Raw genomic sequence first — 41,373 nt, forward strand, 5'->3', positions numbered from 1 at the left:
GGAGGCGAATACCGATTCCGCCGTGCGGCTGCAGGAAATTTACGAAGCGACGGTCCATTTGATCGACAAATACAAGCCGGATGCGGTGGCGATCGAGAAGCTGTTCTTCAACAAAAACGTCACGACCGCCCTGACGGTCGGTCAGGCGCGGGGCGTGCTGATGCTGGCGGCTGTGCAGAAAGGAATTCCGATTGCAGAGTACACCCCGCTTCAGGTGAAGCAGGCGATTGTCGGATACGGCAAAGCGGAAAAAAAGCAGGTACAGGAAATGGTCCGCATGTTTTTGAAGCTGGCGTCCGTACCCAAGCCGGATGATGTGGCCGACGCGTTGGCGATTGCCATCTGTCACGCGCATTCCGCCGGCCTGCAGCAAAAATTGAACGGAGTTGGGAAGTCATGATCGATTTTTTGCGCGGAAAAGTGGCGCACCGGGAAACGGATTACGTCGTGATCGACGTTCAGGGGGTTGGCTACCACGTGTTTTGTCCGAACCCGTTCGTATTTCCGGATAAACCGGAAGACGTTACGGTATTCACCCACCACCATGTGCGCGAGGATGCGATCCTGCTGTTCGGCTTCGCATCCCGGGACGAACAGTCGCTGTTCCGGCGGCTGATCGACGTCACCGGAATCGGACCGAAGGTGGCGCTTGGCATCTTGTCTGGCGGACGTCCGGAGGCGGTCGTGGCCGCGATCCAGCAGGAGAATGTGACGTTTCTGATGAAGCTGCCGGGGATCGGCAAGAAAACGGCGCAGCGGATCATTCTGGACTTGAAGGATAAGCTCGGCGCGGTAACGTCCCGCTTCGACGGAGCGGTGCTTGCCGAGGCGCTGCATCAGGCCGGAACGGATTCTTCCGGGGGCGGAGCCTGGGCGGAGGCGAAGGAAGCGCTGCTCGCGCTCGGATATACGGAAGCCGAAGCGGATCGCGCCTGGCAGACCGTGAAGGCAAAGGCCAAAGAGAGCGACCCGGCAGACATGCTTATCAAGCTGGCTCTTCAAGCGCTTTATGCCGGCTGATGCCGGCCGCGGGGCTACAACGAATGACAAGGAGGGCGACGGCAAATGGAGGATCGGATCATTTCGGCCCATTTGATGATGGAAGATGAGACTGTTGAGCTCAGTCTCCGTCCTCGCTATTTGGCGGAATATATCGGACAGTCGCAAGTGAAGGAAAACTTGAAAATTTACATCGAAGCGGCCAAAATGCGCAAGGAAGCGCTGGATCACGTGCTGCTGTACGGACCTCCGGGTCTCGGCAAGACGACGCTGTCGAACATAATCGCCAACGAGCTTGGCGTGAACATCCGGACGACCTCCGGTCCGGCTATCGAACGTCCGGGCGATCTCGCGGCGATCTTGACCAACCTCCAGGAAGGCGACGTCTTGTTCATCGATGAAATCCACCGGCTGCACCGCACCGTTGAAGAGGTGCTGTATCCGGCGATGGAGGACTTCGCGCTTGATATTATTATCGGCAAAGGCCCGAGCGCGCGTTCGGTCAGGCTCGATCTGCCGGCTTTCACGCTGGTCGGGGCCACGACGAGGGCGGGACTGCTGTCCGCGCCGCTCCGGGATCGGTTCGGCGTTGTCAGCCGGCTCGAATATTACACGGTGGACGAGCTTAGTTATATCGTCAGCCGGGCCGCGGACATTTTGCAGGTCAGCATCGTCGGAGAGGCGGCGGACGAGATCGGCAAACGTTCGCGCGGCACGCCGCGGATCGCCAACCGGCTGTTGAAGCGGGTGCGGGATTATGCCCAGGTGCGGGGCGACGGAATTATTACGACCGAGATCGCCCGTGCGGCGCTTAAGCTGATCCAGGTCGACGATCTGGGGCTCGACGAGATCGACCATAAGATGCTGCGTGCGATTATGACCAGCTTCCGCGGCGGGCCGGTCGGACTCGATACGATCGCCGCTACGATCGGCGAAGAGAGCCAGACGATCGAGGATGTGTACGAACCTTATTTGCTTCAAATCGGATTTTTGCAGCGCACGCCGCGGGGGAGGACGGTTACCGCCGCCGCCTACCGGCATCTCGGTCTTCCGGTTCCTTCCGAAGGCGGCAGCAGCTAGATGTGCTATTCAAAGGAGAGATGGAACCGATGACGAGACGAGTTCGGCCCCGGAGATGGGCGGCCGCATGGCTGGCGGCGATCGTGGCGGCTGTAATCAGCGTGCCCGCGGCCTTTACCGAAAGTTACGCCGCCGTGCCTAAGCTGGAGCAAATCCGGGTCGCATTGTTTCTGTCCAGCGGTACTACTTATAACGTTACCGTACCTGCCGTGACGCTGTCTTCCCCGAACGGGCTCGATATCGGCCGGCGAACCGCTTCCGGGTTCACGCAATGGTCGGCAGTAGCACCTGGCGCGCAAGCCCGTTTCAGCGTGGACGGCTACCAGGTGTTCCTGCTGGAAACCGCCGATCAGGTGACCGCGAAGCTGCTTCAGCAGGCGCTCGGGGCCACCCAGGACAAACCTTACGTCTACCAATCGGTCAAGCTCGGCAAGACCGTCTATCAAGTATACGCAGGCATGTATGGCTCCAAGGAAGAGGCGAATGCGGCAAAGCAGCGGATCGCGGTTAACGCTTCTGCGGCTGCACTGCTCAAGGGGGCGGCGACGACCGTAACCGGTCCGCTTCATTGGAATGCCGGCGATTACGCGTCGGAAGCGGAAGCGGCGGGACAAGCCACGGCCATGCGTCAGCAGGGGCTCGACGCATGGCCCGTTATATTGGAGACGGCGGGCGCTTCGTCTTACGCCGTATGGATCGGGGAAGCGGCCGATGCCGAGCATTTGAACACAGTCAAAGCGCAGGCCGCGAAAATATCGCCGAACCTCGCGTTGAAGCCGGTCGATCCGGCAGCTCCTTATTTGCTCAAAAGGGACGAATGGACAGGGACCGCTGCGATTCCGCATTATTCGTTTAATCCCGATGCGCATCAAGTGTGGGTGGCTCCGAAGGACGGAACTGCGGCCATCGCCGAAAAAAACGGTCGGCAGTATCGGGGGGCTCTGGAACTGAGCCGGCATAACGGCAAGCTCGCAGTCGTGAACGAACTGCCGTTCGAGCAGTATCTCGTATCCGTCGTCGGAGGGGAATTGGGCGAATCGTGGCCGGCCGAGGCTCTGAAGGCGCAAGCCGTCTCCGCGCGCACGTTCGCGCTGAGCCTTGGGACGAAGTATCAGATCGCGCACGTCTCCGACTCCTCCAACGATCAGGTTTATTACGGCGTACAGCAGGAAGGGCCGAACGGGACGGCTGCGGTTGCGGCGACGGCCGGAGAAGTAATCGTATCGAACGGAGAGCTGATCATGCCGTATTTCTATTCGAACGGCGGAGGATTGACCGGCGACCCGGTCGAGGTGTGGGGACAGCCGATTCCGTACATCAAGTCGGTACAGAGCCCCGACGAGGCTGCGGAGAAAAACAAGCTGTTATGGCACCGCGTGTCGCTGCCGGGCGGCAAGATCGGTTATATCCGCGAAGATCTGGTCAAGGAATCGGGGGAGCGGAACGGCGCAGGCTTGCCTGTCGTAACGGTTCAGAGTGCGGACGTAAATGTGCGTCCGGCCCCGTATGTCGACGATGTCCGAAATGGCCCGATTGCAAAGGTCTCAACAGGGGCCAAGCTCGTATCTCTTGGCAAAGCGCCGGAATCGAACGCGTACAGCTGGATTCGCGGCCCGTATACGGCGGACGAGCTGTTGAAACAGTTGAATGGGGTAATAACGAAGCCGGTCGCCGGCAAGCTGGAGACGCTCGAGGTAAGCAAGCGCGGCCCGTCGGGCCGCGTCACGGAGCTGAAGGCCAACGGCCAGCCGATTCCGGTCGCCAAACCGGATCAGTACCGGAGCGCGCTGTTCAGTGCACCGAGCACCCGGTTTGATATTGAGGAGACGGGACGGTATACTGTATCTGGAGCCGGCGGAACGACCCGCACGGTGCAAGGATCGGCCGGAACGCTGTATGCGCTTGGCGCAAACGGAGCTTCTGCTCCGCTGAACGGACCGAACCGGATTGTGCTCGGAGCGGAAGGCAGTGTCCGCGTCGCCACGAAGGATACGATGTTCCGTCTGACCGGAACCGGTTACGGGCACGGCCTCGGCATGTCCCAATGGGGAGCTCTCTCGCTTGCGGAGAGCGGACACGATTACAAAAGCATACTCATGCACTATTACGATGGGATTACTATAACTAAGGAATGACGGATATGGATGTCAGTACGTTTGATTTTGAATTACCCGAATCTTTGATCGCCCAGACGCCGCTTTTGAACCGGACCGGGTCCCGGTTGCTTACGCTCGACAAGTCGAGCGGAGCGATCGGGCACCATACGTTCGAACAACTGATCGACTTTCTGCAAGCCGGCGATACGCTCGTGTTGAACGATACACGGGTCATTCCTGCCCGGCTTTTTGGCGTCAAAGCCGATACGGGAGCACATGTGGAGCTGCTGCTCCTCAAGGAACTGGGTGAAGACCGGTGGGAAGCGCTTGCCCGTCCGGGCAAACGGCTGAAACGGGGAGCCGTCGTGGTGTTCGGCGAGAACGGTGAACAGGACCGGGAGAACGAAACGGCGATGACGGAGCCGCTGCTGCGCGCTGTCGTCGAGGAGGAGGGCGAGATGGGAGCCCGGATCGTCCGGTTCGAGTACAACGGGATATTCCGTGAACTGCTGGACCGTCTCGGCTCGATGCCGCTTCCTCCTTATATTAAAGAGAAGCTGGACGACCGGGAACGGTATCAGACCGTGTACGCCCGGAATCCCGGTTCGGCGGCTGCGCCGACGGCCGGACTGCATTTCACCCCCGCTTATCTGGAGGCGATCGCGAACAAAGGCGTGCGGATCGCCACGGTCACGCTTCATGTGGGTCTCGGCACGTTCCGCCCGGTCTCGGCCGATACGGTGGAAGCGCATCAGATGCATGAAGAATATTATTCGGTGTCGGCGGAGACGGCCGCGGCGCTGAACGAAGCGAAAGCGGCAGGACGCCGGATCGTGGCGGTAGGCACGACATCGGCCCGTACGCTGGAGACGGTGGCGAACCGGTTCGGCGATTCGCAGATCGAGAGCTGTGACGGCTGGTCGGGCATCTTTATTTACCCGGGTTATTCGTTTAAGCTTGTGGATGCGCTGCTGACGAACTTTCATTTGCCCAAATCGACGCTCGTCATGCTGGTCAGCGCTTTGGCCGGAACCGATCGGGTGCTGGCGGCGTATGGCGAAGCGGTCGAACGCGAATACCGGTTTTTCAGCTTCGGTGATGCGATGTTTATTTATTGAACGGCCGATGGAGCCGGATAGACAAGATCAGACAAGGAAGGAACGACTTATGGCAGCAGTACGTTACGAACCTATCAAAACATGCAAACAATCCGGCGCCAGGCTTGGCCGGTTGCATACGCCCCACGGCATCATCGATACGCCGACCTTCATGCCGGTAGGCACGCAGGCAACGGTGAAGACGATGAGCCCCGAAGAATTAAAGATGATGGACGCTCATATTATATTGAGCAATACGTATCATCTGTTTCTGCGTCCCGGCCACGAGATCGTGCGCGAGGCGGGCGGGCTTCACAAGTTCATGAACTGGGACAGGCCGATCTTGACGGACAGCGGCGGCTTCCAGGTGTTCAGCCTGAGCGAGCTCCGCAAAATTACCGAAGAAGGCGTACATTTCCGCAACCATCTCAACGGAGACAAGCTGTTCATCTCCCCCGAGATCGCCATGGACATTCAAAATGCGCTTGGGCCTGATATTATGATGGCATTCGACGAGTGTCCCCCTTATCCGGCCGACTATCAGTATGTCAAATTATCGACGGAGCGGACAAGCCGGTGGGCGGAGCGCTGCCTGAAGGCGCATGCCCGTCCTCACGATCAGGCGTTGTTCGCGATCGTTCAAGGCGGCATGTTTGCCGATTTGCGCAAAGAAAGCGCGGTTCAGTTGACTTCCATGGATTTCCCGGGGTATGCTATTGGAGGACTAAGTGTCGGAGAATCCAAGGAACTGATGTACGAGATGCTGGATCACACGGTTCCGCTTCTGCCGACGCACAAACCGAGGTATTTGATGGGGGTAGGATCGCCGGACGCGTTGCTGGAAGGTTCGATCCGCGGAGTGGACATGTTCGATTGCGTGCTGCCGACCCGGATTGCGCGCAACGGTACGGTTATGACGAGCGAGGGTCGGCTGGTCGTCAAAGGAGCCAAGTTCGCTAGAGACTTCGGACCGCTCGATCCGAATTGCAGCTGTTACACTTGTAAGAATTACTCCCGCGCATATTTGCGCCACCTGCTAAAGGCTGACGAGACGTTTGGCATTCGGTTGACGACGTATCACAATCTGCATTTCTTGCTGGATTTGATGCGAAACGTTAGACAAGCTATCGCGGAAGACCGGCTGCTCGATTACCGGGACGAGTTTTTCGACCGGTACGGGATGAAGGATAACTCCCGCGGATTTTAAAAAGGAGGGACTAGACTCATGTGGAATTATGCAGACGCAGCTGGGGCAGCGGCCTCACCTAACTTGCTCACGACGATTGTTCCGTTCGTACTGATGTTCGCCGTCTTGTATTTCTTGCTGATCCGCCCGCAGCAGAAGCGCCAGAAAACCCGCAACATGATGCTGAACCAGCTGAAAAAAGGGGACAAGGTTACGACGATCGGCGGCATGCACGGTACGATCATGGAGATCACGGACGATATCGTCGTCCTTCGCGTCAACGATGCGACCAAGCTGACGTTCGACCGTTCGGCGATTAACGCAGTCAGCGCATCCGCACCGGCGGCTGCTGAGAAACCGGCTGAGAAACCTGCCGAGAAAGCTTAATATGTATCTGAATGGACAGAGGAGACCCGAGACGGTCTCTTTTTTTTGGATATTTTCTGAAATCGAGCCAGCAGGCCGTTTTTCGAGGACGCTCGGCTCTCTGCCCGGCATATGGCGCACGCAATCTCCGGATTTGTGGACTGTCGGATAATTTTTTTGGATGATTTGTCTTCCGGGCTGCGGACGTTCCAGTATAATCAAGATGCGGCGCCACGATGATCGGCGATATGCCGCTATCCCCATCCCGACCAGGGCGGGAGAGGATGTTAGGTATGAACCGGGAGAGGAGAAAGACAAACGTGGATTGGCAAGCGGATTGGATCTGGCTGGACGAGATAGAGCGTCCTGTTAATACGCACGTATGTTTTCGCAAAACGTTCACGCTCGGCGCCGAAGCGGTCGGCAAAGCGCGGTTGCGAATAAGCGCCGATTCGTACTACCGGGTATGGATCAACGGAAAGGAAGCCGGCGAAGGACCGGTTCGTTCGACGCCCCGGCATTGGTATTACGACGATTACGATGTCAGCGGTTATGTCCGGACCGGGGATAACGTGATCGCTGTGGATGTATGGCATTACGGCCATTCGAATTATCAGTACATCGAGAATCGGGCGGGCTTGATCGCAAGACTCGATCTCGGGGAAGACGGCCAGGCCGGAAGCTTCGCCACGGATAATAGCTGGAAGGCGAAGCAGCATGACGGATTCGAGAGCCATACGGTGAAACGCAATGTCAATATCGGCTGGCTGGAGCTGTTCGATGCCCGGAAGTGGAACGACGTCTGGCTGACGTCCGCATATGACGATTCGGACTGGGGCAGTGCGGTCCGCGTGGCGGAAGGCGGCGGCGGAGTCTGGGGCGAGCTGCACACGGCTTCGATCGAGCCGATGGCCAAATCGCGCATTTATCCCAGCCAATTGACTTCCATAGCGGAAGTCCGTCCGCTGCGGCAAGTCGTATCGGTGAATATGCGCGACAACTTTTATCCCGGCAACCGGGACGCCAATGCCAAAATATTCAGCGGTTACTTGGCAACGCTTCTCGAGACGGATGAACGCGTGACAGGTAAGCTCACTTTCGCGCATTCGCCGTGGAACGGCGTCCAAGGCCGATATAAAATAAACAGCCGCTGGTACAAGCAAGGGGAGGAGATCGTGCTGGAGCCGGGACGGCACTTGTTCTTGCTTGAAATATGCGGCGTTCATAACGATTTGTTCTCGCATATGGAATGGGACTTTCCGTCGCCGATTCGTTTCATCTCCCCGTTTGAGCCTCAGGGCGACGAGCGAAGGGCGGAGGGGGCGGCTGAAGGAGACGGCAGCTCACCGTTCGTCACTTGGGGGCCTTTCGAGACAATTGAGCCTGTGGCTGACGGCTACCATCCGGTCTACGGGGGCGTCGAAAAGGAGACCGGGCTGAACCGGTCTCACCCGGCGTTTGCCGCACTCGGCGAAGCGGCCGAACCGGCCGATCTGCTCGCTTACCGGTCCTCGTGCAAGGAGGTGGAGCCGTCACGGATCATCGTGAACCATATGATCTATTCCTTGATGCTTCGCAAGCAAACCGTCGCAACCCGGGCGGTGCAGCGGAAAGACGAACGGATGCTGTACGGGCATCCCCGCCCTTCCGTGCTGGCTCCTCCGGCGGACGGAGCGGACCTGGAGCTGATCGTCGACTTCGGCAAGCTGTACGTCGGGCAGATCGAGTTCGATCTGGATGCGGAGGAAGGCACCGTGATCGATGTATACGGCTTTGAGACGATGGTGGACGGCAAGGTGCGGTATACGGGCGGATTGAATAACGCTTTCCGGTATACAGCACGGGGAGGCCGGCAGTCCTATCGAAGCGTAACCCGGATGGGGTTCCGCTATTTAATCGTAGCGATTCGCGGCCAGACGACGCCGGTTTCCTTCCACTCGATCTCCGTGCTTCAATCCGGATACCCGGTAACCGATCAGGCCGTATTCCGCTGCTCGGACCCGCTGCTGAACGACATCTGGGAAATTAGCCGGCATACGTCGGAAGTATGCACAGAGGATATGTTCGTCGACTGCCCGACGTACGAGCGGGTATTCTGGGTCGGCGACTGCCGGGTCAGCTCGCTTGTCAACTACTATTTATTCGGCTCCTACGAACTGGCGGAGCATTGCCTGACGATGGTTCCGCGCTCGCGCGAACAGAGCGGTCTGCTGCTCTCCTGCATGCCTACCGATTGGCAGTCGGTCATCCCGATGTGGACCTTCAGTTGGGTAATCGCTTGTAAGGAGTACGTCGAATACAGCGGGGATACGAAGTTTATCGGCACCATCTATCCGGACATCGCCGAGACGCTGGAGACGTACTGCACGTTTATTAATGATAAAGGCTTGTTCGATATCAGCTCGTGGAATTTGCTCGACTGGGCCGAGCTGGATATTCCGTATGTCGGTGTAGGTACGGCGCAGCATGCGGCGCTTGCTTATTGCTGCCGGATAACGGCGGATATGGCCCGGCGGCTGTCTCAACCCGAAGACGAGCGGCGGTGGAACGAGCGGAGCGAACGGCTCAAAGCGAGCATGAACGTTCATCTGTGGGACGACGGAAGAAGCGCCTACATAGACGGCTGGTATCGCAGCGGCAAACGGTCCGGTACTTGCAGCGTCCAAACCCATACGCTGCTTTATTTGTTCGATATGCTGGATCATGAGCGCAAAGCCGCCGTCGAAAGCCGGCTGGTCGATCCGCCTGCCGACTGGGTGCGCATCGGCACGCCGTTCATGTCGTTTTATTTGTTCGAAGCGTGGCAGCGGATGGGCCGGCTCGATCGGATCGTATCCGCCATCCGCCAAGACTGGGGAACGATGGTCCGCCACGGATCGACTACGTGCTGGGAGACGTTCGCCGTGTACCCGCGTAGCTTCGCCCATGCGTGGTCGGCTGCGCCCGCTTACGTGCTCGGCAAATATGGATTGGGCGTTGCGCCGGCTGCCGAGGGGTTCCGCCGCATCTCGATATGTCCGCCAGAGCTGGACGGGCTGGAATGGGCGGAGGGGTCCGTTCCGACGCCGTACGGCCGGATAGACGTCGAATGGAGCCGCGAGAACGGCTCGGCGACGCTGAGGCTGCGGGTACCGCAAGGCATCGGGATCGATGACGCCGAAGCGAGGGAACGCGGCTGGGACATACGGATCGAACGGGTGGGAGACACCGGGGAAGGGAGCGGGGACGATGCATGACGATGACTTGAAATCGTGGAGTAAAGAAGACATATGCGCCCATCTGGGCGACGATTATGACCGCTACCTGGGGGCGATCGTGCCTCCGATCTTCCAAAATTCGCTGTTTACAAGAAAGACGAAGTCGCACGGTTACAGCTACTCCCGCGTATCGAACCCGACGCTGGAGGTGGCCGAGCGGAAGCTGGCCGCCCTGGAGGAAGGGGAACGCGCGCTGCTATTCTCCTCCGGCATGTCGGCGATTACGGCTGCGATTATGCAGCATGCGGTGAAAGACTGCCATGTCGTAACCCTGAAGAGCGTGTACACGCCCGTGCGTGTATTTCTCGAAACGTATATGAACAAGTTCGGCGTAGAAACGACCTTCGTCTCCGGGGAGGAGGTCCGGCAGTTTGAAGAGGCGATCCGGCCGAATACGCGGCTTATTTATTTGGAGACGCCGCTTTCGAACGTCTTCACCCTGCAGGATCTCGCGGCGGTTGCAAAGCTTGCCAAAAGCAAAGGCATCGCTACCGTCGTGGACAATACATGGGCGACGCCGCTGTATCAAAATCCGCTTCGGTTTGGGATCGACACTGTCGTTCACTCCGCTTCGAAATATTTGGGAGGGCACAGCGATATTATCGGTGGTGTCTTAATATCCGATGCCGCCACGGTCGAGCAGATGACGCATCGGGAACGGGGAATGTTCGGAGCGGTGATGGACCCGCATCAAGCCTGGCTGCTCACGCGGGGACTCCGGACGCTGCCGCTTCGGATGGCGAAGCATCAGGAGAACGCAGGGAAGGTCGCGGCGTTCCTCCAGGAGCATCGTGACGTGGAGCAGGTGTTTTATCCCGGGCTGCCGGACCATCCCCAGTTCGAGCTAGCACTAGAACAGATGAGCGGCTGCAACGGGTTGATCAGCTTCGTACCGAAAGGGGACAAAGCGAACGTTGCCCGGATGAGCCGGGCGATGACCTGCTTCGAGGTCGGTCCCAGCTGGGGAGGCTTCGAAAGCTTAATGAACTTCCCCGGGGCGGGGATCGATGAGGAAACGTCGGAGCGCACCGGCATTCCGCGAGGCCTTGTCCGCATCTCGGTCGGTCTGGAAACGGCGGGAACGATCATCGAAGATTTGGAGCGGGGCTTGCACGCTATTCGTCAGGAGGGATCGTAAAGATGGAGTTGAAACTATTCAAAGCATTGTGGGGCATGACCGGTTCGCTGGAAGAACAAATCGAACGAATCGCCGAAGCGGGATATGACGGAGTGGAGTGCCTCGTCCCCGACAAGGAGGACGTTCCGAGATTCCGCCGGCTGTTGGAGCGGTATGGTCTTGATTATATCGCGATGATGTACACGGACGGCGACCACGCGGCTACATTCCGCGACAGGCTGAACCGGGCTTGCGAGCTGGAACCGCTCAAGGTCAATTCGCACAGCGCCAAAGACTGGATGCCGTTCGACGAGCAGCGGGCGTTTTTCGAGCAGGCGATGAAAGCGGAGCGGGACGTTCCGATTCCCGTCGCCCACGAGACCCACCGCAACCGCGCCACTTATTCGGCATGGAGCACGGCGGCGCTTCTGAAGGAATTTCCGGAGATGAAGCTGACCGCCGATTTCAGTCATTGGGTCGTCGTATCGGAGACGCTCCTGGAGGATCAGCGGGACAACGTGGAGCTGGCGATCAGCCGGACAATTCATATTCACGGACGGGTCGGATTCCGCCACGGTCCGCAGGTTCCCGACCCGGCCGCGCCGGAATACGCGCAGGAGCGGGAAGCGCACGAAGCGTGGTGGGACGAAATTTGCCGCAGCCATTATGCCAGAGGAGAGAAGATCGTGACGTTCGATCCGGAGTTCGGACCGCCGAAATATTTGCATACGCTGCCGTACACCGGACAGCCGTTGGCCGATCTGTGGCAAGTGTGCAAATGGATGGGGGACGCTTACCGCGACCGGTTCCGCCGGATTCGGTGGGAGTAACGAAGCGGTTTCCCCCGCAAGGATAAGCAGAGTAAGGATAAAGGCGGTGCGAACCCGGGAATGAACAAGATGGATCAGCCTTCTTCCGATTTTGTGGATCACGATTTTAATGAATCGCTCGACCTGTTTCCCGTATATTGCGAGCATAAAAGCGATACGACGCCGATGCGTGCGGCTCACGCCCACCGCGGCTTCGAGTTTCACTTTACGTTCTCGAACCGGGGGATGATCCGGGTGGAGGACCGGGAATTCAGCGTTTATCCGGGCAAAGTCGTGATCATCCCGCCTCTCAAATACCATCGCTTCCATCCGGCGCAAAAATCGGTCTACAACCGTGCGATTTTGTCGATCGAGGAATCGTATTTGCAGCGGTTGATCGAAACGGAGCCGGAGATCGCGGCCGTGTACGAGTCGTGGTTTCCCGGGGACGACGTCATTACGCTGGAATTCTCGATAGCAAGCCGGGAGCTGCAGCACATCCACCATATTACACAGCAGCTCGAATCGGAGCTGAAAGAGCGTAGGCAAGGCTTCGAGCTGTACGTGAAAACGTTGCTGCTCCAGTTGATCCTGCAACTCGCCCGGACGAAAGACTCGTGCGTCGTCAAGGAGCGGGCCGCTGCCGAGATGCTCGAGATCGCAGAGCGGATGACCGCCTATATCTCGGAGCGGTGCTGCGAGGGGGTCGACATCCCGGAGCTGACGGAGAAGTTTCACGTCTCGCGTTCTTATGTTTACAAGCTGGTCAAGCAGCTCACCGGGTACACGCCGTATCAGTACATTATTATGCACCGGATTATCCGGGCCAAGGAAATGCTGCGTTCCAGCAACGAATCGATTACGCAGATCGCCCTTCGTGCGGGCTTCAACGATTCCCCGCATTTTATCCGTACTTTTAAGGAAGCGACGGGAATGACACCGGGCGAGTTTAAACATTTGCCGGACAGCGGGATGTAGATAGAGGAGCAGAGAGCCGGGGCGCGGAAGCGGCCCGGTTCCTCGTCTTGCAGCAGCGCGTGAACCGCACACCCAATTCGTATTAAATACTGCCGTGCAATCGAAAGTAACCATTGTTCAATTGATGAGGCCCTGCACCTTATACAATAGAAGCATAACCGATCGAGTGGGGTGTTTGCATGGACAGCCATTTTGAAGTGGATTTGAATGATTACAGTTTTTTGGAGCAGGCCAGAGAAGCAGGCCGGGGAATTATGCGCCCGATTGAGGTGGCCGACCGGCTGAAAGGATTGTACTGGATCGAATTCGAATGCTCGCGCCTGGCGATGGGCTGGGTGTCCGCTTTTCCGGATTGGGAAGTAAAGGGACGGCTCGTCAGGCAAGCTTATCTGCACACCGAGCATATGAAATTGCTTGAAGCCCGGATCGACGAGCTGCCGGGCCGGGGAGTCGGCGGGAAATCGTGGACTCCGCAGAACGTCGGCGAGGCGTTCCAGCGAATGTCGATCGCTTATTCCACCGAGGCGTTTGCGGCGGCTTATTTTTATATTTTGACCCAGCTGTATAACCGATACAGCCGGCTTCGCATGACGCTTGACCCGATTCTGGACGCTCCGACGATAGACCGGCTCAAGATCATCGAGATGAACCGGTCCGAGCTGACCGAGTGGGTGTCCGGCTATGCCCAGTTTGCCTATATCGACGATCCCGGGCAGCGTATCCGCTTATCCGGGTGGCTGGAGTTCGTCCGGACTTTGTGGCAGGCGATGGACACAACGTCGGACCCGGAAGGGAAGGCCGGTTTTCCCGACTTCCCGGTTTACGAAGTGGAGAAGCCGGCAGGACCGGTACCTGCCAAAGCGGCCGTCGATCCACGTTATCCGCTCGTCGATTTGACCAAGTACAAAAGCGCGATGTTCGATCCGAAATCTCCGACGCACGGCAGCGTCAAGCATATGGTATTTATTAATGCGAGCGAGATGTCTGCGGCCGAGACGATGACTTATTTGTATTACGGCGTCCTCCGGATGCCGATGGACTTTTACTACGATGTTGCCCGTCATACGTGGGACGAGGTGCGGCACAGCCAGATGGGCGTACGCCGGCTGCTCCAGATGGGGTACAAGACCGAAGAGTTCGCCTGGCATCCTTGCACGGTGCTGTCCGGAGACAATTTTAAAGGCGCGTTCCCCGAATTTTATGCGAGCCTGACGATGGTGATGGAGCCTTGTTCCTTTATTAAGAAACGGAAATCGATCGACTCGTTTTTGGAACACGGTGATCCGATGTCCTCCGTTCAATCCGAATACGATATTGCCGACGAGCGGCTCCATGTGAATTTCGGCAAAAAGTGGGGAGCCAAAATGTACGAACACATCGACGATCTGGTGACCGCCCAGTCGGTCGAACGGAAGGCGAAGCAGATGCATTTGCAGAAGATGGGGTACAGCGCGGAGGAAGTTAACCGGGTACTCGATCATTTTCCGGAGTTTTGCGGATTTGCGACGATGGATCTGCAATACGACAAGTATTAAACGAAAACGAAAATCGCAGCCAAAAAAAGAGGGGCGTCCGATGCCAAGCGGAGCGCTCCTCTTTGTGTTGGGTTGTGCCGCAGGTGTGCAGCGTTATCTCCCGATCCTGGCCCCTGCAAGCAGCGATCTGCCTTCAGCCAGACGCAGTCCGATGCGCGACGCGAGCAGCCCTAGCACCATGCCTCCGGCCATATCGGTCAGCCAGTGAATGCCCAAGTAAAAAATCGAGAAAATAATAATAGCCGCACTTGCCGGAACGAACACTTTCCAGAACTTATTCCGGGAACGGAGCGCGATTACGGCCATCGATACCGACAAGGACGTATGAAGACTCGGGAAGCAGTTGTCCAGATCTGACAGCGGCCGGTATTCCGTTTCGAATGATGGAAAGGCGTCCAGCATAAGGAAACGGACATTCGGGTTAAACGCATGCACTTCGGTAACCGGAAAAAACAAATAAAACGGAATGGCGATCATATAATTGATCATCAGCGCATAACAGACGGCGTAAAACAGCTTGTGCTCGCCCTCAAACGTATACAGAAACAGGGAAGCGACCATGATTGCCGTAAACACGACGACATAAAAAAAGCTCAGCCCTGCCGTCAAGTAACTATTCTCGAACAGCTTCTGAAACAGAGCGACAAATTCGCCTTCGAGCCTGTAGATGCTCGGAGTAAAGTCGGCATGCTGGACCATGCTGTTCTCAATCGAAATCTCGATTTTATTGAAAAATAAAATGACGGCGATGCCCAGAAAATGAAGCAAATATTTGCGCTTCGTAAACAGTTCCTGAACAAACGCTCCGGCCGCATGAAACGGGTATAACGGATGTCTCTTCAAGGAGAAAAACAATAAAACATACACGGTCAGGGCCATAAGAACGGTCACGTGGGTCATGGACTGGAACGTAAACAAAAACATATCCCCCTACATCGATGTGTGGCTGCCGCGACTTGGACCCAACCAGTATATCATATCCGGGGGTGTGCCGAAATGCTCCTACTTTTACCTGACCGTGTGCTTGCGCTTACTTTTTGGCGTTAACGCCGAACATGCCTCCGACCGCACCGGCGGGGATCGCGATCAGGAGCAAAGCGGCGGTATCCTTGCCAAGTCCGGCGTCGAAGCCCAAAAAACCGACAAGAACGACGATGAGCGTGTACAGCATGCCGAGAATGGCGCCATGATACCAGCCTTTGCTTTCCGAACGTTTGCCGCTGGAAAATCCTCCGAACAAGGAAGCGATTCCATGAATAAGAAATGCGGCGGTTGTAAGCGTCTGCTCCTTCATATCGGTCATGGAGACGACCAGCGATGTGAACACCGCCCCGACGCACAGCCAGACGAAAGCATTCACGATGCCGGACAGCAGCGGCGAGGTAATGCGAATCCGAGGAACTTTCGAGATCGGGTTCATGCGGACATGCACCTCTTTATCCTAGTTTGTACCCATTGTATGGGCGACTTGACCGGATTAGTACAAGGCTTTGGCAATTATTGAGCAAGCGGGGACTGCATGAGGAGGAAGAAGGGCGGTCAGAATAGCAATGAAATCAAAACGTGCGGAGGAGTTGGTCTTGTGGAGCTTTTCACCATCTTTTGGCGCACTGTGCTGATCTATTTCGTGGTGTTTGTCATTCTGAGGCTGATGGGCAAGCGGGAGATCGGCAAGCTGTCCGTATTTGACTTGGTAATCTCCATCATGATTGCCGAAATCGCTGTTTTTATTATCGACGATCCGCAATTGCCGATCGTAAACGGTCTACTGCCGATGATCACGCTCGTGCTGATTCAGATCGTGCTTGCTTACGTGACGCTCAAAAATCAGAAAGCGCGGGCCTGGTTCGACGGAAAACCGAGCTATCTCATCGAAAACGGCGTCTTGAATCAGGAAGAGATGCGAAGACAGCGGTATACGCTCGACGACTTGCTTATGCAGCTGAGGGAACGCCAGGTGACCAATATGGCCGATGTCGAATTCGCCGTGCTGGAGACGTCGGGCAAGCTGTCCGTGATCGAGAAGCAGACGGAGCAGGATGCGGTAGAGCCGGAGAAGCAGGAGCCTTCCGCACAGAAGGATGACGGGAGCGGCGGGCCGCAGTTCCGGTACGAAGGGCTGCCTATGCCGTTAATCATGGACGGCAAAGTTCAGGACGAAAATTTGATGAAAATGGGAAAGACGCGATTTTGGCTGAAAAACCAGATACAGTCTAAGGGAGTTTACGATTTCAAGGAAGTGTTCTTCTGCTCGATCGATCACCGGGGACGCATGTACTTGGACAAAAAGAGAAAATAAAAGCCGGCTTCGCCATCGGAACCGGCTTTTTTGCACTATTTTTTACCGATCCAGGGAATCCGGGAGAAATCGCTGCGGTCGACCAGCTTCAAGGCGACGATGCTGATCAGGTAAATGACGACGCCTGCCACGCTTGCCGCGATGAACCGGACGAGGGGATCGTCGTACCACGCTTCATTCATGATAAAGTAGCAAATCGTTCCCATGACGGCGGCGGCCAGCCCGGTTTTCCAATAGTCTGCGCCTTTCATCCGGAATTTGAGCATCCGCGTTACGCTATGCCAATGAAGCAGCGTTACCAAAGCGATATTGGCGTTAATCGCTACGACCGCGCCGAGTATGCCCCACTGCGGACGCGAGGCGAGGTAACCGATCAGCGCCAGCTTGACGACGGCGCCGATCAGCGTATTCGTCAGGGCGCTTCCGGGCCGGTCGAGCGCCTGCAGGGTAGCCTGCAGCGGACTTTGGAAATAAAGGAACATGGCGACGGGCGCCATCATCTTCAGCATTTTACCGACCTCGGCGTTGTTATACAAATAGTAGCAGAGCGGTTCGGCCAATACATACATAAGAACGGCGAACGGGGCGCCGGTGACGAGCGCGAGCCTGAGCGACTGGTGAAGCCGCTTGTGAATCGTCTTCATATCGCCTCGGGCGGCGGCTTCCGACAGCGAAGGAATAAGGGAAACCGAGAGCGAATACGTCAGCGCGCCTGGCATAAGCAGAATCGGGATCACCATCCCTTGCAGCACCCCGTATTGAGCGGTCGCAACCGCTGTCGCCACTCCGGCGACGGCAAGACTTTGCGCGATCAGAATCGACTCCAGCAAGTAGGAGGTGGAGCCGACCAGCCTGCTGGCGGTGACAGGCACGGCGATGGAGAACAGCTTGCCCAGCCGGAACTCGCCGCTCGGGCCGCCGCCGTCAGAGACGGATTTTGCGGCGCCCGGCTGTTTGCGCGTTTTATCGCGACTGAAGCTGATCAGCAGCACCAGCATTCCGAACAGCTCGCCGATGACGACGCCGATCATCGCGCCCGCCGCCGCCCATTCGACCCCGTAAGGGAGGAACAGATAAGCGAGCGTCAGCATGGCGGCGATCCGAACGAGCGTTTCGACGACTTGGGACAAGGCGGTCGGTATCATGTTCTGGCGGCCTTGAAAATAGCCGCGGTATACAGCGGAGAGCGCCACAATCGGCAGGATCGGACACATGCTCATAAAGGTATGGTACACTCTGGGGTCGGTCAGCAGCCGCGACGTAATCCAGGGAGCCGCCCATAAGCAGAACAGCGTAAAAAATACCGCCAGACCGCAGGTGATCGCAAGCGAGACGCGCAGAATGGAGCGGATTTTCCGCTCATTGCCTTCCGACTCCGCCTCCGCGACAAGTTTAGCTACGGCCAGGGGGACGCCGCTTGAGATGATCGTGATGATCACGATCATGAACGGATAGCCGAGCTGGTACAGCCCGACCCCTTCGGCGCCGATAATTCGCGGAAGCGTAATGCGCGGAACGAAGCCGAGTATCCGGTTTACGATGCCGGCCGCAAGCAGAATCATAGTCCCTTTGATGAACGATTGCTTCCTCAAGCGGTGCTACATCCTTCCATTGTGGGATGGACAGTCTTATCTCCATGAATATGCGGACAAGGCACAAGCTCATGCAACAAATTTAGGAAGAGAGGCGGGAGCGGAAGGAATCGGGTCGGCGGCGGCGAATACAGAAAGCGTAGGACGTACATGGGCCCGGAAGCGTAGAAGCGGTCAAGGGAGGAATACGAGGATGGATGAGGACGCTTACGAACCAGCCGAGCAGATGGATGAGCCCGGATTATCCGAAGAAGAATTAAATGAAACGATCGAGCAGCTGTGCCGCAGCAAAGCGGAGGAATTCCGGATGATCGGGTACGAGCACGTGACCGGAAAAGAGATTTGGGACTGCGTAAGCGACAAATATGCCAAAATGGGAACCCCAAGAATTCACCAGATTGTTAACGACATTTTATCGCTCAAAGCGACTTCGTTTATGAACTGGATGACGATGAGCATATACCGCCAAGACGCCCGTTTCGAATAGAAGCGCGGCTTTTTTTTGTGACGGTGGGACTATGCGCCAGTCAGGTCCGCGGGTGCGGCGGGGGGCGTTATACGACGCTGGAGGAAGGTGCCCGCAGCAGGAAGGAAAGAGCGGATTTGACGTTTTTTGGCCGGAGCGTGCATGCCCGGCTGTCAAATTGACTCGATTTTAGACGGTGGTTATAATAGGAATATTGAGTATGGAAGGGAGTCGCTCACATGAATATGAAGCGATTGGCGGCATTTGTGCTTATCGTGGTAATCACTCTAGGCGTCGTAGCATGGTCAAGCCCGGGATTGCTGTCCAAGGTGAGACTCGGATTGGATTTGAAGGGCGGCTTTGAAATTTTGTACGTAGCGGAGCCGATCGATGAAGGCAAAGCAGTAACGCGCGATTCTCTGGTCCAGACCGCACAAAGTCTCGCCAAGCGTGCAGACGCAAGCGGAGTAGCCGAGCCGGAAGTTACTACGGAAGGAACGGACCGGATTCGCGTCAAGCTGGCCGGCGTAGAGAACCAGGAGGAGGTCCGGGCGCTTCTGCGCAAGCCGGCGGAGCTGACCTTCAGAGGGCCGGACGGCAAGAAAGAAATGGTAGGGAGCGATTTCGTCGAAGGCGCGGCGGAGGTCGGCTTTAATCAGACGAATCAGCCGATCATTTCCATCGAAGTGAAGGACAAAGCCAAGTTCGCCGAGATTACCCAGCGTTTGCTCGGACAACCCTTGGCGATTTATCTGGACGAAACCCAGCTGTCCGCTCCGGTCGTTCAACAAGTTCTGACGGACGGCAAGGCGACGATTACCGGCAGCTACACGTACGAGGAAGCCAAAGAACTAAAGGATATTATTAACTTGGGCGCGCTTCCGCTGAAGCTGACGGAGAAATATACCCAGTCCGTCGGCGCTACGCTCGGACAGCAGTCACTGGAGCAGACGATTAAGGCGGGCATTATCGGCTCGCTGCTGATCCTGCTGTTTATGGTGGTGTTCTATCGCGTGCCGGGCATCGTGGCGGCGATTACGCTAATCACGTACACCTGGCTTGTGCTGCTCGTCTTTTATTGGATGAACGCCACGCTGACGCTTCCGGGCATCGCGGCGCTTATCCTGGGGATCGGGATGGCGGTCGACGCCAATATCATCAAGTTCGAACGCGTCAAGGAAGAGATTCGCAGCGGCAAAAGCCTGCTGTCGTCTCTGAAATCCGGTCACAAGCATTCGTTCCGGACAATTATGGACGCTAACATTACCAACATCATTTCCTGCGGCGTCTTGTATTATATCGGTAACGGCGCCATCCGCGGATTCGCGCTGACGATGATCGTGAGCATTCTGATCAGCATGCTGACCAACGTATTGTTCTCGCGCTTCTTGATCACCTTGCTTGTCCGCAGCAATTTGTTCAAAAAGCCGGTTTATTTCGGAGTAAAGGAGGCGGACATCCGTGAACTATAAAAATCGGTACGACTTTGTCAAAAACCGGAACCTGTTTTTCGGCGCCTCCTTGCTCGTCACCATTATCGGGATTGTGATCCTGCTCATATCGGGACTGCACTACGGGGTGGATTTTAAGGCGGGCACGTCGCTGGACGTTTCGCTCGGCAAAACGACGGATCGAGCTCAGGTGGAGAAAGTGTTCGGAGACGCCGGGCTGAACCCGGTTATCCTGACGATGGGAGGCAACAACGACCGCTTCTCGGCCAGGTACGATGAGGTGCTGACCGAAGAGCAGGTCAAGCAAGTGATAAGCGCCTTTACGGGCACCTACGGCGATCAAGTGTCTCACGAGGTCAATACCGTTTCTCCGGATATGGCTAACGAGATGAAGAACAAAGCGATTCTTGCCGTAGCCGTCGCCAGTATTGCGGTCAGCTTGTACGTCACGATCCGCTTCGAATGGCGGTTTGCGCTGTCGGCGATCATTACGATTTTGTACGACGCGTTTTTCGTTATCGCGATCTTCTCGATCTTCCGTCTGGAGGTCGACCTTCCGTTCGTAGCCGCAGTGCTGACGACGATCGGGTATTCGATCAACGACAAGATCGTTATTTTGGACCGGATTCGCGAAAACTTGCGGTTTGCCAAGCTCAAAAGCGAAGGCGATCTGGCCGAGCTCGTTCATACGAGCATCTGGCAGACGATGAGTCGCTCGATCAATACGGTCGTCACAGTAATTATCGCAGCTGTCTGCTTGTACCTGTTCGGCAGCGAATCGATCAAGCTGTTCGCGCTGGCGAAGCTGATCGGGCTTGTAAGCGGCGTGTACTCTTCGATTTGTCTCGCTACTCCGCTGTGGTATCTGCTTAAGCGGGCTACGCTGAGATCCGGTAAAGTAGCGCCTGCCAAAGCGAATTCGTAATATCGGCTGAAGGAGCGTTTTCAACATGTAAGGGGGGGCCATATGTCGGAGCAGCGTTTCGAAAAAGCGCAATTTGCGGCTTGGCTTAGCATTATCGGAAATATCGCGCTCGCGGTCTTGAAAGGGATCTTCGGTTGGTTGTCCGGCAGTAAGGCATTGCTTGCGGATGCGGCCAACTCGGCCTCGGACGTAGCGGGATCGATTGCGGTTTTGATCGGGCTGAAGGCGGCCAGACGCGCGCCTGATCGGGACCATCCGTACGGACACGGCAAGGCGGAATCGGTTTCCGCAATTATCGTATCGGTGCTGCTGCTATTGGTCGGGCTCGAGATCGGCATCAATTCCGTCAAAACGATGTACGCGGGAGTGACGCAAGCTCCCGAAGAATTCGCCCTTATCGCTATAGGCATCTCGATCGTTGTCAAAGAGTTTTTGTTCCACTATAATTTTCGTCTTGGAAAGAAGCTTTCGAGCCAAGCGCTTATCGCCAGCGCCTGGGACCACAGAACCGACGTGATGTCGTCGGTGGCCGTCCTGATCGGCGTAGGCGGAGCGGTGCTCGGAGCTTATATGAACCAGCCGCTTCTGTACTACCTGGACCCGCTGGCGGGACTGTTCGTCGCCTTGCTCGTGCTGCGGATGGGATACAAGCTCGTGATGGAATCGGTTCACAAGACGATCGATCATGTGCTTCACAAGGAAGATACCGAAGAGCTGTTGGATACGGCTCAGCGGGTCAAAGGCGTGATTACGGTCAATGAACTGCGCGCCCGCGAGCATGGGCATTATGTGATCGTAGATATTAAAATCAGCGTGAATCCGAGAATTACGGTCAGCGAAGGCCACGATATCGGAAAAGCGGTGAAGCACCAGCTTCTCAGCAAATTCAGTCATGTGTCGGACGTATTCATTCATGTTAATCCATACGATCCGGGATATCCGTACAAGGATGTCAGTTCGGAGCATCCCGACTTCCCGACGCTGCTGCATTGAGGAGAAGCCGGAAGTAGGGAGGGGGAGGCAACTATGCTTCAACCGAAGGCAAGGTGGAAAGTAAACGGCATCGAACGGCATGCCGCCGAGTCGCTGGCGAAGGAGCTGAAGCTTCATCCCGTCATCGCAGGTATGCTGGTTGCCCGAGGCATTACCGATATAGGAGAGGCCCAGCGGTTTCTCAAAGGGGGAAAGGATCATTTTCATGATCCTTTTCTACTGGATGGCATGGAACGGGCGGTGGAGCGGATTCGAAGCGCGCTTCAAGCCGGAGAGAAGATAAGAGTATATGGGGATTACGACGCGGACGGCGTGAGCAGCACCTCGCTTATGGTGCATTTGCTACGCCGTCTCGGCGCGGAATTCGATACCTATATTCCGCATCGGGCCACCGAAGGGTATGGTCTGAATGTCAATGCGATCGACCTCGCGAAGCAAAGCGGCGTATCGCTTATCGTAACCGTTGACACGGGAATCAGCGCCCGCGAGCAGATCGCTTATGCGACGGAGATTGGCATCGACGTCATCGTTACGGACCATCACGAGCCGCCGGAGCTGCTGCCGGATGCCGTAGCGATTCTGAATCCGAAGAAACCCGGATGCCCGTATCCGTTTAAGTCGCTCGCGGGGGTAGGCGTCGCGTTCAAGCTTGCGCACGCGCTGCTTGAGGAGCTTCCCGAGGAGCTGCTGGAAATTGCGGCAATCGGCACGGTGGCGGATTTGATGCCGCTTGTCGGAGAGAACCGCGTGATCGTCAAGCTTGGCCTGGAGCGGATGCAGGATAGCGCTTATGTCGGCATTCAGGCATTGCTGGACGTCTCCGGAGCGGGCGATAAGGAGGTTACCTCCACGCATCTGGGCTTCTCGCTGGCGCCTCGCATTAATGCAAGCGGAAGGCTCGAGCATGCTTCGGACGCCGTACGGCTGCTGACGACCGACGATCCCGAGGAAGCGGAGCTCATAGCGACTTCGCTCGATTTGCTGAACAAGGAGCGTCAGCGGATTGTCGAAGAGATGACGAAGGAAGCGCTGGACGTCTTGACGCGCAAAGATCCCGATTTCTCCAGCCGAGTGATCGTAGTGGCGGCGGAAGGCTGGAACGTGGGTGTAATCGGAATCGTGGCGGCGAAGCTGCTGGAGCGCTTCTACCGGCCGGTAATCGTCCTTGCGATCGATCCGGCTACGGGGCTGGCCAAAGGCTCGGCGCGTTCGATTCCGGGATACGATATTTATCAGGCGCTGACCCATACTGCGGGGCTTCTCGATCATTACGGCGGACATCAGGCGGCGGCAGGGATGACGATTCATCGCGACCGTCTGGACGAATTCGCCGCAGCCTTGAACGCTCTTGCCGAACAATGGCTGACTGCCGAAGATCTCGTGCCGCTAATTCAGGCGGATGCGGACTTCACGCTTGTTGACGTGACCGTGGATATCATTCGTCAGATCGAGGCGCTTGCCCCGTTCGGAATGGGCAATCCGGCCCCAAGGTTCGTCTTGTCGGGATTAAGCGTGCAGGAGAAGCGGGCGCTCGGCAAAGACAAACAGCATTTGAAGCTGATGCTGACCGAGCCGGGAGGTTCGTCTCCAGGCACGGTAGAGGCGGTAGGCTTCGGGCGCGGAGCCATGCTGGAGCTTATCTCGCCGACGGCGAGGATCGACATCCTCGGGGAGCTCGGCATTAACGAGTGGAACGGCGTCCGCAAGCCGCAAATCGTCATTCAGGATATGCGGGTTCCGCATGTGCAAGTATTCGATTGGCGCGGGGCCAAGATGACCGTCGACAAGTTTGCGGATACGTGCGCAGCGGTACGGCAGGAGCCGGGCGGGCCCGGGCGCGAGGCGATTCTCGTAGAAGCGGGTGCGCCCTCGAAGCTGATCGATCCGGATCGGATCAGTTGCGGGTTGTGGGCGATGGACGGCAGCTTGGGGGCGATCCCGTTAAATGCGGCCGCCAAGTCGGCCAGTCTCGCGGAAGCCGACGATGTGCTGATCGTTACGCTCCCGGACCGGCTGGAACGTCTGGAGTCGGCGCTGGCAGTGTGCCGGGCAAAACGGATTTACGCCGCATTTGCCGATTGGGACCGCGATTACGCTGCCCTACCGTCGAGAGACACGTTTAAGGCGCTGTACCAGGAAGCGATCCGGAAGGGCGAGTGGGATGAGCGGAACATCTCGTTTCTTGAGCCGCTTCGCCGAAAGTCCGGATTATCCGAAGGACTGATTCGGTTTATGCTCACGGTTTTTGAAGAATTGCAATTTATCGATAAGATGGGATCTGTCTGCAAAACGACGGCATCGCCCAAAAAGCGGGATCTTGCCGAATCGCCCGCTTATCAAAGCCGTCAGCAGCGCGGCGAGGTCGAGCAAGTGCTCGTCTACTCGAACGCGCAGCAGCTGACGGACTGGATTACGGACCGGCTGGCCGTTCAATCGAAACGTATGATGGAGGTAACAGGATGAATCTCAAAGAGCATATTCGTGTCATTCCCGACTTTCCGCAACCGGGTATCCGCTTCAAGGACATTACGACGCTGCTGAACAACGGTCCGGTCTACAAGGAGGTTATCGATCATCTGGCGCAGCGGTACCGGGACAGCGGCATCGATCTGGTCGCAGGGCCTGAAGCGCGCGGTTTCGTCATCGGCGCTCCGCTCGCTTACGCGCTGGGCGTAGGCTTCGTGCCGATCCGCAAAAGCGGCAAACTGCCGGGCGAGACGATCGAGGTCGGCTACGATCTGGAGTACGGCAAAGATAAGCTTGCCATACATAAAGATGCGATCCGACCGGGGCAGCGCGTATTGATCGCGGACGATTTGCTTGCAACAGGCGGTACGATCGCAAGCACGCTTCAACTGATCCGCCAGCTCGGCGGAGACGTTGTCGGCGCGACGTTTTTGATCGAGCTGTCTTATTTGAACGGTAGAGAGAAGCTGGGCGGCATCGAGATCGAATCGCTGGTCCAGTATTGATTTTACACGAGACGCCCGTGCGGCGGTCCTGAACGGCAGTAATGCCCGGGACCGAAGCACGGGCGTTTTTGTCGGCCGTTCCTGTTGCCGGTTAGGTGGAACGCTGGTTGTTGCTTTACGTTTACAAGCAGATTGATTGTGCCGAGCGGCCCGCGCCGAAGGATGATTTGTTGCTCTTGCGAGCAGCCCGGACTCCGAGTCTTTCGCAGTTTAACCAAAGGAGGAAGGCGCAGAACCGGCTTTTACGGCTGGGCTGGCCAAAACCGTTTCAGGCGGAGTCGGCCGAAGCCGGGACCTCAAAGGAACGGACCAGGAGCAGGCCGGGGTGCAGACGTTCGTGTTCGGCTGCAGCGTTTTCAGCGAAACTGCTGGAATAAGAGCTTGAAACCGCACTTATTTTCTGTAAGTTGGGCTGATATTGTAAATTAAGAGGTCCAAGCCGCTCTTATCATGCTAGATAGGGTGGTCATGCCACATCGTGCCAAGTTTTCGCCGGCTATGGGATGTCATGCCCTTTTTGGAGAAGAATCGCGGCTGAGGGAGAGCACAAGCAACGGTTGTAAAAAGCGGTAACGAGAAACAGTTACAAGAAACGGTAACTAGAAGAAGTAATAAGAAGAAGTAACAAGGAAACACCCGGTTTATTTTCCGGGAAATAAAACCAGAGGAGGGGCACGTCTGTGACATGGCCTTCGATTCGCAATTTTCTACAAATTCCGCATCATCTCACTGGCAAAGGTGTAGGCATTGCCGTCGTAGACGGCCGGTTCCCGAATCATCCCGATATAGCGGCCACTTCCCGGCGAAACACGTACCTCGTAAAAACGTCCGAGCCTGATCCGGTTCCTTCATTAATGACGGCGGACGACGGTCCTTGGACCAAGGGAAGGCATGGCTTGGCAGCAGCAGCTGCGGCGGCCGGTTCGGGCCTAATCTCCCAAGGCCTATATACCGGAGCTGCGCCGGATGCCGACCTTTACTTGCTGGAGACCGGCCGTCTGGAGACCGATCAGGATGTCGAATGCAAAATCGCGGCTGCTTTAGACTGGCTTTATCTGAATTGGCGCCGGTATCGCATACGCGGAGTCGTAGTAACGATCGCGGCGACCCGGGATACGGGGCTTCTTCCCTGGCAGGCGGACCCGATTCGGATCGGGTGCGAGAAGCTGGCGGCTGACGGTCTTCTCGTTGTTGCAGCTACGGGCAATACGCAAGAGTTAACGAGCAACGGTCCGGCTTCTTCGCCATCCGTATTATCGGTCGGCGGGGTGATCGTACCGGAAGATGCCGATATTCGTTACGCGAAACCGTACTACGGGTGCAGAGGGACGACGTTCGAGGGCAAATGGGTGCCGGAAATAGTAGCGCCGGCTAAAAACATCGTGCTGCCTGCGCCATTTGATTCGCTGGAAGAGCGTCAACGCCACTTTACCGCTCGGTTCGACAACCTGCCGGAAGGGTATGCGAGAACGGAGGGCACTTCGTTTGCCGCGCCGATTGTTCTCGGATGTGCAGCCTGCCTATGGCAAGCGCAGCCGAGCTGGACAGCCGGGCAAGTAAAAGCCGCCATCGTAGAAAGTTCCGCCGTGGTAGGGCAGTGCACAGAGCTGCGTGCCGGATTAGTCGATGTGAAGGCGGCTATTCATGCCGATACGTCGGTTGGGGAAAACGATCCGCCGTACACGTTATGGTGCAGTTGGAAGCAGAAAGACGGTTTCGAGCGTTTGAAAGCAATAAAGGCTCAAAACGAGGCGAGCATCGCTTCGGCTGCTGTATTGTCTTACTGCGAGGCTCCTATATCTCCTGAGACGCAGGAACAGGTATTGTTCCTAATCGGCAGCAGGTCGGGTCGGGTCCGTGCCGCAGCGGTAACGGCTTTGGCGTTTTGCCAGGAAGCGCTCTCAATCCAAGACTATTGCCGCGTTCTCCATGATGACAGCCGATTGGTGAGAATGGCCGCCCTCTTTGCGTTAAGCCGAAGTCCGGGTCTCCATCACCAGTTGAAGGATGAAGTTGTCGGGCTGTTCTCGGACAGCGACCTGGATATTCGCTATTGCGCCATTAAGCTGGCCGGCAATATCCGGGACGAAGCATTCGTTAAACCGCTGCTAAGCGGGATAGAGGACGATGCCATTCACGAACGGGTATCCATCTTCGCAGCAAGGTGCTCTGCGCTGGAAGCGATAACCGGCATGCAATTCGAGCCGGAGCCCAGGTGGCTGGAGGAGCAGGGGATTTACTCGGAGCGGAGTACGCAAGGGCGAGTGCATATCGCCCGGAAATGGAGGCAGTGGGCCAGCTACCTTTCTCCTTAACTCGTAGTGAGCCTGTGCCACGACGAATGCCCCTTGTATGCGGGAGAGAAGAGGCAGCTTTTTTAGTAAGGAATGTTTTAGATTTATCGATTTAACGCAGTACCACGTTATCTCTTTATTGCCTTAATGCGGTTATTATCCGAAATATCAAAAAACACGATCTGCGCCTTAGGCACGGATCGTGTTTCAACTTGCATAAAGATCATTATTTTTCGTTCGACAACCCCAGCAGATCGCTCAACTTAAAGAACAAACTCAGCAGAATGGCGACGACGGTTGCCAGCGCCATCCCTTTCAGTTCGAAGTCGCCCAGCGTCAGCTTGGCTCCGCTGATCCCGATCACGAGAACGATCGTCGTCAGGATGAGGTTCGAAGGCTTCGAATAATCCACCTTGCTCTCGACGAGCATCCGAATGCCGGAAGCGGCGATAACCCCGAACAAGAGCAGCGAGAGGCCGCCCATAACGGCAACCGGAATCGTATTGATCAGCGCTGCCAATTTGCCGAAAAACGACAGCACGATGGCAAATACGGCCGCAATGCCGATGACCCAGGTCGAGTACACTTTGGAGATCGCGAGGACGCCGATATTTTCGCCATAAGTCGTATTCGGAGTAGAGCCTACAAATCCGGACAGCACGGTAGATATCCCGTTGCCGAGCAGGGAGCGGTCCAGACCGGGATCTTTCGTCAAGTCTTTGCCGACGATATTGCCGGTGACGATCAGATGCCCGATATGCTCGGCGATGACGACGAGCGCGGCCGGGAGAATGATAATAATGCTGGCCCAATCCCATGTAGGTGTGTAGAATGTCGGCAAGGCGACCACATCCGCTTCCGCCACTTTGCCGAAGGAAACGAGACCCATCCAGGCGGCCAGCCCGTAACCGACGACCATGCCGATCAGGATCGGGATGATTTTAAGGAAGCCGCGGAACATCGCTTGGCCGATAATGGTGATAGCCAGTGTACACAGGGATACGGTTACGGTTTTCGGATCGAGCGCCCAGTCCGCCGGCGCGTCAGAGCCCGGAATCAGCCCGGCCATGCCGGCTGCGACCGGAACGAGCTCCAGCCCGATCACAGCTACGATGGCGCCCATCGCGGCAGGCGGGAACACGACGTCGATCCAGCGGGTGCCGACCGATTTGACGAGCAGGGCGAACAGGATGAAGACGAGACCTACTACGATAAACCCGCCCAGCGCAGCGCTGTACCCTAGCGTTCCGAGCACGACGAACACGGGCGAGATAAAAGCGAAGCTGGAGCCGAGATAAGCAGGAATTTTGCCTTTGCACAAAAACAAGTAAAGCAGCGTACCTATTCCATTCATAAGCAGAATCGTAGCGGGATCAACCTTGAACAAAAACGGAACGAGGACAGTGGAGCCGAACATCGCGAACAGATGCTGCAGGCCGAGCGGTATGCTCTTGAGCAGCGGAGGGCGCTCGTCCACCTGAATGACGCGTTGCTGCATAGTACATCTCCCTTACACACATAGTTTTTTCGACATCTGGAATGCCATCAAATAGAATAGCAGAAATGTGTCGAAATAGCATCCGTTTTCTTGAGGGCTTGTAAACGTTTCATTCGCCCGCCCCGATCCGCTCTGCTTCCGCGTTGCAGTTGACGTCGTCCCCATTCAAAGGCATAATGTAGAGAAACGAACGTATGGCAGGAGAAGGTATATAAAAGATGGGCATTGAGCAGTTACTGGAACGCGCGGCAACCTACTTAAAACAAAGCGATCTCGTACGGATTCGGGAAGCTTACGACTTTGCCGAGCAAGCTCACCACGGACAGGTGCGAAAGTCGGGAGAACCGTATATTTTACATCCGCTGGCCGTTGCCGAAATTTTAGTGAATATGCAGATGGATGTCACTTCGGTCATCGCCGCCCTGCTGCATGACGTGGTCGAAGATACGACGGTATCGCTCCAGGCGGTGGAGAAGCATTTCGGCAAAACGTGCGCGATGCTTGTCGACGGGCTGACCAAACTGGAGAAAATTAAATTCAAGTCCAAGGAAGAGCAGCAAAACGAAAATTACCGCAAAATGTTCGTGGCGATGGCCCAGGACATACGCGTGATTTTGATTAAGCTGGCCGACCGTCTGCACAATATGCGAACGCTGAAGTTCCAGTCGGAGGAAGCGCAGCGGCGGATCGCCGACGAGACGCTGGAGATTTTCTGTCCGATCGCTCATCGGCTCGGGATCTCGGCGATCAAGTGGGAGATGGAGGATATCGCTCTCCGCTACTTGAACCCGCAGCAATATTACCGGATCGTGAACCTGATGCAGAAAAAACGGACCGAGCGCGAGAAATATATCGAAGAGATTATCGACAATATCCGGAGCAAGCTCAGCGAGATGGGGATCGAGGGCGATATTTCCGGCCGGCCGAAACATATTTATAGCATTTACAAAAAGATGACCTCCAAAAACAAGCAGTTCAACGAAATCTACGACCTGCTTGCGATTCGGGTCATCGTGGACAATATCAAAGACTGTTATGCGACGCTCGGCATTATCCACACGTTATGGAAGCCGATGCCGGGACGGTTTAAGGATTATATCGCTATGCCGAAGCCGAACATGTACCAGTCGCTGCATACGACGGTCGTCGGACCGAGCGGTGAGCCGCTTGAGGTGCAGATTCGCACGTGGGACATGCATAAGACGTCTGAGTTCGGGATCGCCGCCCACTGGGCGTATAAGGAAGGCTCGATGGTGCCGTCCGGCGGCTTCGGGGACAAGATGATCTTTTTCCGTGAAATTTTGGAGCTTCAGCAGGATACGCGGGATGCGGCGGAGTTTATGGAGTCGCTCAAGATGGACTTTTTCTCCGATCTCGTTTTTGTGTTCACTCCCAAAGGGGAAGTCGTCGAGCTGCCGGCAGGTTCGGTTCCGCTCGATTTCGCATACCGGATTCATACCGAGATCGGCAACCGCACGGTCGGTGCGAAGGTGAACGGACGGATCGTACCGCTCGATTATAAGCTGAACACAGGCGATATCGTCGAGATTTTGACGTCCAAGCATTCGTACGGACCCAGCCAGGATTGGGTGAAGATCGCCCAGTCTTCGCACGCCCGGAGCAAGATCAAGCAGTGGTTCAAGAAGGAGAAGCGGGAAGAGAACGTCCAGAAGGGCAAGGAAGGGATCGAACGCGAGCTGAAGCGGCTCGGGCTGGAGCCTCCTTCCGTGATGACCGATGACAACCTGATGGAGGTTGCCCGCAAATTCAACTTCAACGATATCGAAGATATGATGTCGGCTGTCGGCTTTGGCGGGATTACCGCCGCCCAGATCTGTACGCGGCTGACGGACAAGATTCGCCGCGAGAACGAAGAAGCCCAGGCGAACGCGCTCGAGCTGACGAGCGAAGTGAAGGAAGTCAAAGGCTCGACGGAGAAAAAGAGCCGTCCGACTCACGGCGTCCGGGTCAAGGGCGTGGACAATCTGCTCGTCCGGTTCGCACGATGCTGCAATCCGGTTCCCGGCGATTATATTATCGGATATATTACGCGCGGGCGCGGGGTGTCCGTTCACCGGACGGATTGTACGAACATTCCGACAGGCGACGAGGACGATCTGAACCGGATGATCGATGTCGAGTGGGAGACTGCGGTCGAAGCGAACTATCACGTCGAGATCGAGATTACGGGCCACTACCGTTCCGCCTTTCTGAACGAAGTGCTGCAAGCCGTATCGGAAAGCAAGACGGTTATCTCCGCCGTGTCCGGTCGGTCCGACAAAAATAAGATGGCGATCGTTCATATGACGATTCTGATTAAAAATATCGATCACCTGCAGTCGGTTGTAGAAAAAATTAAGCGGGTGAAGGACGTATATTCGGTTCAACGGATTATGCAGAGCTAGGAGCCGAAGGAATGCGGATCGGGCAAGGGAGCAAAACGCCATGAGAGTAGTCGTACAAAGAAGCAAAGAAGCGCGCGTAGTCGTGAACGGAGAGACGGTCGGCCAAATCGGGCACGGGCTCGTTGTCCTGGTTGGAGTTACGCATGAGGACACCGAGCAGGACGCCCGTTATTTGGCCGAGAAGCTGGCCGGTTTGCGGATCTTCGAGGATGCGGAAGGCAGGATGAATGTATCGGTGCTCGACGTCGGCGGCGGGATATTGTCGGTGTCGCAATTTACGCTGTACGGCGACGTACGCAAAGGGAAGCGGCCGAACTTTATGAACGCCGCCCGGCCGGAGCAGGCGAAGCCGCTCTACGACAAGTTTAATGAGCTGCTCCGCAGTTACGGTCTGCAAGTGGAGACCGGTATTTTCGGAGAGATGATGGATGTGCAGTTGACGAACTCAGGACCTGTTACGCTCGTAATCGAGAGCCGGTAACGGTTCTTTTTTGTTTGCGTATTGATATTGCGCCTGTTCGCTGATAATATGATAATGATTATCAATTTCGAATTCACGTGTATGAAGGGATTGACGTCATGATCGAATCGCTGCACAAATTCAACATCGGCGTGGAAGGCACTAGACGCGTCGTGTATTCCGTACCGGTATCCGCCTTGCCCCACGGCAGCGCGATGGAGCAATTGCTCGAAGCGTATTCCCCGCTGATGAAGGCGCTGGATCGGACGGCGGCAGCCGCTTATTTTTGCGCCCAGTTCGGGAACGTTTGTCTGGCTTTACAGTACGCGGTATCGGTACATGACGTCTCCTTTGATGTGTCGCTGAACAATATAACGGTACAGCTCGTGGAGATGGAGGAAGGAAGGTACGGAGTCGCCTTCCAGCTGGCGCATTGGTCCGAGCAGCGCGCTCCCGAGGACGGGAACGAGCGCCGGCTCTGGCTCGCGGACGTCCTCTCCGCCTTGTACAGCGGAACGGTGCGGCCTGTATATGAGGCGGCGTCAAAGGCTGCGGGTATGCCTCTGCCTCATCTGTGGGGGCTGCTGCCGACCCGGTTCAACTACAGCACGGAACAGTGGATGCTGGCGGAGACTAACGATACGATTAAAGAGACGATTGCCGCCGACTATGAGTTTCTGATCCGTCAGATCGAAGGCAGTACGTTCGGCCAGACCCGGAGTCCGTTCGACGTGAAAATTCGCTGGATCGAAGATTTGAAAGATCCGTGCAAGCAGATGCGGATGAAAAATTCATGCTGTATGTATTACCGGACGGAAGGCGGCCGTTACTGTTATTCGTGTCCCCGGATCAAGGAAAGCGAGCGGGCCGAGCGGCGTCTGGAAGCAAGGGAAGGCGAAAAGGCGGCCGTTCCGGTTGCCGCTGCGAAGTAGCAGACGGTGTGTCAGCGGTAATCCGATACTTGCAGGGAATGGGCGTAGCGTGAACGATCGGACGTATTATGAAATATCGCACTCTTGGGGAAACTGATAGTACATTTCGCTCAAGGAGTCGATCAGATGCGCCGATCCCGCAAGGAAACCGTTATGCTGGAACCCGGAAACCGGCTGCTGCACAACGATACTCACGAATCGGCCGGGATGCTGCACAGTTTTTTCGCCGCAGAAGCGGCCGAAGAGTGGGCGACCGGTCACGTTCAGGGCAAACATCCGTCGCGGAAGCCTCCGCGTGCTTAACCCGTCAAAATCGCCGCCAGCTTGCCCGCATCAGCGGAAGCGGCGGTTTTTTTGTCGTTTCCGAATATCCCGGTACCCGGTATCCGTCCGGTTTGCCGGAACGCCGCAAACATTCCTTGGCGCTTTCACTTGTGGTACACTTATCTAGTTACAACAGTTTGGCCGCTTTAGGCGGCGGTACGTCGATCGGAGGGCGATACGCGAGATGAAGGTTGAGATCAGGCAGATCGGATTTTCAGACTATCAAATGGATATTTATCATATATGGAAGCTGTTTTACGAAGAAGTGGAGCTTGTGTATGAGCCGGCGGATGACGCCGAGCTGCGGATGACGCTGGAGCTTGCCGACGCGGGCGAAGAAGCCGGGGCCGAGGCCAAGGTTCGGGCTTATTTGGAGCGTCCGGAATCGGGAGCGGCCTGGTCGCACACGGAACGGAGGCTGCTGCGAAGCGGAGCTGCAGAAGCGCGCCGGAGGGAGCTGAAGCGCGTCGTCGGCTCGGCGCTGCTGCGCGTCCTCGAGGAAGCGTCCGGACTGGAGCAGCCGTGGGGCGTGCTCACCGGGGTGCGCCCGACGAAGCTGATGCACAATATGGTCCGCAAGCAGGGACGGGAGTTAAGCGTACGCCAGCTGCAGGAGGAATATTTGCTTACCGATGAGAAGGCGAAGCTGCTGGCGGACATCGTGGAGCGGCAGCTCAAGGTGATCCCCGATCTGTTCGAGCTGGACCGCGAAGTCAGCTTGTACATCGGCATTCCTTTCTGCCCGACGAAATGCGCCTACTGCACGTTTCCGGCTTACGATATCCGCGGCAACAACGGGTCCGTAGATTCGTTTCTGGACGGCCTCCACTACGAGATCCGGGAGACGGGCGAATGGCTGAAGCGGACCGGACTGACCGTAACGACGATTTATTGGGGCGGGGGGACGCCGACGAGCATAACCGCCGAGCAGATCGATGCGCTTTTTGAAACGATGCATCAGTCGATTCCGGATATGGACCAAGTGCGCGAGCTGACGGTTGAAGCGGGCCGTCCCGACACGATAACGCCGGATAAGCTGAAGGTGATGAAAAAATGGAACGTCGACCGGATCAGCATCAATCCGCAAAGCTTCACCCAGCTTACGCTCGATAAAATCGGGCGCCACCATACTGTCGATGAAACGATCGAGAAGTTCATCCTGTCCCGCGAGATGGGGATGGACAATATTAATATGGACCTCATTATCGGTCTGCCGAACGAAGGGATTCCCGAATTCCAGCATACGCTGGACGAGACGGCCAAGCTGCTCCCGGAATCGTTAACCGTGCATACGCTGTCGTTCAAGCGGGCATCGCGAATGACCAAAAACCGCGATCAGTACGAAGTGGCGGAGCGGGACGAGATCGCCGATATGATGAAGATGGCGAACCGGTTTATGGAGGAGAACGGCTACCATCCGTACTACATGTACCGGCAAAAAAATATGCTGGGCAACCTCGAGAACGTCGGTTACGCGCTCGGCGACCGGGACAGCTTGTACAACATCCTCATGATGGAAGAACGGCAGACGATTATCGGGCTGGGCTGCGGCGCGGTCAGCAAAGTGCTGTATCCGGCCGTATACGACGCGGAAGGCAACGAGCAGCAAAAAATCGAGCGGTTTCCGAATCCGAAGGAGCCGTCGGTGTACAATCAGGCGTACAAGGAATATTTCGATAAAAAAATGCGGCTGCTGGATGACGCTTACGGACAAACGGTAAGCCGCTGAGCGGGCGGGGAGATCCCGATGAAAACGACCAAATCGCTCTCCCGGCTCGGGAGCTTGCTGGACAATGTGCAGGTTCAGGTGTCGATCGCGGCGTATACGAAAGTAGATGCGAAGTGGCGGCAAATGAACTTCGTTCCGGAGTTCAACCGGTTTTATTATATCCGCGAAGGGGAAGGCTGCCTCGTCATCGACGGGGTGCCTCATTATCCCCGTCCCGGTCAGCTGTTCGTAATGCCTTCGGGCGTGAAGCAGTCCTATTATACGATAAATGAAAACGGTTTCGGCAAATATTGGTGCCACTTCACGGCCAAAATCGGCGATACCGACCTGTTCCGGTTGACCGGAGTGCCTTCGCACATCGATGTCACGGACCATGAGCGGCTGTCGCGGTTGTTCGAACAATTGATCGAACATTATCACAGCAGGCAGTTTACCGCTGCGCTTATGCAGAAATCCGTTTTGCTGGAGATCGTCAGTCTTTATCTGGAGCGCGCGGTCGAAGGCCGGCAGATGTTCCGGGCGGATGAGGAAGATAGCGGCATCCGGAATTTGAATCTCGTATTGAAATATATCGAGAGCCATCTGCATGACAATATAACGGTTCCCCAGCTCGCGGCGCTCGTCCATTTTCACCCGAATTACTTGATCCGCTTATTCCGCGAGCTGGTCGGCACGTCGCCGATTCAGTATGTGCACAAAATGAAAATGGAGAAGGCGATGTCGCTGCTGACGGCGACCGAGGAGCCGGTATCGGAGATCGCCCGGCAGGTGGGCATGGAGCTGTACTACTTTTCCCGGGTGTTCAAGAAGCATACCGGACTGCCGCCGTCGGATTACCGCAGATTGCTGCAGGAACGGCACGGTGCGGAGGATTAGCGGAAAACAGGTTTGTTTTGTGCAAATGGGAGTGAACTTCCTCCATTCTCTTGTTCGGCGTATTCCGTCATAGTAAAGGTGAAGAAGCCAAAACTATGAGGTGGAGGGAACTCCGATGGAGAAACCGATGCAACTGCTTAATGACGATCAGATGAGACAGTTTATTACCGAAGGGTACTTATTGCTGAAAACCGACTTCTCGCCACAGTTTCATCAGAGCCTGCTGGAGCAGCTCAGCGAAGTGTACCGTACCGAAGGCAATCCGGGCAACAACCTGCTGCCCCGGATCCGCGAGCTGCAGAAGGTATTCGAGCATCCGGTCGTTACAGGCGCTCTAACAAGCGTGCTCGGCCCGGGGTATATGATGCATTCCCACCGTCACGGGCATTATAATAACTCTCCGAAACCGGGCGGCTGGCATAAGGACAGTTACTGGGGCTACCATAAAATGCGCAATCACCGTCCGTGGTGGGCGATGATTATGTACTTTCCGCAGGATACGCCGGTGGAGCTTGGGCCGACTGGGGTCATGCCCGGCACGCAAAATTACGACACCCGCACGTTCGCGGCGGACGACAGCGACGGCGAGGTAACGGCGGCCGGCCAGGCGGGAACGTTTGTCCTGATTCATTACGATATATGGCACCGGTCGACGTCCAATCTACTCGGCAAGGAACGGTTCATGCTGAAATTCGAATTTATGCGCACGCAAGCGCCGGGCGAACCGAGCTGGGATAACCGGGAAGCGTTGTGGATAACCCCCTCTTCGTTCAGCACGCCGGTTTATCGGCACGAGGCGATGTGGAGAGACGCCTGGAACTGGCTGTCGGGCAGAAGCGACGACGGTTTGACGGCCGCAAGCGGCGGAACGGCGGAGGAAATTGCCGGCCTGCTGGAGGAGCTGCGGTCGGAAGAGGCGGAGCGGCGGGTGGACGCAGCTGACCGGCTGGGGATGCTGGGGGCTGCAGCTGCGCCTTATGGAGCCGTCGCGGCTATGGAGCGGGCGCTGGAAGATTCGTTCGAGCCGGTCGCTCTGAATGCGGCCTATGGCTTGGCCCGCATGGGAGAGGAAGGATCGGAGGCGCTGCTTCGCGCCTTGAAGCACGGCAGTGTGCCGGTTTCGCGCAAAGCGGGTTACGGGCTGTCCGCGGCCGGGCATGGGGTGGTCCGGGAACTGACCGAGGCTGTAGGCAGCGAGCGCGAAGAGACAATCGTTCATGCGGCGTTTGCCCTTGGCGAGCAGCCGTGTGCGGCTTCGTCGGCGGACGTGGTACGTGCGCTGGCCGGATTGTTAAGCCATGCATCCGTGAAGGTGCGTCAGGCCGCCGTCGATGCGCTCGGATCAGCCGGAGCGTATAGGTCCGGTTATGAATCCGGCAGCGAAAGTGTCGAGGCGCTTGCGCGCGCCCTGCAGGACGACGACACCCAAGTCCGCTTTATGGCAGGGTTGTCGCTTGCGAAATGGGGAGAGCAGGCGGAAGATGCGGTGCCTTCGCTTGTCGAAGCGTTGGACGACGACAACCGGTATGTCCGGGCTCATGCGGCCGACGCCTTGTTTTATATCGGGACGGCCAAAGCCCAGGATGCGCTGCTGCGGTTTCTGCGCGTCTCCCGCTGGTGTCCGACCACGACTCCGGCCAGTACGTTTTATCCGTAATCGGAGGGCGGCGGGGGAAACGGAGTACGCTCTGCTTCGGAACGAATAACCGGCCTTGTGAGGCAGTCGATTCATTGTGGATAACCAAGTGGAAAGGGAAAAGATTACCTTCTGGCGAGTTTTGTCTGGAATCCCCTACCTTACAATCCTTATGAAATCAAGGGATTCCGGACAACCTGTTTGAGCAGAAGAAGGTAACTTTTCACTTGGAACGGCCTGCTAACACTTCTACACAATGAATCGACAGCCTCCTTGCATGCGTCTTGTCTGAGTAATCCTGTGATTCCTGCTGTTCCATCAAGTCCGGAACCCGGCCGTCCTCTTACGATGAGGAAAGCCGGGTTCCTTTTTTTGCATGCGCCGACTTGCCCAAAATGGGCTTATTTTCGTCATTTTGCCCGAATTTTGCCGGAAACCCCCGATCTGTGTTACACTTTGAATGTCATTTTACAATGGAATAGGATGGGATGCATGGCTAGACACGTGGACCGCAGGACCGCCCGCAAAAATGCAATCGTTTTTCTGCTGCTTGTCGGGGTGGCACTAGTAATCGCGGGGGTGACCGCATACAAGCTATTAGGCGGCGGCAAAACCCAGACGACCGGCAATCCGGGCGAACTCGCTGAGGTGCAATCGGTCAAGACGGTAAAAAACAGCTACGATGTAATCGTTGTAGGTACCGATCCGGAAGGGATCGTAGCCGCGGTATCCTCCGCCCGCAACGGGCTGAAGACGCTACTGGTGGACGGCCGGGACCGGGACATTCTCGGGGGTCTGATGACGCTGGGCTGGCTGAACAGTCTCGACCATAACTACGATCGTGAGAAAACGAGCATCATTCCCGGAAAAGTGGACATTTTAAATCAAGGTTTATTTATGGAATGGTATAAACAGGTGGAAGGCGATTCGTTTGATGTCGTAACGGCGGCGAACGCGTTTCACAACATGGTAAAAAACGAGAGCAACATCGATCTGCTGCTCAAAACGAAAGCGATCGAACCGAAGCTGGAGGCCGGCGCAAACGGCAACAAAAAAATCGTCGGCGTCACGATTACCAAAGAAGACGGCTCGAAGCAGGACGTGACCGCGAAGGCGGTTATCGACGCTACCCAGGATGCGGATATCGCCGCGGCGTCGGGCGTGCCTTATACGATCGGGCGTGCGGACGTTGGAGACGAGAAGGCAAGAATGGCGGTTACCGCCGTATTCCGCCTCAAAAATGTAACCCCCGAAGTATGGAAGCAGATCCAGAAGCGGCTGAAAGACGACGGCGACCCGAATACCGACGCTAACGAACTTAGCGCCTGGGGATTCGGCGAGATGCAGAAGTACCCGCCTAACAACAAGGAACGCGTCAAAATGCGCGGCCTTAACATCGGGCGGCAAAACGATAACACGATGCTGATCAACGCGCTGCAAATTTTCGGAATCGACGGCCTCGACCCGAAATCACGCGCGGAAGCATTTGAGATTGCAAAGGCGGAATTGCCTTATGTCGTGAAGCATATGCAAGAGCTGTATCCTGAATTTGCCGGACTGGAGTGGGACGCGGTTGCGCCGGAGCTGTACATTCGCGAAACCCGGCATATGCAAGGCGAGTACCGGCTGACGATGATCGACGTGCTGGAGAACCGCGACCAGTGGGACCGGATCGCATTCGGCTCGTACCCGGTCGATATTCAGCGGATCTCGCCTACCGATAACGGAGCGGTGATGAGCCATCCGCTCAAGTATGCGATCCCGTTCCGTTCGATCGTACCGCTGAAGGTGGACAACCTGCTCGTCGTCGGACGGTCCGGCAGCTTCGATACGCTGCCTCACGGAAGCGCCCGGGTCATTCCGGTCGGCATGGCTACCGGACAAGCCGCTGGTGCCGCCGCGAAGCTCGCGATGGACAAAAACGTGTCGTTCCGGGAGCTGTCAGCGTCGAAGGAGCATATCGCCACGCTGCAGGACATGCTTAACAAGCAAGGGATGGAGCTGAAGCCTTATCAGCCCAAGCCGGAGTTTTATATGGAGCAGAAGGCGTATGAAGGACTGAAAACGGTCGTCAGCATGGGGCTGGTCATTGGCGGCTACGACAACAAAGGCTTCGACACGACGCCGGATTCGAACCCGCAGCGGCTGCTCAACCTGATGCAAGGCGTCAAGCGCGTGCATAAGCTGACCGGCGATCCGAGCGGAGTCGTAGCGGGCATCCAGGATGCGGCGAAGCAGCCGCTCACGCTCGATCAGGCGGCTTGGACGATCGCGAAGACGGCCGGCCTCGACGTCCAGGCGGTGCAAGCGTCGAAGGAGCTGCTGGCGAAAGGGATGCTGAAGCAGGCGACGATCGACGGCATCGCCGATAAGCAGAAGCTGAACAACGGCGACACGTATATGATGATTCGCGATCTGGTCGAGTCGCTGCCGAAGAAGTGATTATTCAGCTTTAAAATGCTGTATCCCGGCAAGGGTGCTTTCGTGTTGGCGGGACTAGCATCTACTTGAGGCTGGGTCATGCCGAACGTTTTAAAGGCATATTGTTCTTGGGAGCAGCAGTTGAATGTATACAGAAAATAAAAAACCTCCAAGTCCATTGGGATTAGTCTCCCGTGGATTGGAGGTTTTTTATTTGGATTTGTCTTAACAACTTGATGATATCCGTGGCACAATTAATCATGATTGGACAGAGTGCCCTACGCTACCAACAAACGATGACGAAAACGGTGTCCGTTCACTATATTAGATAAGCTATAAACAAAAAAATAAAAGGAGTGGTGGTATTGTGAAAAAAATCGGTATGACGATTAGCGTTCTTTCATTACTATTTTCTCTGCTTTTGGGCTGTGGTTCCGGTAAATCTGAATCTGCAAGTCCGAACATCATGGTGGCTGCAGGAGATTTGGATGATAATTTCCACTCATTGGAGGAAATAGAATCGAAAGCTGAGACGATCCTTGAAATTAGGGTATTAGATAATCAGCAAACAATTGTTTACGGCGATATTCCATTTACAATATCAAGAGCAGTAGTACTCTCCTCTCTTAAAGGGAATATCCATGAAGGTGAAGAAATTAACATCCTTGAGACAGGAGGTATATACAAGCCAGTATCTAAGGAAGGGAAGGGTTTTTTACCTGAGGTGGACTATGCATTTAATGGGATACCTGTAATGAAAAGCGGTGAGCATCTTGTTACTTTTCTATATAAGTATGAGGGACCAATTGCCAAAAATGTATTTATGCCTTTAGGTGTCTATCAGGGTAAGTTCAAGGTTCAGGACAATGGTAAGATTGAACAACAGGCTCCAAAAGAAAATAAGATTATAACTAACTTTACAGATTTAGGAGCTTTTAAGGGGAAGGTTAAAGAAATGGTAAAATAAATAACTCAACTTTCGCAGCTTCAAAATGACGGAAATCCCTTATGGATAAAGGAAAATCCTAAAGAATAATAGGGGCTTGACAGAAAAAACACCCCTTTGTTTGGTAAAATGGAAGTGACGAGCAACCATTCCAAACAAAGAAAGGTGTGTAACCTTATGGTACACCAAAATCAGCAATCTGAACAGGCAAAATCACGATTACTAGCGATTCTCTCTGTCCTTAAAATTGGCAACCTGCTTCGGGATTCGGGCATTTCCAAATCGTTTGGTTTCACGAGTCAGGAAGTGTTTAAGCTTATCTTTTCCCTTGTATTTGAAGGACGCAATTGGTTTCGACTCCTCGAAAGCGATCGTAAGGATCTGCCGGGAAAAGATGGTATATCGCTTTTTAAATCACAGCTACTTTGCTTGGCGTGAGTTTTTATTGGCGCTAGGTCTGAAAATCGTGCTTCATTTTGAAACCCTCATTTCATCTACTCGCGTTCACGTCTTCATTGTGGATGACTCGGTTCTTCAGCAAAACCGCAGCAAAAAGGCGGAATTACTTGCCCGTGTGTTCGACCATACGACAGGGCGTTTTGTCAAAGGCTTCAACATGCTGACGTTAGGCTGG

At 55.9% G+C, this 41,373-nt stretch carries 33 protein-coding genes and 1 pseudogene (1 of these 34 cut by a window edge); 30 read left to right on the forward strand and 4 right to left on the reverse strand.

From position 1 onward, the window contains the following. From ruvC to AC3Y2E_RS01730, 12 genes are all read left to right on the forward strand, one after another. On the forward strand, positions 1–400 hold the 3' portion of the coding sequence (gene ruvC / locus AC3Y2E_RS01675) for a crossover junction endodeoxyribonuclease RuvC (protein ID WP_190924637.1). 104 nt of this gene lie to the left of the window's left edge; 400 of the gene's 504 nt are visible here — the last part of the coding sequence; its start codon lies beyond the left edge, outside the window; it ends in the stop codon at positions 398–400. Then, a complete protein-coding gene (ruvA, locus tag AC3Y2E_RS01680; protein WP_379206467.1) occupies positions 397–1,020 on the forward strand; it encodes a Holliday junction branch migration protein RuvA in 624 nt (207 codons plus the stop codon). Before ruvC ends, ruvA begins: the two co-directional genes overlap by 4 nt. Before the next feature lie 45 nt (positions 1,021–1,065). Next, positions 1,066–2,079, forward strand: a complete 1,014-nt coding sequence (gene ruvB, locus AC3Y2E_RS01685) for a Holliday junction branch migration DNA helicase RuvB (protein WP_190924641.1) — start codon at positions 1,066–1,068, stop codon at positions 2,077–2,079. A 29-nt stretch (positions 2,080–2,108) separates the two neighbouring features. Next, complete coding sequence (locus tag AC3Y2E_RS01690; RefSeq protein WP_379206469.1) at positions 2,109–4,214, forward strand: SpoIID/LytB domain-containing protein; 2,106 nt, start codon at positions 2,109–2,111, stop codon at positions 4,212–4,214. A gap of 5 nt (positions 4,215–4,219) precedes the next feature. Beyond that, positions 4,220–5,293 (forward strand): tRNA preQ1(34) S-adenosylmethionine ribosyltransferase-isomerase QueA, encoded by a 1,074-nt coding sequence (gene queA / locus AC3Y2E_RS01695; protein ID WP_379206471.1) that lies wholly within the window; start codon positions 4,220–4,222, stop codon positions 5,291–5,293. A 49-nt stretch (positions 5,294–5,342) separates the two neighbouring features. Continuing rightward, the gene (tgt, locus tag AC3Y2E_RS01700; RefSeq protein WP_379206473.1) at positions 5,343–6,479 is read left to right on the forward strand and encodes a tRNA guanosine(34) transglycosylase Tgt; all 1,137 of its coding nucleotides are present in this window, start codon (positions 5,343–5,345) and stop codon (positions 6,477–6,479) included. An 18-nt stretch (positions 6,480–6,497) separates the two neighbouring features. Then, complete coding sequence (gene yajC, locus AC3Y2E_RS01705; protein WP_332075076.1) at positions 6,498–6,845, forward strand: preprotein translocase subunit YajC; 348 nt, start codon at positions 6,498–6,500, stop codon at positions 6,843–6,845. 299 nt (positions 6,846–7,144) lie between these two features. Then, entirely contained in the window at positions 7,145–10,060 is a 2,916-nt protein-coding gene (locus tag AC3Y2E_RS01710; RefSeq protein ID WP_379206476.1) for a family 78 glycoside hydrolase catalytic domain, read from the forward strand. Beyond that, a complete protein-coding gene (locus AC3Y2E_RS01715) occupies positions 10,053–11,219 on the forward strand; it encodes a trans-sulfuration enzyme family protein (protein ID WP_379206478.1) in 1,167 nt (388 codons plus the stop codon). The genes AC3Y2E_RS01710 and AC3Y2E_RS01715 overlap by 8 nt, the downstream gene beginning before the upstream one ends. Before the next feature lie 2 nt (positions 11,220–11,221). Further along, positions 11,222–12,028, forward strand: coding sequence for a sugar phosphate isomerase/epimerase family protein (locus AC3Y2E_RS01720; protein WP_379206480.1), 807 nt, complete (start codon positions 11,222–11,224; stop codon positions 12,026–12,028). Between the two features lie 60 nt (positions 12,029–12,088). Continuing rightward, entirely contained in the window at positions 12,089–12,985 is an 897-nt protein-coding gene (locus AC3Y2E_RS01725) for an AraC family transcriptional regulator (RefSeq protein ID WP_379206483.1), read from the forward strand. Between the two features lie 179 nt (positions 12,986–13,164). After that, a complete protein-coding gene (locus tag AC3Y2E_RS01730) occupies positions 13,165–14,520 on the forward strand; it encodes a DUF455 family protein (RefSeq protein WP_379206485.1) in 1,356 nt (451 codons plus the stop codon). A gap of 93 nt (positions 14,521–14,613) precedes the next feature. Here AC3Y2E_RS01730 and AC3Y2E_RS01735 read toward each other — a convergent pair whose 3' ends face one another. Further along, positions 14,614–15,438 (reverse strand): phosphatase PAP2 family protein, encoded by an 825-nt coding sequence (locus AC3Y2E_RS01735; RefSeq protein ID WP_332075070.1) that lies wholly within the window; start codon positions 15,436–15,438, stop codon positions 14,614–14,616. A 112-nt stretch (positions 15,439–15,550) separates the two neighbouring features. Beyond that, complete coding sequence (locus tag AC3Y2E_RS01740) at positions 15,551–15,940, reverse strand: TIGR04086 family membrane protein (protein WP_379206488.1); 390 nt, start codon at positions 15,938–15,940, stop codon at positions 15,551–15,553. Between the two features lie 162 nt (positions 15,941–16,102). Between AC3Y2E_RS01740 and AC3Y2E_RS01745 the strand changes: the two genes are divergently transcribed. Then, positions 16,103–16,819, forward strand: coding sequence for a DUF421 domain-containing protein (locus tag AC3Y2E_RS01745; RefSeq protein ID WP_379206490.1), 717 nt, complete (start codon positions 16,103–16,105; stop codon positions 16,817–16,819). Positions 16,820–16,854: 35 nt separating this feature from the next. Here AC3Y2E_RS01745 and spoVB read toward each other — a convergent pair whose 3' ends face one another. Further along, positions 16,855–18,411, reverse strand: a complete 1,557-nt coding sequence (gene spoVB / locus AC3Y2E_RS01750) for a stage V sporulation protein B (protein WP_379206492.1) — start codon at positions 18,409–18,411, stop codon at positions 16,855–16,857. Positions 18,412–18,604: 193 nt separating this feature from the next. On the opposite strand from spoVB, the gene AC3Y2E_RS01755 reads away from it, so the two are divergent. The 7 genes from AC3Y2E_RS01755 (at position 18,605) to AC3Y2E_RS01785 (ending at position 27,533) form a co-directional block, all read left to right on the forward strand. Continuing rightward, on the forward strand, positions 18,605–18,898 hold the full coding sequence (locus tag AC3Y2E_RS01755) for a post-transcriptional regulator (RefSeq protein WP_332075066.1): 294 nt from the start codon (positions 18,605–18,607) through the stop codon (positions 18,896–18,898). Between the two features lie 218 nt (positions 18,899–19,116). Further along, entirely contained in the window at positions 19,117–20,349 is a 1,233-nt protein-coding gene (secD, locus tag AC3Y2E_RS01760; protein ID WP_190924664.1) for a protein translocase subunit SecD, read from the forward strand. After that, positions 20,339–21,253, forward strand: a complete 915-nt coding sequence (gene secF, locus AC3Y2E_RS01765) for a protein translocase subunit SecF (protein ID WP_379206495.1) — start codon at positions 20,339–20,341, stop codon at positions 21,251–21,253. Before secD ends, secF begins: the two co-directional genes overlap by 11 nt. 42 nt (positions 21,254–21,295) lie before the next feature. Beyond that, positions 21,296–22,246, forward strand: a complete 951-nt coding sequence (locus AC3Y2E_RS01770) for a cation diffusion facilitator family transporter (protein ID WP_190924667.1) — start codon at positions 21,296–21,298, stop codon at positions 22,244–22,246. A gap of 33 nt (positions 22,247–22,279) precedes the next feature. Then, positions 22,280–24,709: a single-stranded-DNA-specific exonuclease RecJ gene (gene recJ / locus AC3Y2E_RS01775; protein ID WP_379206498.1), complete on the forward strand. Its 2,430-nt coding sequence runs from the start codon at positions 22,280–22,282 to the stop codon at positions 24,707–24,709. Beyond that, a complete protein-coding gene (locus tag AC3Y2E_RS01780; RefSeq protein WP_190924670.1) occupies positions 24,706–25,218 on the forward strand; it encodes an adenine phosphoribosyltransferase in 513 nt (170 codons plus the stop codon). The genes recJ and AC3Y2E_RS01780 overlap by 4 nt, the downstream gene beginning before the upstream one ends. A gap of 680 nt (positions 25,219–25,898) precedes the next feature. Beyond that, positions 25,899–27,533: a S8 family serine peptidase gene (locus AC3Y2E_RS01785; RefSeq protein ID WP_379206501.1), complete on the forward strand. Its 1,635-nt coding sequence runs from the start codon at positions 25,899–25,901 to the stop codon at positions 27,531–27,533. A gap of 205 nt (positions 27,534–27,738) precedes the next feature. Here the strand turns inward: AC3Y2E_RS01785 and uraA are convergent, their stop codons facing one another. Next, positions 27,739–29,010, reverse strand: coding sequence for a uracil permease (gene uraA / locus AC3Y2E_RS01790; RefSeq protein ID WP_379206503.1), 1,272 nt, complete (start codon positions 29,008–29,010; stop codon positions 27,739–27,741). Positions 29,011–29,228: 218 nt separating this feature from the next. Between uraA and AC3Y2E_RS01795 the strand changes: the two genes are divergently transcribed. The 10 genes and pseudogenes from AC3Y2E_RS01795 to AC3Y2E_RS01840 all read left to right on the forward strand — a co-directional run. After that, complete coding sequence (locus AC3Y2E_RS01795; protein ID WP_379206505.1) at positions 29,229–31,415, forward strand: RelA/SpoT family protein; 2,187 nt, start codon at positions 29,229–29,231, stop codon at positions 31,413–31,415. Between the two features lie 40 nt (positions 31,416–31,455). Further along, on the forward strand, positions 31,456–31,896 hold the full coding sequence (dtd, locus tag AC3Y2E_RS01800; protein ID WP_379206507.1) for a D-aminoacyl-tRNA deacylase: 441 nt from the start codon (positions 31,456–31,458) through the stop codon (positions 31,894–31,896). Positions 31,897–31,994: 98 nt separating this feature from the next. Beyond that, positions 31,995–32,807, forward strand: coding sequence for a (2Fe-2S)-binding protein (locus AC3Y2E_RS01805; protein WP_379206509.1), 813 nt, complete (start codon positions 31,995–31,997; stop codon positions 32,805–32,807). A gap of 126 nt (positions 32,808–32,933) precedes the next feature. Next, complete coding sequence (locus AC3Y2E_RS01810) at positions 32,934–33,110, forward strand: hypothetical protein (RefSeq protein ID WP_379206511.1); 177 nt, start codon at positions 32,934–32,936, stop codon at positions 33,108–33,110. A gap of 205 nt (positions 33,111–33,315) precedes the next feature. Then, positions 33,316–34,860 (forward strand): coproporphyrinogen III oxidase, encoded by a 1,545-nt coding sequence (locus tag AC3Y2E_RS01815; protein WP_379206513.1) that lies wholly within the window; start codon positions 33,316–33,318, stop codon positions 34,858–34,860. A gap of 18 nt (positions 34,861–34,878) precedes the next feature. Continuing rightward, positions 34,879–35,736: an AraC family transcriptional regulator gene (locus AC3Y2E_RS01820; RefSeq protein WP_379206515.1), complete on the forward strand. Its 858-nt coding sequence runs from the start codon at positions 34,879–34,881 to the stop codon at positions 35,734–35,736. 115 nt (positions 35,737–35,851) lie between these two features. Beyond that, the gene (locus tag AC3Y2E_RS01825) at positions 35,852–37,393 is read left to right on the forward strand and encodes a HEAT repeat domain-containing protein (RefSeq protein ID WP_379206517.1); all 1,542 of its coding nucleotides are present in this window, start codon (positions 35,852–35,854) and stop codon (positions 37,391–37,393) included. Between the two features lie 471 nt (positions 37,394–37,864). After that, positions 37,865–39,814 (forward strand): FAD-dependent oxidoreductase, encoded by a 1,950-nt coding sequence (locus AC3Y2E_RS01830; protein ID WP_379206519.1) that lies wholly within the window; start codon positions 37,865–37,867, stop codon positions 39,812–39,814. Positions 39,815–40,160: 346 nt separating this feature from the next. Then, positions 40,161–40,760 (forward strand): hypothetical protein, encoded by a 600-nt coding sequence (locus AC3Y2E_RS01835; protein ID WP_379206521.1) that lies wholly within the window; start codon positions 40,161–40,163, stop codon positions 40,758–40,760. Between the two features lie 156 nt (positions 40,761–40,916). Next, a pseudogene (locus tag AC3Y2E_RS01840) lies at positions 40,917–41,373 on the forward strand (IS4 family transposase); the annotation flags it as partial.

This window comes from Paenibacillus sp. MAH-35 (genome assembly GCF_058135425.1).

Bases quoted from the DNA above. Each gene is read 5' to 3' on its own strand.
- ruvA (WP_379206467.1), top strand. From the start codon at position 397: ATGATCGATTTTTTGCGCGGAAAAGTGGCGCACCGGGAAACGGATTAC.
- ruvB (WP_190924641.1), top strand. From the start codon at position 1,066: ATGGAGGATCGGATCATTTCGGCCCATTTGATGATGGAAGATGAGACT.
- AC3Y2E_RS01690 (WP_379206469.1), top strand. From the start codon at position 2,109: ATGACGAGACGAGTTCGGCCCCGGAGATGGGCGGCCGCATGGCTGGCG.
- queA (WP_379206471.1), top strand. From the start codon at position 4,220: ATGGATGTCAGTACGTTTGATTTTGAATTACCCGAATCTTTGATCGCC.
- tgt (WP_379206473.1), top strand. From the start codon at position 5,343: ATGGCAGCAGTACGTTACGAACCTATCAAAACATGCAAACAATCCGGC.
- yajC (WP_332075076.1), top strand. From the start codon at position 6,498: ATGTGGAATTATGCAGACGCAGCTGGGGCAGCGGCCTCACCTAACTTG.
- AC3Y2E_RS01715 (WP_379206478.1), top strand. From the start codon at position 10,053: ATGCATGACGATGACTTGAAATCGTGGAGTAAAGAAGACATATGCGCC.
- AC3Y2E_RS01720 (WP_379206480.1), top strand. From the start codon at position 11,222: ATGGAGTTGAAACTATTCAAAGCATTGTGGGGCATGACCGGTTCGCTG.
- AC3Y2E_RS01725 (WP_379206483.1), top strand. From the start codon at position 12,089: ATGAACAAGATGGATCAGCCTTCTTCCGATTTTGTGGATCACGATTTT.
- AC3Y2E_RS01730 (WP_379206485.1), top strand. From the start codon at position 13,165: ATGGACAGCCATTTTGAAGTGGATTTGAATGATTACAGTTTTTTGGAG.
- AC3Y2E_RS01740 (WP_379206488.1), bottom strand. From the start codon at position 15,940: ATGAACCCGATCTCGAAAGTTCCTCGGATTCGCATTACCTCGCCGCTG.
- AC3Y2E_RS01755 (WP_332075066.1), top strand. From the start codon at position 18,605: ATGGATGAGGACGCTTACGAACCAGCCGAGCAGATGGATGAGCCCGGA.
- secD (WP_190924664.1), top strand. From the start codon at position 19,117: ATGAATATGAAGCGATTGGCGGCATTTGTGCTTATCGTGGTAATCACT.
- AC3Y2E_RS01770 (WP_190924667.1), top strand. From the start codon at position 21,296: ATGTCGGAGCAGCGTTTCGAAAAAGCGCAATTTGCGGCTTGGCTTAGC.
- recJ (WP_379206498.1), top strand. From the start codon at position 22,280: ATGCTTCAACCGAAGGCAAGGTGGAAAGTAAACGGCATCGAACGGCAT.
- AC3Y2E_RS01780 (WP_190924670.1), top strand. From the start codon at position 24,706: ATGAATCTCAAAGAGCATATTCGTGTCATTCCCGACTTTCCGCAACCG.
- uraA (WP_379206503.1), bottom strand. From the start codon at position 29,010: ATGCAGCAACGCGTCATTCAGGTGGACGAGCGCCCTCCGCTGCTCAAG.
- AC3Y2E_RS01795 (WP_379206505.1), top strand. From the start codon at position 29,229: ATGGGCATTGAGCAGTTACTGGAACGCGCGGCAACCTACTTAAAACAA.
- dtd (WP_379206507.1), top strand. From the start codon at position 31,456: ATGAGAGTAGTCGTACAAAGAAGCAAAGAAGCGCGCGTAGTCGTGAAC.
- AC3Y2E_RS01805 (WP_379206509.1), top strand. From the start codon at position 31,995: ATGATCGAATCGCTGCACAAATTCAACATCGGCGTGGAAGGCACTAGA.
- AC3Y2E_RS01810 (WP_379206511.1), top strand. From the start codon at position 32,934: ATGCGCCGATCCCGCAAGGAAACCGTTATGCTGGAACCCGGAAACCGG.
- AC3Y2E_RS01815 (WP_379206513.1), top strand. From the start codon at position 33,316: ATGAAGGTTGAGATCAGGCAGATCGGATTTTCAGACTATCAAATGGAT.
- AC3Y2E_RS01820 (WP_379206515.1), top strand. From the start codon at position 34,879: ATGAAAACGACCAAATCGCTCTCCCGGCTCGGGAGCTTGCTGGACAAT.
- AC3Y2E_RS01825 (WP_379206517.1), top strand. From the start codon at position 35,852: ATGGAGAAACCGATGCAACTGCTTAATGACGATCAGATGAGACAGTTT.
- AC3Y2E_RS01830 (WP_379206519.1), top strand. From the start codon at position 37,865: ATGGCTAGACACGTGGACCGCAGGACCGCCCGCAAAAATGCAATCGTT.